This is a genomic window from Porphyromonas canoris, assembly GCF_000769115.1.
GTDB classification, from domain to species: Bacteria; Bacteroidota; Bacteroidia; order Bacteroidales; family Porphyromonadaceae; genus Porphyromonas_A; species Porphyromonas_A canoris.
This window is the reverse complement of sequence record NZ_JQZV01000013.1, coordinates 807,400-865,070: the sequence shown is the minus strand read 5'-3', so window position 1 is coordinate 865,070 and position 57,671 is coordinate 807,400. Positions and strand designations below refer to the sequence as shown.

Genomic DNA, 57,671 nt, shown 5'->3' with positions numbered 1-57,671 from the left:
CCGATATTCTATGAACCTGCTTCATCGCATCCGTTTTAGATAAAAGAAACTTTTTCGATAACAGTTGGCGAGGGATGTGGCGGGCAAAATCATTCATCAAACTCTCGTTTCCATCCACCAGCAATACGATCTTTTTTCCATCGTTCGGCTTCAAAGGCAGAGTGTTATTGTTTTTCACCAAAGTCATGCCAAGAGCGTGCATTTTCTCAGATAGCTGCACTGCTTTTTTTGCATGAAGACGTTGAAGAAGTCTGTCCGAAGAGAGAGCTGTTCTATCCATACATCCCAAAGCGATTTTGAATGCCAATACTCGCCGACACCTCTCTTCCACTTCAGAACTCGGCAGTTCCCCTCTTTTTACGGCATCCGCTATGGTGATAATATCTTCCAACGGAGTATTGCTACCCAATAACAGATCTGCTCCGGCTCTGAACGCTTCAAGTGCCACATTGATCTTTTTATTCTCCTTTGCGCCCTCCATTTCGAGAGCATCCGTAAAGAGAAGTCCATCGAACAAGAGTCCGTCTCTAAGCAGAATGGTAGATATATCTCTGTTTAAGCTTGCAGGAAACGATGTCGAAGATAGAGACGGCACCAGAAGATGCCCGACCATCATACTACCCATTCCGGCACGAGCATACTCTCTAAAGGGAAGAAGAGCAGTCTCTTCCAAAGTCTGACGATCCGCCGCAACCGTTGCCAGAGCCTCATGAGAGTCTATATGTGTGTCTCCATGTCCGGGAAAATGTTTGGCACAAGAGAGGATACCATTTGCCTCCAACCCTTCCGAGTAGGCAATACCCAGGCGAGACACATTATGTGGAACTTCTCCGAAGCTCCGAATACCGATGACAGGATTTGCCGGATTGGTATTTACATCCAACACAGGAGCAAACATCACATGAATGCCCATCTGTTTGGCTTCTTCTGCAACCACTTCTCCGTACTCCCTCATAAGCGACGCATCATCTATCGCACCCAGCAACATACTTTTGGGGTATCGTGTTGTGCCTTTAAGTCTCATAGCCAACCCCCATTCACCATCAAAAGCCACCATCATGGGTGTTTGAGCTCTTGTGCGCATTCTATTGGTCATGAAGAGCTGATCATACGCACTTCCCCCCCTGAAGAGCACGCCTCCCATCTTGCCGTCAATAAGAAGATCCCATTTTTTCATGGCATTTGCGTCCGTAGAAGGGACGACCATCGGCATCATACATTGTGCTACCTTCTCTTCCAAACTCATCCGTTCCATTATGGAGTCGGCTTGGCTGTAGTATGCTTCGGCATTCTTCCCGAACAGTTTTAAGGGATGTTTGGCAGATTGAGCAGCAATCGAGAAAGAGCAAAGCAATAGAGCAAGGGCGGTAAAAACGAGATAAGATACTCGAATGTTTGGGTTGGTATTCATGATAAATGCTTATTTGTTCTATTATACAAATGTAAGAAGAACAGCCGTATTTCTACTCTTTAAGGCTTCCACTCTCTTGGTCGGAGTGGTGATCCTCTTTCATTTCTTTGCCGAACGTGTTCAAATAAAGAGATTAACGGGAATAAAAGTTGCGATGAACCTTAAATCTGCCGCAAATCGTGCTTTGATTTGTGATATTCAAGGTTTGATGGCTACAAATCAAACTTTGTTTCTTGCGTCCCAAGGCATGATTTTAACTTCTTATCATATTTAAGCATAAATATATACCTGATCAATCTATTTTTTCAACAGCTATAAAGAGAAAAAACAGAGAATAAAGGCTTGAACAGAGCATGGAAAGAGGGCTGAAAGAAAGAGCCAAAAGAAAGATTTGGTTAGGTGGGAGAATTTCCCTTTTTTTGTACCGAAATATGAGTACCCAAGTAGAAAAAGTGCTATGAAGGGTAGCGAATAATTGAATATAAAACAATGTATATCACAGTATTAAAGTCCAAGATTCACAGAGTACACGTTACGGAAGCCAATCTGGACTACGTAGGCAGTGTTACCATAGACGAAGATCTTCTGGACGCTTCGGGTATTTTGGTGGGAGAAAAAGTGCAAATCGTTAATAACAACAACGGAGAGCGAATCGAAACTTACACCATACCCGGAGAGAGAGGCAGCGGTATTGTCTGCCTTAATGGTGCTGCCGCCAGAAAGTTTATGGTTGGAGACGTCGTCATCATCGTGGCTTATGCGATGGTTACACCGGAAGAAGCCAAGACGCTGAAACCGACAATCATATTCCCCGATACTGCTACAAATAAGTTGGCTCGGTAATCCCGAAGTCTATACATGAATAACAGATAAAAGATATGAACAGTATGTACAATCCACAGGAGTTCTTGAAATATGCTACCAAGCATGTCGGGCTGTCATCCCTCGGAGTGGAACAATATATAGGGCACTTGAATACCAGAGCCGAAGGCGGATATATCAATCCTTCAATCATTGAAGAACGCCAGCTGAACGTCGCCCAAATGGATGTCTTCTCCCGTTTGATGATGGACAGAATCATCTTTCTCGGCAGCGGCATCAACGACTATGTTGCCAACGTAATACAAGCACAGCTTCTGTTCTTGGAAACCAGTGAACCGGGGAAGGATATATCTATATATATAAACTCACCCGGAGGCAGCGTCTATGCCGGATATGGCATTTACGATACCATGCAGTATATCTCTTGCGATGTTAATACCATCTGTACCGGTATGGCTGCTTCCATGGCTGCAATAATATTGGTTGCCGGAGAGAAAGGCAAACGCATGGCACTTCCCCACTCTCGCGTCATGATCCATCAGCCTCTCGGCGGAATGCAGGGGCAGGCTTCGGACATGGAGATAGCTGCAAGAGAGATCCTCAAAGTGAAGAAGGAGCTTTATGCCATCATAGCAAAACATTCCGGGAAATCTATCGAAGAGGTAGAGCGAGACAGCGACAGAGATTATTGGATGGGGTCTCAAGAAGCATTGGAATACGGAATGATAGACAAGGTGCTTGTACGCAATGACAACAAGAATGCCTAATAACCCTGTACATGAGTAAGAAAAAGTCTGAAGATAAAGATAGACAGGAGCAACACTGTTCTTTTTGCGGATTGGGAGTGGATCAGGTTGACATCTTGGTTCCGGGCCCTCAAGGAAATCTGTGTGACAGGTGTGCCTATGCCGTTCATGATGCTTTAGAAGAGGCACTAAACCCCAACTATAACAAAAAGAAAAAAGGGAAAAGCGTAGAACTTCCTCCTTTGGAGCTTCTTCCCAAACCGAAAGACATAGTAGCCTATCTGGACAAATATGTCGTAGGACAGGATGATGCCAAAGTAACACTTGCAGTGGCTGTTTACAACCACTACAAGAGATTGCAGTACAAACAGGCAAATGTTGCCGAAAGTAAAGATTTGTCTTATCTTGCAGATAGCGAAGTGGAGTTGGAAAAGAGCAATATCATGATGGTTGGACCCACAGGAACGGGAAAGACTCTTTTGGCTCGCTCCATATCCAAACTCCTGCACGTTCCGTTCACAATAGTGGACGCTACAGTGTTTACCCAAGCCGGATATGTCGGAGAAGACGTGGAAAGCATTTTGTCTCGCCTGCTTCAAGCAGCAGACTATGACGTATCGTCCGCAGAGAAAGGCATAGTCTTTATAGACGAGATAGATAAAATCGCAAGAAAAAGCGACAATCCATCCATCACGAGAGATGTGAGTGGTGAGGGTGTACAACAGAGTATGCTTAAACTTCTTGAAGGTACGGATGTCAATGTTCCCCCCGAAGGCGGACGCAAACATCCGGAGCAAAAGATGGTTAAGATCAATACAAGCAACATTCTTTTTATCTGTGGAGGGGCATTTGATGGTATAGAGAAGCGTATCGCCAAACGTCTGAATACCAAAGTGGTGGGATATGGCGTGGAGAACAAGCATAAAAAACTTGGGGAGCTGGATCTTTTGAAGTATCTCTTGCCTGCAGATCTTAAGTCTTTTGGTCTTATTCCTGAGATAGTGGGACGTGTTCCCGTCCTCACCCATCTGCTGCCTTTGGATAGGAATGCCCTGAGAATGATCTTGACAGAACCGAAAAATGCCATCTCAAAACAGTACAAGCTGCTAATGAAAATGGATGGTATAGACTTGGATATATCCGAAGAGGTTTATGATTTTATCGTAGATGTCGCTTTGGAATACAAGCTTGGAGCTCGCGGCCTTCGAGGTGTTTTTGAAAGATTGATGAGAGAAGCAATGTTCAATATGCCTTCAAGTCAGGAGAAAAGACTGCACATAGACTTGGAGTACGCAAAGGGACATATCGATCTGACAGATTTCAAAGAGGGGTATTTGTAGAGAAAGCCGATATTTTCAAAGAAATATCATGAGAAGTGGTTGGTATATTCGTTTTATTGCTATATTTAACTTCAAATAGGGAAGGATTCTTAACACTTTCCTTAAAGTGAGAACCACTCGAAGAATAAAGCAATAGTTTTAAGACTATAGATACCAATACTACTTATTATCTGTAATAATGGCTAACTCTTTACGACTGACAGAGCATCTGAAAAAGCACTTTGGCTTTGACTCTTTTAAGGCAACACAAAAGGAGATTATTCAAAGTATCATAGAGGGTAACGATACTTTTGTGTTGATGCCTACGGGAGGAGGAAAGAGCCTTTGCTACCAACTCCCGGCTCTTATGTTGGAAGGGACAGCCATTGTAATATCTCCGCTGATAGCATTGATGAAAAATCAGGTTGATGCCATCCGTTCATACACGGAAAAAGAATCAACGGCACACTATATCAATTCATCTTTGAATAAGGCTTCATTAGAGCAGGTAAAAGCGGACGTTATCTCGGGGCAAACAAAGCTCTTATATGTAGCTCCTGAAAGTCTTACAAAACAAGACAATATAGAACTGCTTAGACAGATAAACATATCTTTCTATGCAGTGGATGAAGCTCACTGTATCTCTGAATGGGGACATGACTTTCGTCCGGAATATCGCCGGATAAGGACATTGATGGATGAGATAGGTACTAAACCTATAATCGCTCTGACAGCAACCGCAACGCCTAAGGTGCAAAGCGACATCCAGAAAAACCTCGGCATGGTAAATGCCAAAGTCTATAAAAGCTCCTTCAACAGAGAGAATCTCTACTACGAAGTTCGACACAAGAATAGCGAATTTGAAAAAGATATGATTCGCTTCATAAAGCAACATACAGGCAAGACAGGCATAATCTACTGTATGAGCCGGACGAAAGTAGATGAGATAACAGAGCTTCTGAAGACAAACAACATAAAAGCGATGGCTTATCATGCCGGCATGGATTCCATACAGAGAAGCACAAATCAGGATGCTTTTCTGAATGAGGATGCGGATGTGATAGTAGCGACCATTGCTTTTGGTATGGGGATAGACAAGCCGGATGTACGCTTTGTCATACATCACGATATGCCTAAAAGCCTCGAGGGATATTATCAAGAGACCGGAAGAGCCGGAAGAGACGGAGGAGAAGGACTGTGTATTGCCTACTATGATGAAAAGGATATGGAAAAGCTGGAAAAGTTTCTTATATCCAAAAATAAAAGTGTAAATGAAAGGGAAATCATCAAACAGTTACTGTCTGATGTTTCTGAATTTTCTCGAACCTCTATATGCAGACGCAAATTCCTGCTGCATTACTTTGGAGAGGTTTACGAACAAGCTAATTGTTGTAACTGTGACAACTGTAAAAGAATAACAAAGCAAGTGGAAGCAAAAGATTTATTACTTAACGTATTGGACGCAATTGCGGCACTAAAGGAGAAGTTCCCTGCCGAATATGTAATCACGATACTTTCCGGAGAGGAAACTGCTGATGTAACAACCTATAAACATGCCGACCTTGAGGAATTTGGTTCCGTAGTAGAAGAGGATAAAGAAAAGCTGGAAACCGTAATAAGACAGGCTCTCATAGATGGATATATCTCAAAAGATATAGAAAACTTAGGAGTACTTAAACTGACAACAAAGGGAAAGTCTTTTCGTAAGAAGCCCACTTCTTTTACTATTCAGATGGAAGATGCTTCCGAAGAAAGCAGCGAAGATGTAGAGCTTAAAGGGTCCGGTGGCGGAGCGTCCGACCCCATTTTATTCTCAATGCTGAAAGATCTACGGAAAAAGATTGCCAAAAAGTTGGATTTGCCTCCTTACGTCATATTCCAAGAGCAAAGTCTGAACGATATGGCGATGTTTTATCCGGTAACCATAAGTGAACTATCCAATATTTCGGGAGTAGGACAAAACAAAGCTCAACGCTATGGAGCTGAGTTTGTGGAACTGATAAGCTCTTATGTTAAAGAGAATGAGATCGAGAGACCGGAAGATATCAGAATCAGGATAGTTCCCAATAAGTCCAAACTTAAAGTTTCCATTGTTCAGCTCATAGACAGAAAGGTGTCTCTTGAGGATATTGCCAATAACTTCAATCTGGAATTTGATGAACTTCTTGATGAAATAGAGGGGATCGTGTATAGTGGAACGAAAATAAATATAGACTATATCATAAAAGATCTTTTGGATGAAGAGCAGACAGAAGAAATCTTTGAATATTTCAAGAACTCCACTACCGACGACTTAAAAACCGCAATAGAAGCACTCGGTCCCGATATTGAAGAAGAAGAGGTAAGGCTGGTAAGAATTTATTTCTTGTCCGATGTGGCTAATTAAACAACATCCCCGGTAAGTTTCTATGAAGGCATCTCTTTTTCTTCTCTCCTGTTTTCTTCTTTTGGCACATATCAGTACATCTTGCATTGCCAAAGAAGAAGAGAACGATTCTCAGAAAATAGAAGATCTGAACTCTTCTATTTCCTGGAACAATATCAGAAGAGATACCCTCATAGCGATAAACAAAGACTCTTTATTGGCTTGGGGGATAGATGCGGCTGTTACAAAAGAACTTAAAGTCGCCACTCTTTATATAGAAATGTCTCTTATCTCCCCTAAAGTTTTATCTAAAAACTTGAGTGTTTTAGAGCAAAATATACATAGGATACTCTCTTTTGTCTCACCTAAACAGTATGCGATAACAAAGAGTAATACGGAAGAGTCGAGAGTTAATTCTTATTTCTCTACTTACATTGATAACTTCAAGGCCAACCTTAAATCTTACTACACTGCAATGCAGTTTGGCGATATTGAGGATGAAAAGCTCTCGTCGGCATCTACTTGGTTTATCTCTGTGAAAGATTCTTTGATATACAATAAACATAATGTTGCTTCCGTGGTACAGTTTGTTGAGAGCAGCTTGGGAGAGGATGATAAAACCATTCGTTCTGCTGCATATAACATAGACTTGGAAAAAGGTAGCAGAATATACTTGGACTCTATTATCAACCTTAACTCTGAAGAGTTAGTATCAAGTTTTGTGGTTAAAGCCCTAATGAGGGACTATTCTGCCGTAACGGAGGAAGATTTAAGTAACAAAGGATTTTTTCATTACTCCGATATTCATGTCGGAGAAGATTTTTATTTTTCAGATACCGGCTTGACATTTATCTTCGATCCTTACGAAATCGCTCCTTCGTCTATGGGGCGAATAGAAGTGAACGTTCCGTATAGTGATCTAAAGCCCGTTTTCAAAGAACCTTTAATAATAGACTCTTCGTTATAGAAAATATTATGCATACTTGATCTTTATGAATGTAGAGCTTATATATAAATTTTTTCCCTCTCTTACAGATCGTCAGAAAGAGCAGTTTAGTTTGCTACCGAGTCTCTATCTGGACTGGAATAGCAAGATAAATGTTATATCAAGAAAGGATGTAGACAACCTTGTTTGCAATCATATTTTACACTCTCTTGCCATAGCTAAGTTTATCTCTTTTAAGCCTGACACCACAATCCTTGATATTGGTACAGGAGGTGGTTTCCCCGGGATACCTCTTGCTATTATATTCCCGGAGGCAAACTTTACTTTGATAGACAGCATAGGAAAAAAGCTGAAAGTGGTTGATGATGTCATACTAAAGACAGGACTTGAAAACGTGAAAACCATTCATACAAGGGCGGAAAACCTGAATGACAAATATCAATTTATCATAAGTCGTGGGGCTCTATCTATGGATATTTTAAGAGGATTGGCCCAAAAACTAATAGATAGGAAAAATCAGAAAAACGGCATCCCTAATGGTATAATAGCGTTGAAGGGAGGAAGTCTGGATGCTGAACTGCGAAATGTAAAAAACATAGCCGTCCAAGAAGACATTTTGGAGTATTTTGATCTGCCTTTCTTTGACTCAAAAAAAGTAGTTTTCTTGCCCTTATGATCTTACATATAAAGACATTTTCATTTAATCTGGCGGGGGAAAACAGCTATCTCCTGTACAATGAAAAAGGAGAAGCGGCTCTTATAGATTGTGGTGCTTCAAACCCTAAAGAGTGGAATACGATCATATCTTTCTTGTCAGAGAAAAATCTTAGTCTAAAGATATCTCTTGCTACTCATTTTCATTTTGATCATGTCTGGGGTGCTCCGTTTATATGGGAGTCTTTTGGCATTAAGACTTACGTCTCTCAAGAAGAACGACAAATATTACCTTCATTGAAAGATCAGCTACGAGCCTTTGGTTTAACACTTGATTCTAAATTAGATGATACATGTTTTGAAGACTTGGATCCTAATATGAAAACACTCATTGGAGAACCACTGCAAGTACTATCCGTACCGGGACACTCTCCGGCACACGTAGCATTTTTCTTACCAACACAGCAATGTATATTTTCAGGAGATGTTATATTTGCGGGAGGTATAGGTCGTACAGATCTATGGGGAGGATCTTATGAAGTGTTAGGACAGTCCATATTTGATAAGATTTATACATTGCCTTCTGAAACCACAATTTATTCCGGACATGGACCGAATACAACAGTCGGCATCGAACAGCAAACGAACCCTTTCTTTAGGTTATAGCATAGTTATCAAAAACATTATAAAAATCCATTATTCTTAATCATGATATGAATACATTAGATTTTTCTATCCGTCACATAGGTATTTCGGAAAAAGATCAACAAGAAATGTTGGAACGTGTGGGAGTTAAAAGTTTGAACGAACTGATAGAACAAACCATACCTTCAAATATACATCTTCCAGAGGAACTTAACCTCCCATCTCCTCTTACAGAGAGAGAACTTATAGAACATATCTCCGAATTAGGTAGCAAGAATAAAGTCTTTACATCTTATATAGGTATGGGATGGTATGACACATGCACTCCTGCACCCATTCAGAGAAATATTCTTGAAAATCCAAGCTGGTATACTTCATATACTCCTTATCAAGCCGAAATTTCTCAAGGACGTTTGGAGGCATTATTCAACTTCCAAACAGTGGTAACGGAACTTACCGGTCTTCCTTTAACAAACTGCTCATTATTGGATGAAGCAACAGCCGGAGCAGAGGCCGTGGCTATGCTGCACAATACGCTTCCAAAATCAAAAAAGAAAGCAACTAAAGTTTTGGTAGATGAACGAGTATGGCAGTCAACCATAGATGTTATTAACACTCGTTGTATCCCTCAAGGAATTTCCGTAGAAGTATGTGATGTGTTTAGTGCTGAATTAACCGAAGATGTATTTGGAATAGTTGTTCAGTATCCTGATGCCAATGGAGAGGTAAAAGATTATACTCAACTCGTAGAACGCTCTCACGCTGCGGATGTACGTGTTGCTGTTGCCGCAGATATTCTTTCTCTTGCTATTCTGACTCCTCCAGGAGAATGGGGAGCCGATATAGTCTTTGGTTCTTCGCAACGCTTTGGTATTCCTATGTATTTTGGAGGTCCTTCCGCAGCATTCCTTTCTGCTCATGATGACTATAAAAGAGCTATACCGGGTCGCATAGTTGGGCTGTCAAAAGATCGTAATGATCGTCCAATATATCGCTTAGCTCTTCAAACTCGCGAGCAACACATCAAACGTGAAAAGGCGACATCAAATATCTGTACAGCTCAAGCTCTTTTGGCTACAATGGCAGGTATGTATGCTGTATATCATGGGGCAGATGGCTTGAGAGATATAGCAGAAAGAGTGCATGGGTATGCCAATCGTTTGGCTATTCTTCTTAAAGATCTTGGCTACCAAATAAAGAGTGAGTCATTCTTTGATACCATTGTTTTAGAATCACTTTCAGAACAAGAAATCGCCAAAATAAGAGAAATAGCTGAAGAAGTACGAGTCAATTTCAGATATGATAAGAGTGGAACCATCGGTATTTCTGTTGATGAGACAACATTAGAAAGCGATTTGGGAATGCTCCACTATATTTTTGCTCAAGCTAAAGGACTGGAGGTTGACACTAACGTATGTTACGATTCAGATAGATGCACAGCTAAGCTACCACAAAGTATGGTACGTAAAAGCGATTTCTTGCGCTTTGATGTCTTTGAAAAATATCATACAGAGACAGAACTCATGAGATATATCAAGCGTTTGGAAAGAAAAGATATTTCTTTGGCGCACTCTATGATTTCTCTCGGATCATGTACAATGAAGCTGAATGCAGCGTCAGAACTATTCATTCTAAGTAATCCTCAATTTGCCTTTATACACCCTTATGCTCCTAAAGATCAGACAGAGGGATATATGGAAATGTTGGACAACCTTTCCGGTTATCTTGGAGAGATTACGGGATTACCTTATGCATGCCTTCAACCTAATTCCGGAGCGTCCGGTGAATATGCAGGTCTTAGAACTATCAGAAATTATCATGAATCGATAGGACAGTCTCATCGAGACATCATACTGCTTCCTATTTCTGCTCACGGTACCAATCCTGCAAGTGCTATACAATGCGGTTACAAGACCGTAACAGTGGCTTGTGATAATGATGGTAATGTGGATGTGGAAGACTTTGAAAAGAAAGCAAAGGAGAATGCAGACCGTCTTGCTGGAACAATGATTACTTATCCTTCTACTCATGGTATATTTGAACCGGAGATAAAGAAGCTTTGCCAAATTATTCATGACAACGGAGGACAAGTTTATCTTGATGGAGCAAACATGAATGCACAAGTAGGTTTCACCAATCCGGGATATATAGGAGCGGATGTATGCCACTTGAATCTACATAAAACATTTGCCATTCCTCATGGTGGAGGTGGTCCTGGTGTAGGTCCTATATGTGTGAAAGAACACCTTAAACCATTCTTGCCAAGTCATTCTCTCATCTATGGAGATGGTGTTACTCCAGTATCTGCAGCGCCATTTGGTAGTGCGGTGATCTTTGGTATCACTTACGCATACATTAGAATGTTAGGTGTAGAAGGTCTTAAGAGAAGTACCGCTATAGCAATTCTTAGTGCAAACTACATGGCTAAATGCTTGGAAAAAGAGTATGGAATTGTATATACCGGTAAAACAGGCAGAGTGGGACACGAACTTATCTTGGAATGTCGCAAGTTAAAAGAAGAGACAGGAATAGATGAGACCGATATCGCAAAACGTCTCATGGACTTTGGTTACCATGCTCCAACACTGTCATTCCCTGTTCATGGCACACTTATGATAGAGCCAACCGAGAGTGAAAGCTTAGATGAGCTTAACCGCTTCATAGACGTTATGAGATGTATCCGTCGTGAGATAGAGGAAGTGAAAGAAGGAAAAGCAGATCCTGCGAATAACGTTCTCAAAAATGCTCCACACCCACAATATGAAGTTACGGCAGATGAATGGCCATTCCCATACTCAAGAAGTAAAGCAGCATTTGCTCTTCCATATTTGTTAGAGAATAAGTTCTGGATCAATGTTGCTCGAGCAGACGGAGGTTTCGGAGACCGCAACTTGGTAGCCACCATGTCTTGCTGCGTTGTGGAAAACCAACGAAACGAATAAAAATAATTATGTTCGTTAAAATAAACTTTGACATATAACCTTAAGGTGTACTCTGCTTCAATTCAATATAGAGGCAGAGTACACCTTTTTCTTTTATCTTAAACATTATTATCACTTATCGCTATATGAAAAAATGCAACTATGTCTCCATTACAGAAGCCATCTCTCATGTCAAGAGTAATGATAAGATAGTTCTTGGACATGGGGCAGTCTCTCCTATCTTACTATTGGAAGAGTTATATCGTCAGCGGGAAAGATTATTTGGAGTAAAGATATTCCACCTGATTTATTTGGGAGACCCTGTTCACACGCGCCTTGATGCTCAAGCTCACTTCCAAACACGAGCTCCATTCATCACCGGAGGAGCAATAAGAGATGCCGTAGCAGAGAATCGTGCAGAGTTTGTACCAATGCACTTCCATATTATTCCATATCACTTTTTACCCGGAGGAGGATACGAACCGGATTGGGCTTTTATTCAAGTAACCCCACCCGATGCCAATGGACTCTGTTCCCTATCTTTGGCTTCTGACTATACCTTACCCGCAGCAAGAGCAGCTAAGCGAGTTATTGCTATGGTCAATCCTAACTTGCCGTATGTGTATGGAGACAATTTTCTGTCAGTAGATGAAATAGATTTCATGGTCGAAGCTCCTATGGAGAATCTTACCATTGCGTCTTCCCCCATTACAGAGACAGATCAAAAAATAGCAGAGTATTGTACTTCTCTTATAGGGGATGGTGCTTGTATTCAAGTAGGAATTGGCTCTGTTCCAGAGGCTGTTCTCTCCAAACTTCACGACAGAAAAGATCTTGGGATACATACAGAGTTGATGACCGATGCCATTATGAATCTGATTAAGAGCGGAGCAGTCAACGGATCAAAAAAAGGAGTTTTACCCAATAAAGTACTCACTGCATTTGCCATGGGATCTCAAGAAATGTACGACTTCATGCACAACAATGACGACATTCTCCTCTATCCTGTGGATTTCACAAACAATCCTTTTGAAGTTGGAAAAAATGAAAACTTTGTATCTATCAATTCTACGATAGAAGTTGACTTATATGGGCAACTCTGCTCTGAAAAAGTCAATGGAAGACAATACAGTGGAACCGGAGGACAAGTAGACTTCCTTCGAGGAGCAAGATATTCCAGAGGAGGAAAGAGCATTATTACTGTACACTCAACAGCAAAGAATGGAACTATTTCCCGCATCGTTCCATCCCTTTCTGCCGGGAACAACGTTACTTCAGGCAGAACGGACGTTGACTACATCGTTACCGAACACGGTATTGCCCACCTGTTTGGCAAAAGTGAAAGGGAGCGAGCATTGGCACTATGCGCTATTGCAGATCCTCGATTTAGAGAAGAGTTGGAAAAAGAGGCTTATACTCGCTTCAATATTAAGAAGATCTTCTAATCCAACCAACAGAAAGGTTCAAACTACTTGATATACGAAAGCAACCGCTTTGAATAGTCTCTTAAGAGCTATTTCAAAGCGGTTGCTTCTTATATAAACGAGTCTATATATCCTTGACAATATAAAAAGGATAAATTCCTAATAAGTTACCGGTTTTAGTTTCAAGCCGGTAGTTTCTACCAGTCCACACATCAAGTTCATAATATGTACTGCAGTTCCTGCTCCACCTTTAAGAAGATTATCCTGTACACTTACAACCATTAGTTTTCTTCCGTACTTCATCAAATGGATTATAGAATAATTGGTATTCACCACTTGTCTGATATCCGGAACCGTATCTTGAATATAGACAAAGGAGTGATCATCAAAATGTTCTCTATAAAACTTCTTTATTTCATCCAAAGAGACATCTATATCAAAGTAGGTACAAGCATAGGTTCCTCGAACAAAGTTCCCTCGTATCGGCAAAAAGTTAATCGGCTGAGTAAAGCTATTCTGACAACACCTCAGAGCATATTCCATCTCTTTCGTTTGCCTGTGTTCAAAAGGGTGATAAAGAGTAATCCTATCACTCATCGAATCGTAATGAATAGCCGAACTTTGTGGTCTTGCAGCATTCTCTGTATGTCCTATCACGGAAGAGACATGCAGCTCTCTGTTCATAAGCAGATGCTTGGCTAAAGGAATGAGTCCGACAATGACGGAGTTTGCAAAACTTCCCGGTACAGAAACTGATGAGGCATTACAGATAGCCCTTCTATTCATTTCAGGTAAGCCATACACAAACTCCCGTCCGGAACAAAGTTCTGCTGTCTTAGCTACTCTCTGCTCATCCAGTGGGCGCAGTTCATAAGAGAAGTCTATAACTTTCAAGCTCTCTGGCAGCATATGAGATGAGTAAAAAGCTTTTGCCCGTGCGCTGTTAAGGCAAACGAAAAGAACCTCCAACTCCGAGAAGTCTGCATTATCCGTAAAAACAATTTCTCTAAAGTTGAAAAGCCCCGGATGAATATGGGAAACCATCTCACCAACATGCTCCGGAGCATAAACTTTTTCCAGTACTACATCCTCATGATTTATGAGCAGAGCTATAAGCTCGCCCACCATAAAACCTTCACTCCCTACTATTCCTACCTTTATCATACTGTTTTATTCTCTACTAAAATACGAAGTCAATACCAAGAGCCAAAGAGGCGGTAGTATAGCCATCAACATTCGCATACTTGAAGTACGGGAACACCCCAAAATACTTATTGAAGCGATAAGAAAGCCCACCACATATAACATCCTTTGGTATAGATTTATCGGTTTTTCCTACCTTAATATCCACATGATCCCATCTGGCAAAAAGAGAAAGCTCCGGCTTCAAATAGACCGTAGAATAGATAGCTCCACCCTTAATAATACCATCATCTTCACCAAATTGAGCGTGAGATAGTACATTATATTCCGCTGCAACCCTAAATGGTTTGGTATTATAGGCAACCATACCTCCCAACAGAGTTCTGGGAGCAAAGCCTTTCGGAGCATCCCCTACCTTCAAATCCGGAGTAATTGCAGCAAGTGCATTCAGCCTTAATCCCACAGGAGTGCTGATGTTGATACCGGAATAAAATTGAATGCGACTGTCCACAGCCAGATTGAAACATCCTTCACCATTCGTTACAGAAGCGTATAGCTTAAAATAGTCTGTCGGACGATAATTGAGATATACACCCAAGTCTGCACTGGATGCAAAGCCATGCACATAAAGGAAAGCCGGTCCCACGTAGCGATGTCCCCATTCTATCTCATGCTCAAAGCCAACACCGGTTTCCACAAGACCGCTTCTCACGGTTAGCTTCTCCACATCATAATTTACAGAGGCGTACTTGGGCATCATCTGATACCTTCCGTCTACGGGAGCTAAATCGAGTACCACTTCTCCGCTCCAAGGAGTATTTGTTGTTATACTATAACCGAGATAGCTCCGATTAAGGATAAACTGAGAGGGAGTATTTTTATTTAGCCCTTGGGAATACTCTCCAAAGACGCGCAAGATGGGTTTACCTTCCCAGTTAATTGTTTTTTCTTGTGCCTTCATCTCTCTTCCTGTAAAAAACAGGGTGCACATAGCAGCAATACAAAAAATAAACTTTCTCATCTTTTTAAGGTTTTAGGTCTGAATACTTACACTCTCACAATCAGCGGATATACCCTTAGTCTAATATATCCGCTCTCTTTGCGACTCTACGAGAGAGTCCACAATATAGTCGTCATACTCCATAAGCTTATCTATATGTCCCTTAGGTCCAAGCTCTATGATGCGATTGGCTACGGTCTGTATAAACTCATGGTCATGACTTGCAAATAAGATATTACCGGAGTAAGTCTTCAGAGTGTTATTAAATGCTTGTATAGATTCCAAATCCAAATGATTCGTAGGGGTATCCAATATCAAAACATTAGCATCTTTAAGCATCATGCGAGAGATCATGCAGCGCATCTTCTCCCCTCCGGAAAGTACAGAAGCTTTCTTAAGAATCTCCTCTCCGGAAAAGAGCATCCGCCCAAGATACCCCTTTAGATAGACCTCGTTTGTATCTTTTGCAAACTGACTGATCCACTCTATAAGATTCATATCTGTGTCGAAAAAGGCTGTGTTATCCAAAGGAAGATAAGCAGTTGTGATAGTCTGCCCCCAGTCATACTCTCCCTCATAGTCTTTCTCATTGCCATTTATAATCTCAAAGAATGCTGTCATAGCTCTTGGATCCCGGCTCAAAAAGACTACTTTTTCGCCCTTTTCGATATTAAAGTTCAGATCTTTGAAGAGATACTCTCCATCCAGTTTGTATGAAAGCCCTTTGATTTCCAATATCTTGTTTCCGGCTTCTCTATCCGGTTGGAACAGAATACCCGGATAGCGGCGAGATGAAGGCTGTATCTCATCCACATTGAGCTTTTCCAACATCTTCTTTCTACTGGTTGTCTGCTTACTTTTAGCGACATTAGCACTAAAGCGTCTGATAAACTCTTCAAGCTCTTTCCGCTTCTCTTCCAACTTTTTATTTTGCTGTTGCTGTTGTCTGAGAGCCAGTTGAGAACTTTCGTACCAGAAGCTGTAGTTCCCTGCAAACATTTGTATCTTACCATAGTCTATGTCCACGGTGTGCGTACACACCGAATCGAGGAAGTGGCGGTCGTGACTAACGACCAAAACTGTATTCTCAAAATCTGCAAGATAGTTTATCAACCAATGTACGGTATCGAGGTCCAAATCGTTTGTAGGCTCATCCAGAAGCAGATTATCCGGCTTACCATACAACGCTCTGGCAAGAAGAACACGAACCTTTTCCTTACCACTCAAGTCTTTCATCTGAGCATAATGCAGATCCTCTTTTATTCCAAGTCCGGAGAGAAGTATGGCTGCATCACTTTCGGCATTCCATCCTTCCATTTCGGCAAACTTTTCTTCAAGATCCGCGGCACGGATACCATCCTCGTCTGTAAAGTCTTCCTTGGCATAGAGAGCATCTTTCTCCTTCATCACATTCCAGAGTACAGAATGTCCCATAAGGACTGTATCCATAACGCTAAACTCGTCAAACTCGAAGTGGTCTTGCTTTAGTACGGACAACCGTTCGCCCGGTCCGAGGATCACGCTTCCCTTTGTCGGTTCAAGGTCTCCACTTATAGCTCTTAAAAGAGTAGACTTCCCTGCCCCGTTGGCACCTATAATTCCATAGCAGTTTCCGGATGTAAACTTCATATTGACATCCTGAAACAACGCCCTCTTTCCAAACTGAATAGTTAGTTCGCTAAGTGTAATCATCTAATATCGCTTCTTCTTTGTCTATAAATTAAAACTTTTCTATTTCTCTTATCCACATTTCTCCCACTGCATCACTCGGCATACGCCATCCTCCTCTCGGAGAGAGTGTGATAGCTCCAACCTTTGGAGCATCCGGGCTACAGTTTCTCTTAAACTGATTGCTAAAGAATCTCCTTATAAATGTAGTCATTGTACGCTTCAGCATATCCTTAGAGTACTTATCTCCAAAAGCCTTGCCTGCCATAAAAAGTATCTTTGTTGGAGAGAATGCGTTATGTATCATGTGATACAAGAAAAAGTCATGCAGTTCGTACGGACCTATAATAGCTTCCGTGCTTTGCCTGTTGGTACCATCCTTATCCTTTTCGGGGAGAAGCTCCGGGCTTACCGGAGTCTTCAAGACATCCCTTAAAGCATCCTCCACAACCTTTGCATAACCACCGTTATCGGCAATATGTTCTACCATCAGACGTACGACAGTCTTTGGAATAGAGGCATTCACGTTGTACATCGACATATGGTCGCCGGCAAAGGTAGTCCACCCTAAAGCCAGCTCCGAAAGGTCTCCCGTTCCCAACACGATAGCTCCTTCCATATTGGCTATATCCATAAGGATCTGAGCGCGTTCACGGGCCTGAGCATTCTCAAACGTAACATCGTAGCTCTTTCCATCGTGTCCTATGGCAGCAAGATGATTTCGGACCGATTCGGTGATCTCTACTTCTCTGGTGGAGATACCGAGTCCGTTCATCATGGTTTTGGCGTTATTGTATGTCCTTTCCGATGTTCCAAAACCTGGCATCGTTACTCCTATGATTCCTTTTCTGTCCCAACCCATAAAGTCGAACGCATGCACGGCAACCATCAGAGTAAGCGTGCTGTCCAGACCACCGCTTATACCTATCACGGCTTTCTTCGTTCCGATATGGATAAGACGCTGGAAAAGAGCAGACATCTGTATATCCCACATCTCTTGGCAACGCTCTTTCCAGTTTTTGGAAGAGGGCATAAAGGGATACTTCTCCACGGGGCGAGTCATATCGTACTCTTTAACCTCGTTAAGGTAGAAAGGTATCTCCGTCATCTCTTCCGTGCACACCACGGAAGCAACACTCTTAAACGAGGTATTGATAAGCCGTTCCGTGCGTATATATTCTACGTCTATATCGTTTATCAATAGGCGTTCACCATATTCAAAACGCTCCATTTCCGACAAAATCTCTCCATTTTCCGCGATGAATGCTTTCCCGGTATAGACCAAGTCTGTAGAGCTCTCTCCGTATCCGCAGGAAGCATACACATATCCGCATATCGCTTGTGCCGAGTTGCCACTAATGAGTGCTCTCAGATAAGCATGCTTTCCGGCATTCTCGTTACTTGCGGAAAGGTTGAAGATGATATGTGCTCCGTAGAGAGAAAGACGTGTTCCCGGAGGTGTCGCTGTCCACATATCTTCGCAGATCTCCACGCCTATTCCTATCTGTTTATACTTAAACAGGAGATTGTGTCCGATGGGTACAACAAAATCTTTGATATTGATATGCGAGAGAGAAAGCTCATTGGCAGAAGAGAACCAGCGTCTCTCTTGAAACTCTCTATAATTGGGAAGGAACGTTTTAGGGATGGCACCCAAGATCTTACCATTTTGGAAAGCAATGGCGGCATTGTACAGACGCTGTTCCACACGGATAGGCATACCGACAAAAACAAGGATATCCGTCTCCTTGGTACGCTCTACCAAAGTACAGAGTGCCTCTTCTGCCTGCCGTTGCAGGAATGGTTGTATAAACAGATCCGAGCAAGTATAGCCCGTAATACACAGCTCGGGAAAGGTGATAATCTCCACCCCTTTTTCACAAGCCTTAAAGATGAGCTTCTCTATGCGCTCTATATTATAGTTGCAGTCTGCAACTTTCACAAATGGCACGCCTGCTGCCACTTTTACATATCCATGTTTCATATATCGCTATACACGTAGATTATTGGTCTGTTGTTCTCGATCTTCTTATTCTGTATGTTGAATGATTTTAGTGTAAAGGTAGGGAAGATTTATCAATCTACCTATTGTTGTGCCTGCTTAACTGCCATCTCTACTCTTTTCTTGACGCTTTCTTACACCATCCGGCGATAAATTCTCTTGTAAACGGCTTCAAAAACAGCGTTTAATACAGTAAAATCTTGCTCTATTCCCGTTAAAGATTTGCAACCAAACTTTGAATGCCATAAATCAAGGCTTAATTTGTAAAATTCAAGCCTTGACTTCCAAAAATAAGCATTTGATTAGTAACTCTTTAGCGATTAAAAGAAGATTCTAAACACGTTCATCACAACTTATGAACGGCTCAAAAATAAGTAATCATACGGCATCGGAAAAAGTCATTGTAAAGAGAAGATTTGCAGGACATCACCTCCATTCGGAAAACAGATCTTATTTCCGGGAATGGAGATGTCGAAAAATGCCCCTTTTTTCCACCTGCAGGAAATTTGAGGGAAGGAGCAAATAAAATTGCTATTTTTGTATGAGATTGTGGGCTATACCCAATAAATAAAAAGCAAGAAATGAACAAGAACAGATCTATTTTACTTCTACTGTTTTTAACACTCCTAATCCCGTCGAAACTTTCCACTTACGCCGATGCTTCCAATCGTGTCGGGATCAAGAGCGAAGTATTAAGAAATTGGCGTTACAAGAGTTTGAAAGATACCCTTTGGAGCAACTGTATTGTGCCTTCTGTGGTGCAGGAAAATCTTATCAAAGAGAAGAGGCTTCCTCTCCCCTACTATCGGGACAATGAAAAAAAGGTTCAGTGGGTATCGGATCAAGATTGGGTCTATGCCACAACATTTGAAGTATCGGAGATTGATAGGACTTCGGGAACAAGACAGATGCTGGAGTTTGACGGGATAGACACATTTGGAGAGGTTTATCTCAATGGCGAACATCTTGGCTCGACAAAAAATATGTTTTTGGCTTACAGCTATGATGTTACGGGTAAGCTCGTAAAAGGGGAGAACCATCTGGTGGTACATCTTAAGTCTCCTATCGGTACGGTTCATTCGCAATACCTTTCAAACGGATTCAACTACCCTGCCGACAACGACCACTTCCCTATTCGTTACAGCCCTTTTACACGGAAAGCTCCTTATCATTACGGCTGGGACTGGGGAATGCGTATGGTTACCATGGGCATTTGGAAAGAGGTACGTCTTTCTACATATCATACTGCACGCATCGCCTCTGTGGATGTAGAGAGCAAAATAGAGTGGTCCGGAGAAAATAGTGCCAAGCAGTCATCCGTTGTCGTAAACGTGGAATGCGACTCGTTTGATAAGGAAGTTTATTTTGCCCAAGCGGAACTCACCTCCAAGCAAAACGGCAAAAAATGGTCTGCCGATATGGATGAGAGCAGCCTGAGAAAGAAAACATGCCACTTCTCGATCCAAGATCCGGAGCTGTGGTGGCCAAGAGAATGGGGCAAAGCAAACCTGTACACACTCACCATACGCCTGTTGGATAAGGACCGGAAAGAGATAGACAGAAATATTTCGGAGATAGGAATCCGGGAGATCAAGCTGATCAATAAACCGGATGACAAGGGGACATCGTTCTATTTTGAGGTAAACAGACGCCCGATATTTGCCAAAGGAGCCAACTATATACCCGGAAATTTGATGCTTACGACACGAACAGACGAGTACTTTAAGTCGCTGTTCGATGATGTCGAGTTCGCCAACATGAACATGATTCGCGTTTGGGGAGGAGGAGCGTATGAGGATGACAGATTCTATACGGAAGCCAACAGAAGAGGCTTGCTGGTATGGCAGGATTTCATGTTCGGCTGTACTGCTTATCCTGCGGATAGTTCGTTCCTGGACAATGTACGTCAGGAAGCCATCTATCAAGTAAAGCGTCTGAGAAATCATCCCTGTATAGCATTCTGGTGTGGTAATAATGAGATAGAAGAGGGAATACTCTATTGGGGCTGGCAGAAGCGACTCTCTCCACAACATTATCAGCAGCTCAAAGACAGCTATGCCCCTTTATTTCATGAGTTACTTCCAAGCATTATAAAAGAATATGCTCCAAGATTCGATTACATTCACGGCTCTCCGATGGGTTCCAACTGGGGACAGCCTCAAACATTCACGAACGGAGATATTCACTATTGGGGACTGTGGTATGGTAAACAGCCTTTTGAAGTCTTCGACAAGTACCCGATGCGTTTTGTGAGTGAGTATGGCTTTCAGTCTTTCCCCTCCATGAAGACAATATCGACATTTGCTCTTCCTGAAGATTACGGGCTCGAAACAGAGGTGATGAAGGTGCACCAAAAAGCTTCGACAGGCAACGGACTGATAAAGGAGTACATGGAGCGCGAGTACGTAGTGCCTGAAAAGTTTGAAGATTTTGTCTATGTCGGTCAGGTTCTTCACGGAAGAGGTATGGCTAAATCCATTCGTATCATGCGGAGAGAGCGTCCCACCTGCATGGGGTCTCTCTATTGGCAGTTGAATGATGCTTGGCCTGCTGTATCGTGGAGCAGTGTGGACTTTTTCCAAAACTACAAAGGGATGCACTATACAACGCGTGAAGCGTATGCTCCGGTAGCTCTAATGACAAAAGAGATAGGGAAAGATTCTCTTGCAATATTCGTTGCAAATGACAAGCTGAATGCACTTCCCGGAGGATCTCTTCGCTTGGAGACAAAAACAGTTCAAGGTAAAAAGCTGTACACTAAAACAATCTCTCTGCCTGTGATAGCGGCTAACAGCGTTACGCAGGTGGGTCTCTTCTCCAAAAGAGATATTGCAATGGCGGAGAATATTACAGAAAGAGTGCTTTCGATCAGTGTCTCTACCAAAGAGGATAATGCGCGCCTGCTATGGTACGCAGTTGCCACAAAAGATATGGATCTCCCCGATCAGGTATTGAAGTACAAGGTTATCAAGCAAACAGATGGCGAAGCTGTAGTCCGCTTCCAAAGTGAACGTTTGGTGAAAGATCTGTTTATAGAGACACCTTGGCACGCTACCAGATTTAGCGATAATTTCTTTGACCTCTTCCCCGGAGAGCAAAGAGACATTATTATCAGACATGCCGAAATTTCAAAGAAAACGCCTTTGAAATTGGAGCTGAAAACCATGAATGAAATTCACAACAAGTACAAAATAATAGGAACAATATGATATTAGAAATTTGTGCCAATTCTGTAGCTTCTTGTATTGCTGCTCAAGAAGGAGGCGCACAACGTATAGAGCTATGTGCCGGTATTCCTGAGGGTGGCACTACCCCCTCTTATGGTATGGTAAAAAAAGCTCGTGAGGCTGTAAGTATTGGTTTGAACATCATCATTCGTCCAAGAGGAGGAGATTTTCTATACTCTCCGACAGAAGTGGAAGAGATGATAGAGGATATCAAAATCCTTAGAACATTGGGAGTAGATGGCTTTGTATTCGGAGCTTTGACACCCGATGGAGAGGTAGATAAAGAGGTTTGCAAAAGACTCATAGAGGCTGCACAAGGCTCTCCGGTTACTTTTCACAGAGCTTTCGATATGGCTAAAGATCCGAAGCAGGCATTGGAAGATATTATCGAGTTAGGGTTCGATCGCATTCTTACATCCGGATGTATGCCCTCCGCATTAGAGGGAGTCTCCACCATAGCCATGCTTGTACGAGAAGCTCAAGACAGAATAGCAATCATGGCAGGCTGTGGAGTAAATGCTTCTAACGTGCATGAGATAGTACAAATGACAGGTGTAAAAGAGGTGCATGGCTCTTTCCGCTCTCCCATCGAAAGCAAAATGCGATATAGAAACAGCGTTGTAAGCATGGGAGGAACCGTGGTTGTGGAAGAGTATAGCACTCCTCAGACAGATGCCGAGAAGGTAAAAGAAATTATTAACATCATAAGCTGAATATGAACTCTAATCTTTCAAATATAGGATTGATAGGTCTTGCCGTAATGGGTGAGAACCTTGCTCTAAACATTGAACGGAACGGATACCGTGTCTCGGTATATAACAGAAGTGGAGAGACGGTGGACAGATTTATCAATGGACGGGCAAAAGGGAAAAACTTTCAAGGATTCAAGAATATCGAAGAGTTTGTTGCTTCGATAGAAAGACCTCGAAAAATCATCTTGATGATTAAGGCAGGAGGTCCTGTGGATGCAGTCATTCAACAACTTCTACCCTATCTGGAAAAGGGAGATATCATAATGGACGGAGGCAACTCCAACTATACCGATAGCGAAAGACGTGTGGAGGAGCTCTACGAAAGAGGTATCTACTTTGTCGGTAGCGGTATTTCCGGCGGAGAGGAAGGTGCTTTGAACGGACCTTCAATAATGCCGGGAGGAGCAGCCGAAGCGAAGGAGCATATCCTTCCGATACTGGAGAAAATATCTGCCAAAGCGAAAGACGGAACTCCTTGTTGCGCTTGGATTGGCGGCGGAGGTGCAGGACACTTTGTGAAGATGGTGCATAATGGTATAGAGTATGGTGATATGCAGATCATCTCGGAGGCCTATTTCATCATGAAGAAGCTGCTCAACTACTCCAATGACAGGATGGCAGACATTTTTGGAGAGTGGAATAAAGGAAAGCTGGAAAGCTATCTCGTTGAGATTACAGAGCAGATACTCAGATTCCGAGATAAGGATGGTAATCATCTTATAGACTATATCCTCGATGCCGCAGGACAGAAAGGAACGGGGAAATGGTCGGTTATCAACTCTCTTGAATTTGGTATACCGCTTAACCTGATCTCTACTGCAGTGTATGAAAGAAGCCTGTCTGCTCTTAAAGATTTACGTGAAAAGGCTGCGGCTTTATACAATCCGTTTCTTGTACCGGAACCATTCAAAGGAAGTGGTAATCCCGAACATAAGATCGAAAATGCGATGTATGCGTCAAAGTTGGTATCTTATGCACAAGGCTTTCAACTCATAAAGGCAGCATCCAATGAACACAATTGGGGTATAGACTTAGCAGCAGTAGCTCGTATCTGGAGAGGGGGATGTATCATTCGTTCGGCGTTCTTAGGTGAAATTTCTAATGCTTTGACAAGAAATCCGGACTTGGAAAATCTTTTATTGGACGAGTTCTTCAAAAAAGAAATAGAGCAAGCATTGGATGATTGGCGGGAAGTAGTATCTGTCTGTATTATATCAGGGCTTCCGATTCCTGCATGCAGCAGCTCGATCAACTACTTCCACTCATTGACCACAAAGGTTCTTCCGGCGAATATGTTGCAAGCACAAAGAGACTTTTTCGGGGCTCATACATTTGAGAGAACGGATCGCCCAAGAGGTGAATTTTATCATGAAAACTGGACAGGCGAGGGCGGAACTACGGCTTCTACTGTTTATGCTGTATAGATAACAGGGATGAATACAACGATAACACCGACACTGCCTTCAGCAATGGGCTTAGTCATATTCGGAGCATCCGGAGACCTGACTATGCGAAAGCTGATACCGTCTCTTTATTCTCTTCTTCAGGCAAAGCGCGTGCCTAAATCTTTCTTTGTTTTGGGTGTTGCCCGGACGGAATATTCGGATGAAGCCTTTAGGACTTATCTTAAAGAAAAGCTGCAAGAACACCTTAAAGATGAGGAGAAAGACACAGAAACGGTTTCTCTTTTCCTTTCGCACATCCATTACCACACGATGGATCCGGCGGAAGAAAAGGATTACAATGGTCTGAAATCGAAGCTCCTGGAATTAGATGAAGTTTATAACAACCCGGCTAACTATATCTTTTACCTCTCAACTCCGCCAAATCTTTACGGAATTATCCCTAAACATCTTAGTGCCGTAAATCTTAATGCTAAAGGCAATGGCGCAGGGATAGAAGAAAATATACGTCGAATCATTATCGAGAAGCCGTTCGGATATGATCTTGAAAGTGCTCACGAGCTCAATCTTATCTACGAAGAAGCTTTTACGGAAAATCAACTTTATCGTATAGATCACTATTTAGGGAAAGAGACAGTCCAAAACATTATGGCTCTTCGCTTCTCTAATGGTATCTTCGAGCCTCTATGGAACAGACGCTACATAGACAGAATAGAGGTAACGGCTGTTGAGAATTTGGGGATAGAGAAGCGTGGCGGATTCTATGATAACGTAGGAGCTCTCCGAGACATGGTTCAAAATCATCTTATACAGCTTTTAGCCTTGGTAACTATGGAGCCCCCGGCTGTCTTCAATGCGAAAACATTCCGCGATGAAGTACTGAAAGTGTACCAATCTCTTCGCCCTCTCTCTCCACAAGATATACGAACCAATGTCATTCGAGGGCAGTACACTGCATCCAAAGCCAATAATGAGAGACAGCTAAAAGGGTATAGAGAAGAAGAGAAGGTTAATCCTCAGTCTCGGACAGAAACCTATGTTGCCATAAAAGTGGCGATAGACAACTGGAGATGGGGAGGTGTTCCTTTCTACATCCGGACAGGAAAGCAGATGCCGACAAAGGTTACCGAAATCGTTGTCCATTTCCGTAAAACACCTCACTCACTCTTTGGAGATGCTCCGGCAAATGCTTTAATCATTCGCATCCAACCCAATGAAGGTGTTGCACTAAAGTTTGATATGAAAACGCCGGGATCCGGTTTCGATGTACAGCAAGTATCTATGGACTTCACTTATAATAAGCTTGGAGGCGTGCCGAGTGGTGATGCCTACTCTCGTTTATTGGAGGACTGTATGCGTGGAGACGCTACTCTGTTCACAAGAAGTGATGCTGTGGAGGCAAGCTGGACCTATTTCACCCCAATCCTTAAAGCATGGGAGCAAGATGAAAAGATACCTCTACATGGTTATCCTGCAGGGACTTGGGGACCCAAGATGGCGGATCAGATCATCAACGATGGCTATTCATGGACCAATCCGTGCAAAAATCTTACGGACACCGATCTTTATTGCGAACTCTAAATATGACGATGTTTAACATAAACAGATATGCTACCCCCCGTTTGGTAGCGGAAGCCATAACAGACTTGCTAAGGCAAAAGTATCTGGAACACAAGGTGCACTCGCCTGAAGAACCCTATACGATAGCTCTAAGCGGAGGGTCTACTCCACTCTCTCTTCTCCACTACTGGGAAGAGAGAGTAGAGATGCTCCGGGAAATGGATGTACATTTTTTCTGGGTGGACGAGCGAATGGTTCCTTATGACTCCAATGAGAGCAACTACGGAGAGGCTGCCAGAGCTTTCTTTGACCGCTCCGGCATATCCCCTAATCGCATTCATCCCATAACCCCATCCTCTCTGACAGCAGACTCTGCACAAGAATACTCCGAGCAGCTAAGCCGATTTTCCAGCCAATATCAGAAGAAAAAGGCAATAGACTTTCTGCTATTGGGGATTGGTGGTGATGGGCATACCTCCTCGCTTTTCCCCGGACAAGAGGATTCCTATTCGGTCGAGCGGCTTTTTATAGCCTCTATCAATCCTCAAACAAAAGTGGAAAGAGTAGCTTTGAGTATGTATGGCATTCTTCACGAATCGGATACCATCCTCTTTCACTTGCTTGGAGAGAAGAAGAGAGAGATACTTCAAGAAGTTTTGAGCAGTACTGCCCCATCCCACGAAGAGTCGCTTTTACCCTCCGCTTATGTTATTGCACATGCTCAAAAGCCGGTGGATATTTATACCGACATCTCTGTGTAAAAACTCTCTCAAAGAAAATCACTACCTTGTCTCAATACTAAAACCATATCACTGCACCTACCAATGGATGCAAACCTTCATACTTCACGCTACTTCAAACGAGATCTGAGTTGGTTGTCGTTCAATAAACGCGTGCTCTTGGAAGCAGAAGATACCGATCTCCCTATCTATGAAAGACTCAAGTTTTTAGGGATCTTCTGTTCCAATCTTCAAGAATTTTATCAGGTTCGAGTAGCAAATGCAAGAGCTGCCATAGAGAATAGAAAACAGAGCGACTTCACTCAAGAAGAGGCTCTGGATACATTTGTCCAAGTGATGAAAGAGGTCTCTTCTCAAGAAGATCTCTTTTACGATATTCTCTATAACAGGGTTATCCCAGACCTTAGTGCACAGGGAGTGGATCTCATCACGGATATCAATGTCTTGACGGATGCGGAGCGTGAATATCTCTACCAATACTGCATCATGGAGGTTTATCCGCACCTCTCCCCTATTTTCCTGGATCCGGATCATGCCAATCCATTTGTACGAGACAACCGTCTCTACCTTGCCATAAATGCTGTCAAGAAGAAAAAAGAGGGAGAAAAGGTAGAAGATCACTACATCATCAAGCTCCCGTTCGACAAAGCAAACAGATTTGTGCCTATTCCACCGGAGATACGCCAAATCAAAGATGGCAAGAGATCTCCCTATGCCTACGTTTTTCTGGAAGACGTTATACGTACAGGCATACACTATCTGCTACCCAACTATGAGAAGATAGATGCTTATGCCTACCGGATATCTCGTGACGTGGATGTTGTTATCACGGAAAATATTCACGGCAAAGACCTTGCTCAGAGGGTGAAAAGCATTCTCAGCCAAAGGCAACGCGGGGCTGTTTCTCGCTGTCTGTACGACCGCCGTATGCCTCACACACTATTGGATAAGATCATGAAGCTGAGCTATGTCAAGGAAGACCTGCTCATTCCGAGCGATACCTACATTATGCTCTCGGATCTTCTTCAGCTACCCAATCCGATAGGCTCGGAATATGCACGACGGTACCCGGAACCCATTGCGTGGCATCCGGAGATACCGAGAAACGAGTCCATGATCCGATACATCATAGAGCACAACCTTACAACAACTCTTTACGCTCCATATCAGTCTTTCAGAAACTTTATCCAGCTGTTGCATGCGGCTGCCACTTCTCCGGATGTGGAAGAGATAAAACTGACTCAGTATAGAGTGGCAGAAGATTCCGAAGTGATAGAAAAAATGACTCTGGCGGCTCTGAACGGAAAAAAGGTTACGGTCTTTGTCGAACTAAAGGCAAGATTCGATGAAGCCAATAATCTCATCACAAGCGAAGTCTTACAAAGAGCCGGAGTAAAGGTGGTATACAGTCTTCCCAAACTGAAAGTACACGCCAAAACGTGCCTGATCCGACTAAAAAGCGATCCCGATACGGTTAAAGGTTTGGCATGTTTCAGTACCGGAAACTTTAACGAAGATACCGCAGCCATCTACTCCGATCTGACCTACATAACCCCTCATCCGGAGTTGGTAAAAGATCTTGTCTCTCTCTTCAAATACGTTGAGTCCGAAGTGAAGACCCTACCAATGTTCCGACATCTATTGGTTCCCGGATGTGGACTTGTAGAGACACTGAATGCTCTTATAAATAGAGAGATAGAGGAAGCAAAGGCAGGAAGAAAAGCGCACATAATACTCAAGCTGAATGCTTTGCAGGATCAATCCATGATAGAAAAGCTATACGAAGCATCCGAAGCAGGCGTTGAGATAGACCTTGCCGTAAGGGGTATCTGCTGTGCCATCCCAAATCAGCCTTTCAGCAAGAATATTCGTGTTACACGCACCATAGATATGTATCTTGAACACACCAGATTATGGTACTTCTATCATGGTGGTAAGGAGAGCATCTACATCGCTTCTGCCGATTGGATGAAGCGTAACCTTTACAAGCGCATAGAGTATGCAGCACCGATCCTGCACCCCGATATTAAAGCTCTGGCTAAGGATATACTCATGCTGCAGCTTCAGGCAAACAAAAACACTTACGAGGTAGATGAAAATCTCGAAAACCGACCAAGACTTGGCTCTTCCTCACAAAAGATAAGGTTGCAAGAGGAGCTTTACAAGGTTGTTCGCTCTCACTCGGAAAAGAAAGCATAACAGACTGCTTCTTGCGACACTTTCGGCATCGGAAGTTCTACATACCAATCCCCCCTTGAATGCCATAGCTCAAACATTCAAGGGAGGATTTTTATCATCGTGAACCTATTGAAAAAGTGTGTCGATAAGGGTAAGAAAATCCGTTGAACCCGATAAATATCATAAATCAAGAGTTGATTGGTAGCACTCAAACTTCGATTTCCAAAAGTCAAGGCTTGGGCGATACAATTCAAGCTTTGATTTGTGGAAATCAAAGCTTGAACTGCGAATCCAAATCCGTTTAGAAGATATTCCGAACGGCTTCAGGCAAACTTTTGTACGGCTATATAGAAACATTACACCCTCCAAATCTGCAAAGGCAACACTTTTGTGCCCGAAAACAGATATGGAGGGTGTATAAATTGTATAGAAAAAAGAAGCCGGATTAGATCGCTGCATCCAAAGCTGCAATCCACTTATCCATTCTGGCATCGCTTTCTTCCGGATAGTTTACTTCGTCCAAGCAAAGTCCGACAAGCTTGCCATCTCTTTCTGCCTTTGAATCTGTATAGCTATATCCTTCAGGAGCATAAGCACCAACAAATGTAGCACCTGTGCCTTGAAGCTCATCGTAAAGAAGACCAATAGCATCACAGAAAGTAGTATCGTAGCTATCTCCGTCTCCACAACCGAAGAATGCTACCTTCTTACCGGAAACGTGAGATTTTAGTTTTTCGATAAAGTCGATCCAGTCATCTTGAAGTTCACCATCACCCCAAGTGCTGGAACCAAGAATAAGCACGTCGTAAGCATCAGCTGCAGCAGCATCTGCGCTGGCAACGTTATGTACATCGCTTTGAGAAACATTTAGTCTGTCTGCTACACGAACTGCAACATCTTCTGTTGTTCCGGTAGAAGAACCGAAGAATATACCAATATTAGCCATAATGAATGTTGATAAAATAGGTTGTTAACTTTTTATTTTCAGGGCTTTTTCCCTTTGGTGCAAATGTAAGAGTAAGGATGCACACACACAATACCAAAATATAGGTATTATATGAGCTTTTATGCCGGATATGTGAGATAGAATACCCCTCCGTACGGGACATCTTTGGCAAAAGCTTCTTGAGCGGTTTCGCAAATGCCGCAAATAAGGAAAAGCGATCTTAATGTCCCTCCGTGAGCTACGATCAACAGCTGTTCCACTCCCTCTTTTACATAATGATTTATCAGCTCTTCCACCCTATCTCTAAGCTGCGAAAAGGACTCTCCATCCGGACATATCGTATTCTCATAATCTTGAAACCACTCTTTCCCCTCTTTTGTCTCATAAATGCTGTTCCATGTCTTCCCTTCCCATGCACCGAAATTGAGCTCCATGAGTCTTGAATCCGTAGAAAACGTAAATTCTAATCTTGAAGCAAGAGCCGTACAACGAGAAGATGGGCTGGATATTGCTTTGTATATCCCGACATCATCGGGCAATAACTTCCGAACCGCTTCGGCTTCCTCATCGAACTTGTCGGATACTCCGACATCAAGATGGCCGTAACAGACACCGGACGGAACATTTACAGAGGTATGTCTTATGGCTAATATATTCATGGTTATACCCAGACAAGAGTAGTGGCAAGAGCAAAAGAGAGGTAGACAATCAACTCCCCTATCTGCTGTACAGCCCCTAAAACGTCTCCCGTATATCCTCCTATCTTTCTTTCCGTATAGCTCTTGAGAATTAGAGCAAAAACAGTATCAAGAAGAATAACAAGGAGTGCCACTTTCCATGAAATCAGAAAAAGAGGTGTGAGTCCGAATATGGAGGCGACTACAAGTGTTGTCGGAGTAATGCCATTACGGGTATGCTCTGCCTTGCCATGCTCTTCCTCTTTCCTTACATACTTGGACGAACGGATATAAAACGTGGAAAGAAGCCTGCTACTGGCATGAGATGCCATGAAAAGATAGAGCCAAAGCAGAGGAGTGTATGGATATAAAGAGACAAACTTAAACAGGTGCAGAAAGATAAGAGCAATGATACCATACGCTCCTATCGAGCTGTCTTTCATTATAGATAAGATGCGCTCTTTTGTCCGTCCCGCTCCGAAACCATCGAAAAAATCGGAAAGACCATCCTCATGAAAAGCCCCGGTAAAAAATGGGAAAAAGGCAAGACCGAGGAGCAATGCAAGTTCATTCGGAAGGATATACGATAATAAAAAAGTGATACTTCCCCCTAAAGCTCCTATCAGGAGTCCTATTAGAGGAAAGTATCTGAAAGATTTATTCAAACTCTCTGCCTTATATTCCACACTCCTAAGCGGAGTTCGAGTGTAGAACATCAGAGCATGAAGAAAATAGTCTATCTCTTTGCGTATCATGAACGTAAGTTCTCAGGCGTCTCTCTGTATCGCTCCACCTCGTAAACTTCAGCTTCATCGAAAGATGCCATGTTATTAAGAAAAACAAGGGCAGACTGTATGATGGGATAAGCTATCGCTGCTCCCGTACCTTCTCCCAAACGCAAGTCCAAACGAAGTACAGGCTCTCCTTTCATGTGGGCAAGCATTACTTGATGTCCCTGCTCCTTAGATGCGTGCGAGAAGATCACATTATCTATGATGCTATGATCTATTTCAAAGGCAGAAAGAAAGCCGGATGAGGTTATAAAACCATCGGCAATAATCACCATTCCCAATCTTTTGGCCTCCAACACTGCTCCTGCAATAGCAGCAATCTCTAAGCCGCCATACGTGGCAAGAGCTTCTAATGGAGTGGTAACTTTATGCTTGGCATAGGCACGCTTCAGAATGTTCAGTTTATGCTCTACTCCTTTTGCATCCAACCCTGCTCCCGGTCCCACGCAGATTTCCAAAGGAGCACCGGTGAAGTGATGCAGAAGAAGAGAAGCAGGAGAGGTGTTGGCAATACCCATTTCTCCAAATCCTATCACATTGCATCCTCGCTCATGCTCCATGCGAACATATTTTGCACCGACTTCCATCGCCTTCAGGCAAGTCTCTATACTCATGGCAGGGGCATGGAGAATATTTTCCGTTCCCCTTGCAATCTTCTCTCGTGCCACGTTCAGACCCTCAGCGAAGTCATAGTCGACACCAACATCCACAACAGTGAGATTGAATCCGTGTTGTTTGCAAAAGACATTGATTCCGGCTCCTCCACGAAGAAAGTTGAGAACCATCTGCCATGTCATCTCTCTTGGACAGGGACTCACTCCTTCTCGTTCTATGCCGTGATCTGCGGCAAAGACTATCATTGCCGGATTTTTCAGCTCCGGCGTCAATGTTTTTTGGATAGATCCTATTTTGAAAGCAAGTCTTTCCAAAACACCAAGCGATCCTATGGGCTTGGTTCGAGTGTCTATCTTCCGTTGTAGTTGTTGTTGAAAGTTCATTTTCTCTTACTTTAGTCTTAACGGTATGCCCGATATCATACAATATGCTTCGTCTGCCAAACCGGCGATATACTGGTTAATCCATCCTTGCAAATCGGTAAAATGTCTGGAAGATTGGTCAGGAGCGTGTAGCCCCATCCCTATTTCATTGCTTACAACAATGAGGGTAAACTGCTGTTCTATAAACTTATTCCACTCTTCTTTGGCTTGTTCGAGAGAGCTTTGGAGAGCATATCCATTGGCATGATAGATGTTTGTGAGCCACAATGTAACACAGTCGAGCAACACTACTTTCCCGGAAAGATCGTGCTTGCTAATCTCTATCTCCTCCTCTATATTCGTCCAATGCGGTCCTCTATCCTGCTGATGTCTTCGGATACGCTCTCTGAAGTCATCGTCCCAAACATGTGCCGTGGCAAGATAGACAGGATACGGAGAGAGTAGCTCCGCTGTCCGTTGAGCGAAGCTACTCTTTCCCGATCTTTGTCCACCTGATATATAGATGATCTTACGCATCATCTCTTCCATTCCAAACCAACCCTAAGGGTTGCAAGGAAATTCCTTCCCGGCATATAGTATTGGTCTTTGAATGCGTAGTTTTCATTGAAAAGGTTGTTCACTTGGAACTGCAACCCAATCATTCTGTTAAAGTCCGCTCTTAAAGAAAGGTCTGTAACAAGATGTGGAGGTGTTTCTATCACTTTGTCTTTCGCAACATAACCATCCTTTTCGATAAATGCTTCCGCAGCATGTTTAGCGAAAGATTGCTCGTATCTTGAGCCTCCGTATCTTGTATTAAGACGTGCAGACAAGAATCTGTACTTGAAATAGATTCCGGCATTAAGGTTTGTGTTTGCAACATACAAGGCAGCTTTCCAAACATCAGCCTCCTTTACTCTGTTTTTGAACAGATAAGTTCCTTTTGCATAAAGCTCAAGATTGAGAGAAGGACTCATCAATTTTCCAAAATCTATAGAAGCCAATGCTTCCAATCCTTGCATTTCCCCGGCTTTCGCATTGATATAGAAGTTTTCAGGACGAGAGGTATCCTTTATGATCTTTCCGTTATAAAGCGTGTAGAAGTAATTCAAGTCTATATTGATAAAGCTGTTTCCATAACCAAAACCACCTTCAAATGTATGGGAAGTTTCAGGTTTAAGATTTGGATTGCCTACATACTTGTAATTTCCCCATGGAGTTTTTATTTCGTAAAAACCACTTGTGTAAAGAGGGTCCGGTACATAGAAAGCATTTCCGTAAGAGCCATGGAAATTGAGACCATTATCCATAACATACTTTATGCCCGCAGAAGGATTGGCATAGAAGTGGTTGTCATCCTTCTTTTCATTTGCAAGAAGTTTGTTGGCATAGGTTGTAGAACGTAAACCATTAGCTCTCGCACCTAAATTGAATGTTAGTCCTTCATTCGTGTATGTTACTTGGCTATATCCGCTGATACGTAGAGAGGAGTTGTCCGGCTTATATGGAGCAACAGGTTTACCCGCTGCCTCTTGACGTTCAGAGCTATACTTATACATGTCATAATCTACTCCGAACAGAACATTCCAATCGGAAATAGTCAGGTTGTCCGATAATTTAAGTCCGTAACTCTTGATATCATCACGGAAGTTCAGGAAGTTATCTTTTCCTTCCAGTTTTTCGTAAAATCCTGAATTCTCTACTGCAAAGTATGGAGATATAGAAAGATTGTGAGATCCCAATCTCCATTCAACATTTCCTTGTACGTTGGATCTCTTTGCCTGCTTGAGAGAAGGATAGGTTGCAGGATAAGCTCCCGGACTATCTATGCCATCCGCATTGTAAAACATTCCGGTGATTCCGGCTTTAAGGTCTTCCGTAAAGTCGTAGCTCAACTTACCCATCAACTGCAAGTGATCTATCTTGGTGTGGGGATACGGCTTGTTATAAGAATCTTTATTGACAGTAGCTTTTTGTCCGGCTGTCAAAGAAAGCATGTGCTTATCTCCTATCTTATAATCATCCTTCTGAGCATCACTCTGTACACCTAATACAACTCCAAGTTTATCGTATTTTGCTGCATAGTGTGCATCAATAGTATGATGCTTGAAGCTACCATAGCTAACGCCTAAACCAAGTTCTGATGTAGGCATAGCCTTTTTGGTTATGACATTTATTATACCTCCCATAGCGTCTGTACCATAAAGCACGGCATAAGGTCCTCTTATGACTTCCACTCGTTCGATAAGAGAAACCGGAATGGTAGAGACATTTGTTGTTCCTGAAGGCAGACCATCTATCATAATTAAAGTATAAGCTCTTGCATGGGCAGTTGGTGAAAAACCTCTCATACCTATACTCGAACTTGCTCCGGGATATTTAATCATATCCACGTTAGTAAATCTGGATAGCAATTCTCCCAGATCTTTTGCCACCGTAGAGGCTAACTGTTCCTGTGTTATAATCTCTACTCTTTGAGGGATATTCTTTAGAGGAATGTTAGTCTTTGTAGAAGTAACCACTACGTCTCCTATTTGTAATGGATCTTTCTTAGATTCTTGAGCATATCCCAATGTTGCAAGAGCAACAAGAGAGCATGTAAGTAATAACTTTTTCATGTTTGATGTAATGTAAATGTTTAACTTCTTTATTAGTGTTTGTGTGTCTTATAGCATAGAGACAATGCAGACAAATATAAAGACCGGAACAGAAACCATTATAAGAGAATCTATCCGATCCAATATTCCTCCATGTCCGGGCATTATACTGCCACTATCCTTGACATTGTATGTCCTTTTAAGCAGGGATTCAAACAGATCTCCCAACGTTGCAAGTATGGACACCAAAAGAGCAAGAAGAAGCCATTGCAAAAAGGAAAGTACTTCCGGGAACAAGAAGTAGAAACCAATAGAAAACAAAAGAGTAAAAAGGACACCGCCCATAAACCCTTCCCACGTTTTCTTTGGAGAGATACGTTCAAATAACTTTGTTTTCCCCATCAGACTTCCTACCAGAAACGCTCCTGTATCATTTATCCAAATGAACACAAACATCGGCAATAGCCAGAAAGTATGACTCATCCAAGTCGGGATATTCTCGGGTAATATCAGAGTGCTATCCACACACAACCTATGCACTACCGCTAAAGGAATTATACAATAAGCATGTGCAGCAAAAGCATAAGCCACTTCTCTTATCGGACTCTTTCTGTTTCGGAATAATTCTGCCAATATGTAGAAAAACACATAAGCCGTATAAGGAAGAGAGAATATAATTTTCTCCTTTTGGTCCAAAGGCTCTACTCCACTTGTCGTAACGATAAAAAAGAGCAAAAGTCCCATTAGCGAATGCCATATTTTCAGGAACAAACGATCCCTGTTTATGGAGACAATGGACTGGAACTCAAAGATTCCCAAAGAACCCATAGCTGCCAATAGTGCCCCCGTTAAGTATGGAGAGTTTGAAAAAATAGCTCCGAGTATCAGAACTACATATATAGAACCATAAATGGTACGCTGTACGAAATTGGACTTTATCATAATCAAGCAGAATACCTTAATAGAGTATCTGAAAGCAAATTTAACTATAATATTTTAATCTATAGGGATGACATAAAACTCTGCAACAAGAGGATTATGATCACTTATACCTTCTTTATTCTCCACTTTTGAGAGATAGGCCTTGAGGTTTCCGCTATAAAAAATGTGATCTATACGGAACCAAAAGAACCTCTCATTGTAAGTAAACCCAAATCCCGAACCGGCATCCTTATAGGCATCTCTCATATCAGACCGCATTGTTTTATAGGTGTAAGACATCGGAGTATCGTTCATATCTCCACAGACAAAGGAGTATGCCGGAGTATACAATAGGGAGAGTGAATCTACTGTCTGCTTTACCACACCTGCTGCAAATGCTCGCGTTTCAAGTTTAGGTCCCAACTTTTCTCTCAATCCGGAGTAGATACGGGGAATATTCAATAGCGGTTCTTTCTTTATCCACCCTTTAATGGTCTGCTTATCCCGTTGGGTAAGACGATAAGACTCCATGTGGTTATTGACCACCATAATCTTCTCGCCATCACGATGCTTCAACATATAGGAGCAAGAGCTGTTACCATCTGCCGGGTAACGGATCGGGATCTGTTTTATTATCGGATACTTGCTCAGCAAAACCAATCCCTGAGAGTGAGATTCATAGTCCACATGTTCATGAATATAGGGATACTCCTTGCCAAAACTCTTTTTCAGAAGAGCCGTATTCTTCTCTAAGTTTGAGTTAAATATGGCTTCCTGCAAACAGACAATATCTGCATCCGAATTATTGATGAACTTAATGGCGGTCTCCCCATTCTTGGACTTTCCCTTAAAGCTCTTCACATTGTAGGTCATCACCTTTATCACTTCTGCATCTTGAGGAGCTTTGTTTGTTCCGAATCTTACCGGGCAATATGCCAAACTGTATGGTATGGCAAAAAGGAGCAAGACAGAGTATATGCCAAACAAGAGCCAGCGTCTTCTCAATAAGTAAAACAAGAAAAAGAGTAGCAGAAGAAAGAACCATACCGGATACGAAAGATTGAAAAAAGCAGGCAGTACGGTAATCTTCGGAGAGATATAAGGAGCAAGAAGAGCTATTGCAAATGCCAGAATGAACAGAGCATTAACAACGCCCTCAATAGTGAGAGTAAGATGCTTAAATATTTTATAGCGACGCTTCATCTCTTTATGCCATCTTTCCGAATAAGTTGTTTTCTTTGAGATCCGGACAGAGAAGTATATCCGGACTCATGTATCTGTTTTTTCATATCTGTTCTATCTGCCTCTCCTTTTGTCAAGGAGTAGATAAATATCTTCTTCTTTCCAAAAATAATTCCCAGTATGAGAGCTCCCAGATGGACAATATGTCCGGCACTATTGCCTTGCAAAAGCAGTCCGAGAATGATTGCGATACCAAGAAATGCAAACAGGTAAAAAGGAAACCCTTTATAACACCCCAGCACACTGCCGAAAGCCAACAAAGCCAAGCCGGATGCACCACTAAGAGAGCCCATCCATTGAGGGATTAAAATGGTTGTAGCAGTGAAAAGAAAGAGAGGAAACAGAAATGCAAAAACGGTATATAAAACGGGACGAAAGATGTAAACCTTCTTATCTCCAAAGAGAGAAAAAAGTATAACCCCGGTAAACAACAAGATATTACTGCCCAAATGCAAGAAGGTCTTGTGAAAAAAGGGATACGACAATAAGGTCCACGGTGCATCTGCCACCGATGTAAGTGCAGGAGTAAACAGAAGATCCCCGGAGACGGGAAGCAACCAAAAGAGTACAGACAGTGTACACATACCGGCACACCACCAAAAGAGTGGCAGATGTCCTCGTTGTTGTCTGATATTAACCACGTCTACTGTTTAGTAATAAACCTCTTTCCCGTGTTTTCTGCGCCAGATAAGTATAAGGATGAGACCAAACAACATCCCTCCCAAGTGTGCAAAGTGAGCGACATTATCCCCTGCTCCCGGATGGATACCGGCAAACAATTCTATAAGTCCATAGCCTATCATCATATATTTTGCCTTGATAGGTATGGGTATGAACATGATATACATGGGAACATTGGGGAAGGTCATTCCAAAGGCAAGCAGTATTCCGAATATGGCACCACTTGCTCCCACGGTTATAAACTGGTCTAAATAACCGGAAGAAAGGAATATACTATACTCCGAGTATCCTGTAAGAGTGAGATACCAAACGATCTGTTGCACAATGCCGGCACCAATCCCTGTGAAGAGGTAAAAGAATAAAAACTTCTTTCCACCCCATATTCTCTCCAGACTTGGTCCGAACATCGCCAAGGCAAACATATTAAAGAATATATGAGAAAACCCTGAAGCATCATGCATGAACATATATGTGAAAGGTTGCCACAGCTTAAAACTCTCTGTTGGGAAGTAGTGCAAACCAAGTAGATAAGTGAGATCCCAGCCCAGCCTTGAAAGGACAAACATGGACACCCAAGCCAAAGCATTTATGATCACAAGGTTTTTTGTAACGGGAGGAAAATGACTTAAAGGGTTCATTGTGCATTTATAATGATATAGATTTTTATAATAACCGAGATACTCAGTAGGCTTCTCTGTACTTAGCTTCGTCTTTGTCTTCCAAGATACTCAGATAGCTTCGAAATCTCGACTCTGAAATATGCCCCTCTTCCACAGCTACATTTACGGCACATCCGGGTTCGTGAGTGTGTGTACAGTTGGAAAAACGACAAGATTTCGACACTTGGAAGATTTCCGGGAAGAAATGTCCCACCTCTTTAGGGTCAAAATCCAACGTTCCAAACCCCTTTATCCCCGGCGTATCTATCAGAAAAGAGTCCGGCTCATCCGGCAAATCTATCATGGTAGAATAGGTTGTCGTATGCACACCGGCAAGGTGAGTGGAAGAGATAGACGCTGTCCGTAAGGAAGCGGTAGGCACAAGAGCGTTTATGATAGAGCTTTTCCCCACTCCGGACTGACCGGACAGGAGTGTTACCCCTCTGCTTACATACTGTCGAAGGGTCTCCATTCCCTCATTCTCGATAGCAGAGACAGAGAAGCACCTGTACCCTATCTCCTCGTACATTTTACAGAGCTGTCCGAGCATCTGTTGCTCTTCATCGCTGTAAAGGTCTATCTTATTGAAGACCAAAGCAACTTCCACACCATAAGCCTCGGCTGTTGCCAAAAATCGGTCTATGAATGTAAGCGGTGTTTCCGGATAGTTTATCGTAACGATGAGCAATGCCCTATCCAGATTGGCTCCTATTATATGTGCCTCTTTGGAAAGGTTGATGCTCCGACGGATGATATAGTTTTTCCGGGGCAGTATCTCAGTAATAAAGCAACAAAGATCCGCCTTACCACTTGAAGACTCTCCGTAACCTTCGGGAATGGAAAACCGCACCCTATCACCGATGGCAATAGGATTGGTTGTCCTTATCCCCTTTATCTTGAAGCGTCCTTTCAGTCTGCACGGATAATCTTTTCCCTCACTGCGAACAGTGTACTCATTACCCGGATTTCCTATAACAATTCCTGTCTGTAGCGATGTCATCTACTATCCACAAAACAAAGGAGCAGAGCTTTTCTCTTCTCTTAAATAGTAAGTATCTCCTTCTCTTTAGCTGCGTAGAGTTCGTCTATCTTTTGTACAAACTTATCGTGGATCTTCTGCACTTTTGCTTCTGCATCCTTACCCATGTCTTCGGCAAGACCGTTCTTCACCATCTTTTTAAGCTGGTCTATTGCATCTCTTCTGGCATTTCGCACACTCACTTTAGCAGTTTCCGCTTCATGCTTGCTCTGCTTGGCGAGCTGCTTACGTCTCTCTTCTGTAAGAGGAGGAATGCCGATGCGGATAAGCTCTCCGTTATTTTCCGGAGTGATTCCAAGATCCGAATCTATGATTGCCTTTTCTATGTCCTTAATGATAGACTTCTCCCACGGAGTGATAAGAATAGTCTTGGCATCCGGAGTAGTAAGAGACGAGACATTGGCTAAAGGTGTCATGTTGCCATAGTACATCACCATGATACCGTCAAGAATTTTCACATTTGCCTTACCTGCGCGAATACGTGCCAGCTGCTCATCTAAAAATGAAATGGCATCATTCATTAGAGTTTCTGCGTGCTCTATAACTACTTTAATATCTTCCATAAATTATTATACTTGTTTTTTGATGATTGTTTACTCTCTATTGTTGTTACTCCTTATCTATATAGACACGTGTACCGATATTTTCTCCGGAGAGAAGCTTGAACAGATTTCCAGGTGTATCCATATCGAATACCACGATAGGCATCTTGTTCTGCATACACATTGCCGTAGCCGTTACGTCCATCACTTTCAGATCTTTGGCTATAACGTCCGAGTAGGATATCCGATCGAACCGAACAGCATCCGGATGCTTTTCCGGGTCTTTGTCGTATATGCCATCCACTCTTGTACCTTTAAGCATGGCATCCGCTTCCAACTCTATCGCTCGGAGAGATGAACCGGTATCTGTGGTAAAGAAAGGATTTCCGGTACCTGCCGCACAGATGACCACCCTACCGGCTTGAAGGGCTGCTATTGCTTTCCATTTATCGTAAAACTCCCCTATTGGTTCCATTCGGATGGCGGTATAGACCACATTATCCACTCCGTTTGCCGTCAGTGCGGAGCTTAGAGCCAAGCTATTGATACACGTGGCCAACATCCCCATCTGATCTCCTTTTACTCTATCGAAACCGGACTGAGTGGCTCCGGAAAGACCTCTAAAGATGTTTCCTCCTCCTATTACTATTGCAATCTGAATACCCAAATCACGAGAGCGTTTTATCTCTTGTGCGTATGAATTTAGTCGGGAAGGGTCTATGCCATAGGACTGTGCTCCCATGAGACTTTCGCCACTGAGTTTCAATAAGACTCTCTTCATCTCCAATCTCTGCTTGGTATAATATTATTCGTATTTCTGTTATTCGGCAGAAGGAAGCACAAAAGCCACCTTCTCTATCCCTCAAAGATAAAGAATTTAGTTTAATACTCCGCATCCAAAATGGTTTATACCCTATTTCTACACGCTCCGGATTTTGCATCATGATGCTGTTTTCATGCTTGTAACGGTGGTTATTCGGAGATAGAACATTTTGGAAAAACATCTATTCTTTAACCCATCTGCCCCATATACATCTTAAAGACAGAGAAATGTTCATTTCCTAAGCTGCCTCCAAAAGAGTCTGAACCTGATTAGAAAAGATATTTACCGTATTTAGAGTTTGCTCTGAACGCAATCGGAAATTCAAATCAAGGCTTGCTCGCTCTCTTTCAAGATTGGATTTTCAAAAGTCAAGGCTTGACTTCCACAACTCAAAGCCTGATTTCGAGATTTTATAACGTTTGGCAAAAGATTTAATACCGAATACCGGATCTATTATATACGTTCAAAATCTCAAATACATTCCATAAAAAATCTCTCCGTTATTCGTTTTTTCTTTACATTTGTGCCATCAAACTAAAAGCGCAATCCGATGAAACACAGTTTTTCTACACTATTTCATCTTTGCCTGCTACTGCTTGCAGGCTCTTTTCTGATAAGCTCTTGTAAGGGAGAAGACCCCGATATCATCTTTGATTTCTATCCTCTCAACATAGAAATAGAAGTGGCAGATAAGGAGGGAAGAGATCTTTTGGATGCCAATACTCCGGGCAACCTGCTCTCTCAAGATGTTACCGCCACATTTTTAGGAAAGACTTTTAAGATGGGAGAAAGAATAGACCGACCGACTCCTGATGTTTTCCGAGCCTATATGCCTACATTTCATGGGCTGCTTATTGGGACAAACAAAAATGGACGTAAGGTTTTATATTTTGGAGAATTGGCAGGCGACAGTACGTTTGAATCGGAAAAGTTGGTGCTGAACTGGGGGAACGGCTGGCCGGAAGATGTAATAACCATCAACCAGAAAGCGCACAGGAAAAAGAATGATATAAAGGTAAAGAGGAGTTTTTATCTCAACGGCAAACAGTTTTCTCGTCCTATCAAGATCGTGAAAGGATAACAACCTCTCTGTCCGAAAGAAAAAAGGATTCGTACGGATGTGGTAAAACTACCACGCTGTACGAATCCTTTTCTGTTTAAGATATATGCCAATCTACTTTTTCCAGTATATCCCATGCCCCTCGAGTGAAGTCCGGGATCTCTATCGGAACTGATCCGAGACGAAGAGACTCTTCCGAAAGCGGAATGATAGAGCACCACTCTGCCATGTCATAGACATCCATGTCAAGAGGTAAACCTTTCTGCAGACAGTATATAAGCCGTCTGTCCATAATGCCGCTCATAGGAGCATGTCCCTCCAAATGCTTTATGCCGTCAAGAATATCCGGTGTAAGGATCGGATGGCTGTATTTCTGCAACAGCTGCTCCGTCTGTTCGTGTGGCAGATAGTCCGGAAGATCCGGATGAACTACGCTGTTATAAGAGATGCCGTTACAATATTCAGGCTTCAGCGAGAGTACGGGATAAGGGTATTTTTGAGCGAATCCGTCCGTGCCGACAATCTGCAAAGAGCGAGAGTAAGGTCTGTATGAGGCAACATCGTGTTCGATATAGAGCGTGCATCCTTTCTCTGTCTGTATGATGGTCTGAGTGTGATCTCCATTTGCAAAGCTGCTGAAATCTTCGCCATAATGATCGCCCAACACACGAGGAGTATGCTTCGGGACGGCTTCCATAGCGACTAATCGTGAAAGACGATCTCCTCTGTGTATGTTCATGGCAAGGCAGAGAGGAGCCACTCCATGGGTTGGATAGAGATCTCCTCGCCTTGCAATATTATGCGCCAATCTCCAATCTTCTCTGTGTTGCAGCCATTGGCTGTGAAGATTGTGTACATATCCTCCCTTTGCGTGAACGATTTCCCCGAAGATGCCACACTGTGCCATGTGAAGCATGGACAGCTCAAAGCGGTCGTACACACTGTTTTCCAACATGAAGCAATGCCTCCGGGTCTGCTCGGCGGTCTCTACAAGTTGCCATATCTGAGCCATGGAGATGGCTGCCGGCACTTCTATTGCGACATGCTTTCCGTGCATCATCCCCTCCGTTGCTATCTCTGCATGACTCTCCCATGTGGTTGTGATGTAGAGCAAATCCACACAAGAGTCCGTAACACAAGAAGTCGCGGCACGCTCTCCGGTATAGCAAGAGACCTCACGATAAGGTAAAAGCTCCGATGCTTTCCGTACGACCGACTCGTCCAAATCTGCAAGAGCCACTATTCTGACACCGGGAATCTCTACAAGTCTATCCAAAGCCTTGCTACCTCTTACACCTAAACCAACTATACCGATGCGTACAACCGGAATAGGTTCGGCTCTAAAGGAAAGAAGATGATTATGGTTCATCTCTTTTCTCGCTACTCTTGAGCAAATCCTCCATCAGGGCATCTATGGAGAACAGACCCTTCCGTCCCGGAATATATTCTGCTGCCATGATCGCTCCGGTGGCAAATCCTTCTCGCCCGTGAGCTTTATGCTCTATCGTGATGTCGTCTATCTTTGAAGAGTAAGATATTGTATGCGTGCCCGGTACATTATCTTTGCGATGCGCACGAATGGTAATACCCTCATCCACAGGAGCAAGCGAACCATCCGTAGTGGTAAATATAGCCAACTTCCGATCTATCTTGTCGAGAATCTGATTGGCAAGCGTCAGAGCCGTACCGCTTGGAGCATCTTTCTTCTCGGTATGATGTGTCTCATCTATAATAACACCATACTGGGGAAGAAGATTCATATAAGTGGCAAGCAGCTCATTTATCTTTCCGAAGATATAGACACCGATACTGAAGTTGGAGCTATAAAATAGTGTACCATTCTCCTTCTCCATCGTGCGGATCACATTATCCCACTCGGAAAGCCAGCCTGTAGTACCGCAGACAACAGGTATTCCTGCTCTGAAACACGCCTCCAAATGCCCCGGAGCAGACGAAGGGGTGCTAAACTCTATGGCAACATCCGCAGTGAAAAAAGAGGATGAACGGTCTTCCAACTCCCATACATTCTCCTCGTCTATCACCGATACTATTTTATGCCCTCTCCTTTCCGCTATCTCTTTGATGGTTTTACCCATCTTTCCATATCCTATAAGAGCTATTTTCATGCTGTCTTCGTATATATTTTTCGCTCACAAATATACTTATTATTTCATCCCACCGAAAGCAACAAAAGCTTAACGGGACAGATATGAAGCTTAAAATAAAAAAACTGCAAACTGATATAGTCTCCCGAAAAAAGTTTAGGAGCTTCGGCGATAACCAAAACCCCTAAACTTTTTCTCTCCACTCGGATCTAAAGAGTCTCTTATTTCTTTATGTGAAAAATTATAACTCAACGTTCATACTGACCTCTTCAGGATAATTATATCCCGAACCAAAACCTGACGTCTTCTCTTCTTTTAGCTCTTCGTCCATCGGAAGTTGAGAAATCATTGCCTTCCCCGGCTTTCTTATCTTGCTAACGGAGATATGGTATAAGTGGTTTCTTACCGAAGAGTAAAGTTTGAAAATCTTGGATGAGGATGAGTCTAAAATCTCTTTATGAACCAATGGTATGGCATAAAAACAGATGCCGCCATGATGGTAAGATATACCTCTAATGTGATAAGAGTTGGTATGAGAGTTCATTCCCGATAATATGTAACGGGCTCTGTCTTTCTCACGTTGGCTTCCCGTAGCTTGCTTGATAAAGTTTTCCAGGTATTTTTTGCCTTCTTCATAGTCTTTCTTAAATGCCTGCTCGTAAGCATCCAGCTGATCTACCTTTGCAGTAGTAACCTTTGTGATAAGAGTCTTAAAACTATTGTCGTCAAATGTTCGTCCTTTATATGTTGCCCAACTCGAACCTAACTCTATTGTCTCCGGAGCATAGGTAACAGAGACAATTAAGCGCGAGCAGTTGGTTGCTAAAAATTCAGGTCCCTGGATAGTGTTTTCGGGAATCATTCCATAAAACGGAGTATCGGAAGGAGAGTTTATGTTTATTGTCTTTCCGATATTGGTCCGGGAAAGCTTAGAGTCTTCAATGCGAAAAAACTGAGCATTAACCTGATCAAAATTCTTGATGCTGCCAAAATTTCCATCCTTAGGAATGGAAAAATCGCTTTCCACACCAGTTCTTATGATCATCTTGGAGTAGGAGGGAAATGGAACAATGCTCTTGTTCACAACATCCGGATAGATCTTTATCTCTTCACCGATACGTCCTCCTTCCACGACCATGTTATCAAATGAGAGAGTATAATAAGAGCTGACGGGAGTCATCTCGAATAGCTGATAATGCTGAGATGTATCGGAGTTTGAATCATGAGTGTCCGGAGTGGGTTTTATGGTTACCGCTCCATCTTTACAGATGTATGTGTTTTGGATGAAAAAGTCGTCTTTAGAGTCTTTGTCATAGATTGATACCGGACTATCAAATATCTTTATGTTGGTTTTATTAAGTTCAAGCTTGTCTATAAGAGTCTTATAAGGGTTAAACAAAACAATCAGCTTATAATTGTTTTGCTTAATCTTGATCGGATTGAATTTTATATCGACTCCTGTTTCTGTTAAAGTCAAAGATTCAAAAGCATCCGAAACTATACCTTCTTTGCTTCTGAATACAGGATAGTATATCTGCTGTTTAAGGATATACTCTTTACCGGAAGGTGCAAAAAAAAGAAAATAAACACTTTGAATATCCTGCGAAAGATGCTTCTTAATCTCTAAAAGTTTGTTGCTCCCCTCCTCTTCTCCTCTAAAAACCATCTCATTGTATCTTGTAGAAGAGGTCAAATGCAGCTCCATCAGTTTCTCTTGTGGAGTTTCTTTACCATTATTAGGAAGTCTGAATGGCTCTTCCTTACAACCGGAAGAGAACAGAGCAAGTGCAAACACTAATGCTGAAATGTGGCTTTTCCTCATAAATTCTTTGTTTTTACGTTAATTTGGAGGTCAAAGGTAAATAAAGGCGGTCTCATAAACAAATTTTTACTCATAATTTACTTCTTTATCGTATTGAAATGGTGATAACGGAGGTTTGCAGCCTGTTTACCTGTGATATCGACAAAGCTTGCCGTGAACATCCATTTCACCAAACGTATTTCCGGAGAACGAAATGCTCCGACAGGAAGCTTGATCAGTATATGATTCCAACCCTTATTCAATTCTACATGAATAGGTTTTCGAGAGGGAATATTCTCATTTCCCAACAAGATCTCATTATCTCTTTTATTATGTGTCGCAGACCATTCGGGAGCCGGGATCTCTTTCTTATTTATCCAAATCTTACTCCCTCTGTAATCCCACTTTCCTTTAGGAGGAGGTAAATCGCTTTCGCTACGGCTATAATTCTGTGTCTCGAACAGCAAACCAACAGTTTGTTTCTTCGGAGAATGTACCCAAGTCATTGCATAAGCGGTGTGATACTCTTTAGGATTATCATAAACATTGGGACAAATAACATTACCCCAAACATGCCTTAGATAGAAACCCGATCCAAAGAATTGATGGCTATCTCTCCTTTTCCCCTCAAATATATAGTAAGGTAGCTGCTTAGGTGGATAAGTAGAGGTTCTATCTGAAAGGTAGATCTCTTCAGGAGGAAAGACTTTTTCCAATTCTCCACCATTTTCAAAAGCATCAACAATAATCCAAGAAGCTTGGCTCTGCTGCACATAAGGAATTAACTCTGCTGATAGAGAGCGATCTTTGTGCCAAAGCAGCCTTCTTTCAAAGTCAGCAAACTCCTTATATATATCACTCGAATTATCGAAAAGCAGATTTGTACTCTTATCGAAATATCCATATCCACCTCCAAGCCATGTACGTTCAGCCATAGCTAACATTGTCGGATAGAAATTATTCTCAGCCATTAAGGTAGGAATATCAGCAATATATCTGTCATTCCATACTGCAAGTATCGTTCCCGCCAGATCCGGAGAGCCATTGTGGCTATTATAAATAGTACTGTTGTACAATGCCCTTATATCTGCAAAAAGATCGTAATGGTTTATATAGTGAAGTCGACTATCTATTGCGGGGATACCGGGCTGGGCTTTACCTCTATAACTCCACAGATGTGTCATATCTATCTCCGTTGGTTCATAGTTCCAGCCGGGATTCCATGAGATAACTTTCCGCCCCAAAGAACGGACGTACTCAACCATTTCAGGCACAAAACCCGGATCTGTAAACTCTACTTCATCTGTTCCTATATGTATATAAGGCACATCCATCACCTCTATTGCTTCAGCAAGCAATCTTTTAAGAGCAGTCTTACCCTGTTCTGTTTGCATACCATATCCCATAGCACGTTCAAAAGCAGCACTGTGTCCGGGCATATCTATTTCAGGAATAAGCAACACATGATGTTGTTTACACCATTCGACCAATTCTTTAGCCTCTTCTAAGGTATAGTATTTACTCGGCATACGGGTGGTATGTTCCGGAGCATTCAGCTGAGGATAAATCTTACTCTCTAATCTCCAAGCTTGATTCTCCGTCAGATGCCAATGAAAAACATTCACCTTAAAGTACGAAAGCAGCTGTATTTGCTTTTTAAGTTCGGGCATGGGAATGTATGTCCTTCCAACATCGTGCATAAATCCCCTCATCCTCCAAGCCGGCCAATCTATAATTTCACAAGCCGGAAGTCTGTGAGGATACTGTTCCCATAGCTGAGCAAGCGTTTGCAATCCTCTATAAAGTCCCGTTTCGGTCAGAGCAGAAAGAGTTATGGACTGCTCTGATATGCATAACCGATAAGCCTCTTCCTCGTTTTGAGTTACCTGAGACGGTAAACTGTCCACGAGAGAAAGCTGTATGAAATGAGGAGAGTCGGTATCTATTTTTAAGCCCACTCTCGATAACCAAGTTCCAATAGGAATACCTTGGGAAGAAGATATCAGTTTGACTTTACGAGCAGTAAAAAATCCTTTGTGTTCCTTATAGCTCTGTGGCTTGGGCAATAGATGATGATGAACAGAGGCATAAACATTTGTACATATACATATTGCAAGCAGAGCAATAAGAGAAAAGCTGAAAAGTCTAAAAATCGTGCGCATTCCTTGTGAGTATTATCGAATGGTAAAGATAAAAATATGGCTGTAATATTTCGAGAGATTTTTATTTCTTTCTACCCAAGAATACTGTCATAAACTTCTGCAATATCACTTCGGTAAAGAATGTCCCTTAGAAAGTGCCTTAAAATAAGAGTTTTGGCAAGAAAAATATTTTTCATACCTTTGCCTTTCAGCTATTCAGCGGAATAGCTTAAAAGTATCCGAAAATCGGGTACCTCTTCGTTTCAGGTGTTCTAAAAAGATGCCTGCTATCGGAGAGCCAGTGTGAACTTAAACTTATTGTATGAATTCTAAAACTTTTGCCTTGGCAACAGTTTTTCTGATTTTGCTCTCAGTGCTACTTACTGCTTCTGTCGGTAAAGGAGAGCGCGCCATTTATGGTTATAATCCGGGAGATATGTTGCAAAGGATCAAAGTGGAGGGAGAAATAGTACCGGTGTCTGTAGGTGATGAAGACTCTTCAATAGTACACTTTTGGAGTATTGAAGATGCAAAATCCAGACTGACAAATGCGTTACTTAACGAGCGTTGCAAAGGTTCAGATGTAAATTTTATTTCTATCTGTATTGATGGCTCGCTTCGGGATATGGAGCAATGCTTGGCTTTGGATGGGATAGACCCTCAAAGCGGCTCCAGCAAATACCTCCGTTTGAATGATTACCGTACTCTTGCTCGAGACTTTGAAGTAAGAAAAGGACAGACAAAGACGTTTCTTGTATCTGCTTCAGGGATAATAGAAGAGGTCTTCTCCAACGAAGATGCGTGGAAAACCTACTCCGGATTATAGTTCATCGAAAGAGTATGCATGGTCTTAAAAAGACTAAAGCACGACCTAAAAGTCGTTATTGATATCTAAACCCCTCACAATAGTATCTTCGGATGCCAATTGTGAGGGGTTTATTTTTCTCTTTGTATCTTTGGGGCAAACTCACAGAATGCTCTCTTCTATGTTACGATATTTGGCTCCTTTGCTTTATCCTTCCATTTGTTCTCTTTCTGAGAAAGAACGAGAACGATATTTCAAAGGCAAATGGGTTGTTGTTACCGGTGCATCTCGTGGCATAGGTGCTTGTTTGGTGGAAGAGCTCATCGCGTCAAAAGCAAATCTGCTGCTCATTGCCCGATCTGAAGATAAACTCCGGGAGCTTTGCAGGAAGGCATCATCCCATGGTTGTTCTGCTATCTATCGGGCATTGGACTTGCGTAACCAAGAGCAACTCTCCTTTCTTTGCGAAGAGCTTCCGGGCTTACTTCCCAATGTTCACTTCTTTTTTAGCAATGCGGGAAAATCTATCAAGCGCAAGATATCAGACTCTATTTCACGTTCACATGACTTTGACCGAACCATCTCACTGAATTATACCGCAGCTATACACCTATCTCTTGCTCTTCTTCCTGCCCTCAAACGATCTCATGGTACCATCATATCAACCTCTGCCGTAAGTCTCCTCTACCCTTTTGCACCCGAATGGTCTGCCTATCATTCCTCAAAAGGAGCGGCAGATATCTGGTTTCGCACGGCATCGACAGAGTTATTTACAGAAGGAGTAAAAGTTCGCATTGCTTACATTCCTTTGGTACACACCGAGATGTCTGCACCTAATCTTTATTACAAAAATCTTCCCGGTTATCAACCGGAAGCAGCAGCCCGAATACTTTTGAAGCTTGCCATTGGCGGACGAAGCAGATATATCCCTTGGTGGGCAAGGTTATCCGCTCCTTTCGCCCAAGTTTTCTCTCCTCTTGTAACCATTGGCTACAAATACTATTTCAAGAAAAAAAGATGTCTCAATACCGCTATTCGATTATAAAAGCCCTCTATAATCAGAATTTTATCTCTCCTAAAGGAGTCTTCTATTGGGTAAAATCCTTTATGAAAGAAGGCTTATCTCTCATGGCTCTACTCCATTTTTCTGCTAAACTTTATCCGAAAAGATCGGCATTGATCTACGGACAAGATGAGAAGAAAAACTACAAAGAGTTGTACGAAGACTCCCTTAAATTAGCCAAACTCCTTATGCAATGCTATAAAATAAAAAGAGGAGATCAGGTTGCAGTTCTGGTAAGAAATCATCATATAGCTGTCATGCTTCTGCCCGCATTGTCTCGTATAGGAGCAGATGTTCATCTTCTGAATACAGATCTGAATGCTTCCAAGGTAGAAGAAATCTTAACCACCAAAAGAAAGTTTTCTCTTCTTATCATAGATGAAGAGCTTCGAGAGAGAGTGCTTCCACTCACACCATTACCTTTCACTTGGATTGCAACCGAAGCCATAGACTCTTTGCTCTCTTCTTATCATGATAAAACCTTCTCTACTACCCTGCCACGCATTTGGAGAGGAGGAGCATTTTCTATTCTGACAGGAGGATCAAGCGGGAAATACAAGGAAGTATCTCGAAAGCCTTCAGCTACAAATTTTCTCCCTCCCCTATTGGCTCTATTCCGTCAAGTCGGTATTCAAAACTACGAATCTACCTACATTGCTCTCCCTCTCTATCACGGCTTTGGGTTAGCTACGCTCATAGTATCGCTTGTGATGGGCAAAAGAGTTTGGCTGACTCGCAGATTCGATCCGGAAGAAGCAGTTCGTGGCATAGAAAAATATGGAATAGAGGTAATGCCCTTAGTTCCACTTATGCTTTCTCGAATGATACAATGTCCGCAAGCAGAGCAACATCTTAAATCCCTGAAAGCGATCATCTGTGGTGGAGACAGGCTGGATCGCAAACTGATCTCCCACGTACATGCGGCGGTATCCCCTATTATCTTCAATCTATATGGCACTTCCGAAGCAGGTTTTTTCCTATTGGCTACACCGGAAGATCTGGATGCAAATAGTAAAACTACTCTTGGAAAGCCCATAAAAGGAGTAAAATGTGAAATAAGAAATACCTCTTCCGAAGGAATAGGAGAGCTTTGGGTCTCCTCCTCATGGGCTATGCAGGAGCGAAGAAACCGATGGCAAAACACAGGTGATAGGGCTCGCAAAACTCCGGATGGGTATTACTTTCACGAAGGACGTCAGGATCAGATGGTGGTTTGTGGTGGAGAAAATGTCTATCCGGAAGTTGTAGAAAGAGTCATTGTAGAGCATCCGAATGTCCTCTCAACCAAAGTTTATTCCGAGTCGACTACCGATGGCGTTACATTCTTGGTAGCAGACATAGAGCCGGTGAAAGGGTCGGAAATTTCGGAAGAGGAGCTTAAAACATGGCTTCGTCCAAGACTTTCCCACGCAGAAATGCCCAGAAAGATAAATATTGGCACGCTCTCTCTTTTGGCTACAGGGAAAAGAGTAGCCAATCAGAGTGGACTAAATGAGACCGTAAATCAAGAGAGAAAATAAAAAGAGTCTGTCTCACACCTTTTTTTGTTCCTCTCCGGCTTCTACTTCTTCTTACCAAAATAGGTCTCTAATAGCTCTGCGCTGGCAACAAATGAGCTTTTTCTATTCTCCAACACATCATTCTCCACAAGAGGAAGAAGTGTCTCTATCGTTTTATTGTGATAGAAGTTTCTCAAAAGTTCTTCATGTATGCTTTCGTACATCCAATATTTGGACTGCTGGTTACGCTTCTTCTCGAAGTAGCCATTCTCTTTTACGAAAGCGACATAGTTCTCAATCATCTGCCACACTTCATCTATACCCAAAGCGTAATAGCCCGAATAGGTCAAAACTCTGGGAAACCAACCGCTTTCTGCAGGGGGGAACAAGTGCAGCGCATTGCGATAGTGAGATGCTGCAAGCTTGGCTTTGTCTATATTATCTCCGTCTGCTTTGTTGATGACAATGCCATCCGCCATCTCCATGATACCTCTCTTGATCCCTTGCAACTCGTCTCCCGTTCCGGCAAGCTGAATAAGCAGGAAAAAATCGACCATAGAGTGCACAGCCGTTTCACTCTGACCCACACCTACGGTTTCAACAAAAATGGTATCAAAACCTGCAGCCTCGCAGAGGACAATGGTTTCACGCGTTTTTCTGGCAACACCTCCCAAAGATCCTGCCGAGGGAGAAGGACGTATAAAAGCATTATCTTCCTTTGAAAGATCCTCCATTCGTGTCTTATCTCCCAAGATACTGCCTTTAGAACGTTCACTACTGGGGTCTATTGCCAACACTGCAAGCTTATGTCCCTTACGGATAACATGCATCCCGAAAGCATCTATACTCGTACTTTTACCTGCACCGGGAACGCCCGTTATACCGAGACGTATGCTCTTCCCGGCATGAGGAAGACACTTCTCAATCACCTCTTGGGCTATCACTTGGTTGCTCTCCAGCGAGCTTTCCACGAGTGTTACCGCCTGAGAAAGCATTGTCATATTTCCTTTTAGAATGCCTTCCACATACTCCGCAGCCGTGTATGTACGTATCTTTCTCTTTTTAAGATATGGGCTGACTATGGGAGCATTTTCTACTCCCTTATTTACTTTCAGACCTTTATACTTCTCGTCGTTCTCCGGGTGAAACATCTGTGATAACGGTATTAAATATTAAAACGCATTAGTCGATATAGAGCACAAGTCCTTTCAGGTATTCTCCTTCGGGATGATAGATACTTACCGGATGATCCATCGGCTGTGTTAGCTGATGAAGTATCCGCACTTGCTTTCCTGCCTGAAGCGCAGCAGTGAAAACAGCTTGTCTGAACTGTTCGGGAGAGACAGCCTGTGAACAGCTGAATGTAAACAAAATACTTCCGGAGTTCATCTTGGACATCGCTGCCACATTCAGCTTGCGATACCCCTGAAGAGCATTATGCAACACTTTACGATGCTTGGCAAAAGCAGGAGGATCGAGTACTACCACATCAAACTCTCCCGGTTCTACCCTGTCCAAATAGCGGAACGCATCTTCCACATAAGCCTCATGAGTGGCATCCTTACTCCATACACTCTTGTTCTCGTCTATGTTTCGCTGCATCATCTCTATGGCTTTGGCACTGCTGTCCACCGATACTACCCTTTTGGCTCCTCCGCGTAAAGCGTAGATGGAAAAGCCTCCCGAATAGCAGAACATATTCAGTACGGATGCTCCCTTAGAGTAGTGTTCAAGAAGTGTTCTATTTTCTCTCTGATCCACGAAAAAGCCTGTCTTCTGCCCTCTAAGGATATCCGGATATATCTTGATGCCATTCTCTAAAGCATAGTTATCTGCAAACTTCTCTCCGCCGATAAGACCACTTGTAAAATCTACTTCGGCTTTGAATGGCAATGTAGTATCCGACTTGTAATAGACACTCTTGATAATCTCCGAAAAAGGAGCTTGCAGGAGGACATCCCTTACAGACTCCCTTAGCAAGTGCATACCGATAGTATGCGCTTGAATAACCGCAACAGAGCCATATACATCTACCACCAATCCGGGAAGGAAGTCCCCTTCCCCATGCACAAGACGGTATATGGTATTATCGGGACGTATGAGTCCAATCTTCTTCCTAAGATCCAAAGCAGACTCTAATCTTCTCTTTAGAAAAGCACTATCTATAACCTCCTCTTTGAAGGTTAAGACCCGAACGGCTATGGAGCCTATTTCGCAATATCCACGAGCAAGAAAAGAGCCCTCGGCACTATATACATCCACGAGTTCTCCCTCCTCCAGTGGTTGAGAACTGTGTTGTATTGCCCCGGAGAACACCCACGGATGACACCTCTGAAGCGATTCGTTTTTCCCCTTTTTCAGGGTTATGATAGGATATAGACCTTTTTCCATTACACTTTTCTTCTTCGTCTTTTTATGACTTTCCTCTTTGGTTTAAAAACGGTGGAAGCCAAAAACTCCTCTTTCATATACTCTCTCAGCGCAAGATATATCTTGAGCCCTGCCACGGCATCCAATGCCGCGTAAGTGCATTGAGGAGCCGAAAGAACGGGGGCTTCCCAGTTGGTCAGGCGCTGCGCCTTTGAAAGCCTTCTGTTGAACAGCACGGCATATATTTTTGAAAGAGCCAGGACTTCTATTCCGGCAGCCGAAGAGAGATGTCGAAGCTCACAAAAGTTATGAGTTTCCATCTTATAGTCGGACAGCAGAGCTTTGGTATCGTCACCAATGCCCACACCCACTTTTACCGGTGTCTCCGACCAAAGGAAAGAGAGATAATCTCTCTTCTCTTCACTATCCAATATTCGGGGCAGGCGAAAAAGATAAACCTTTCCCGGTACAGCCACTTGCAGCAGACTCACCTTGTGATGTACTCCACGCTTAAATGCCGGCTTTGTCTCCGTATCCATACCGATGACATTGGCATGCCGGATCTCTTCCACTATCTCTTGCAGCTGCGTATCCGAAGTGGTTTCGTCTATTACCACGACAGGTTCAGACAGCTGTTCTATCTCTACTTCTTGCAGCTCTTCCTCCGTGATATTTGTCTTCCGGATGCTATTCATACTCTCCGTCCCCTTCCATCTCCATCTCAATAGCATCATGAATGGCACGAGCAATGATCAATACCTTCTTTCCCCACGTGTGAGTGAATCCTTGCAGGTAGTCATAGATCAGCATCCCTTTTATTTCATCGGTCTGAACATCTATCCGATAGTTCCAGACAAAGTCCACTATCTCCTGAAAAACATCTGCCACCAGTTCCGAAACCGTAAAAGCCTTGGATTCATACTCCGGCTGAGCCACATCTATGGAGCCGTCTATTATGGTATCGTACTCTCCCATCAGTTCAGCGATACTGTCTTGTACGGCATTATACTGCTCTTCGGTTACGATGTACTCGCGCTCCGACTCTTCATACTGATACTCCTCATAGTCCGAAACAGGAGTAGATAGAGCTGCAGAGTAGAGAGCCAACAGATGCCCCTGCAAACCTCGAAGCTTTGCTTCACGATTTCCGGACGAAGACTCTTGCCGAAGAACGGCATAGATGGCTCCTATACAGCCTTGACTGCTTTCGAGAAGCAGGCTTTCGGGCATGGAGCTGCCCTGATCACTGTCTGATGATACTTTTATACTCATCTTGCGATTGCTGATTTATACTTCCAAATACAAAGGTAACGATACTTGATGACAAACTTTGTCCTTTGATTGAATAAATATGGAGAGTGGAAGAAAACAGTATGGTACAATCTTGATCACGCTACAATAATCGTCTATACATGATTAAATCTTCTTTTAATCCTTTCAAAAAAGAGCTTTAATGCCTTTTATATTTCAATATCAAGGGCTGATTTGTGGAAATCGAACCTTGAGATATACGAACCAAAGCTTGAAAGGGAGCAGTCAAAGCCCGATGGCAACTCTTTGCCCTATTCGACCAATCTTTTGAATAGGTTTATCAAAGAAAGTGTACGGCTTAATACTCATTTCTCTCGCGCCTAAATAGCACAGAGCAATGGTTTGTGGATCTCTTCAGGAAATAAAAAACTGCAAGCACTACCCTTAAAAGAGATAATGCTTGCAGTTTACCGACTATGCTCAATCTTACTTGAGCATTCCGGGAAAGTCTTTAAAGAGTGCTGTCGCTCTCGAAAGAGATATTACAGCTCGTTCTCAGACAAATATCTTTCTACTTCTATCGCAGCCTTACATCCGCTTCCTGCCGCTGTAATGGCTTGACGATAGTGAGGGTCTGCCACGTCTCCTGCGGCAAAAACACCGGGAACATTGGTCTTTGGAGAGCCTTCTATGGTCTTGATGTAACCTTGTTCGTCAAGATCTACCACACCTTTAACCAAATCCGTATTAGGAGTATGACCGATAGCCAGAAAGAAGCCGTCTATGGCAATATCCACCATCTTTTCATCTGCTTCACCCTTGCGATAAACAAGATGAGCGCCTTCCACTCCGTTTTCACCAAAGAGTCCGACAGTGTTATGTTCAAATAAAATCTCGATCTTTTCGTTCTTCATAACGCGATCTTGCATAACCTTAGAAGCTCTCAAATATGGTTTACGAACGATAAGATATACTTTCGATGCCAAACTGGAAAGATAGATAGCCTCTTCACAAGCGGTATCTCCGCCTCCTACTACTGCTACTACCTTGTTGCGGTAGAAGAATCCGTCACAAGTGGCGCAAGCACTCACACCCATTCCATTGTACTTCTTCTCATCTTCCAAGCCCAAGTATTTGGCTGTGGCTCCCGTAGAAATGATGATAGCATGAGCCAGATAGCTTTCGGTGCCATCTACGGTTACCTTATAAGGTTTAGAGGAAAAGTCTATGTCTGTAACGAGCCCGGGCTTTATGTCTGCCCCGAAACGCTCTGCCTGTGCACGCAAGTCCATCATCAGCTCTGTACCGGTGATACCATTGGGATAACCGGGGAAATTTTCTACATCGGTAGTAGTGGTAAGCTGTCCTCCGGGTTGTATCCCCTCGAAAAGAACGGGAGAAAGATTTGCTCTTGATGCATATATGGCAGCAGTGTATCCCGCAGGACCGGATCCTACTATCAGACAACGCACTGTGGGAGTTGTGTTCATGTCGGTCATTTTTTGTTGTTTATTTATTGGTTTATCTTAAATCTATTACTTCAATATTTCGGGAAAAATTTTTCTTGTCGAACTCAAAAAGTTTTCCCGTTGTACCATAGGGTTTCGTTATCTTCTTAATCTCTATAACGGTCTCTTTATCCTCTTTTCTATCTCCCTTTTCCTTGAAACGGATGATCGAAGGTGTGTAAGATGCGTCTGTATCTATGGACAAAGAGGTAAGCATGCCTCCATAACCGGCTTTCGGCGTTGCCAAAAAGCGAGACATATTATTAGGCAATTTCTGTACAGAGGTTGTAAAATCTTGCTTGAGCAGTCTGCTCAAAGAGATAAGAAGAGAGAGCTCTTCAAGCTCTGACTCTGAAGGAGAGGTCAGATTGACTTCGTTTGTCCCACTCGACATGACCCAAAGAAGCTTTCCATTGTACCAGGCTGTGAGCGGAGTGGTATTGAGGTAAAACTTTTCCCCTTGAGCCGTAAGAGTGCAACCGTGTACAGGCTTTTGGTCGGGATAGGTCAGTGTAAACTCTATCAACATACCATCCGACGGATTGACCTTGTCCGACAATGCCTTTATCGGATCCGTTGCTTTCACTTGTGCCATCGAACCGATGGCGACAACAGCCAACAAGACACTGAATACTGTTTTTACTATTTGGTGTTTCATGATGTTTCTTCTTAAAGTTGGTTATCTGTTAAGATCTTTCAAGGATTTTCCGAAGATCTTCTGCGGACTCAATCAATACCTGTCTCGGCTTACTTCCTTCCGATGGTCCTACCACGCCTGCCTGCTCAAGCTGATCCATAAGTCTGCCGGCACGGGCAAAACCGATGGCAAGACGTCTTTGGAGCAGAGATGTACTGCCACTCTGCTCTAAAAGCATAATATTCGCAGCCTCTTCAAAAAGAGCATCTCTGCTGCCGGAATCCATATCGCTACCATACTCTCCACGACCTCCGGATGAGCCGTTGCCTCCTACTTCCGGGAGATAAAGGGGATGAGGATACCCCTGCTGCTTGGATATATAATCCACGACTCTGTTTATCTCTTCGGTATCTATGTAGGCACACTGTACACGTATAGCTTCATTTCCTTGAGAGTAAAGCAGATCGCCTCGACCAACAAGCCTGTTAGCTCCTGAAGCATCAAGAATGGTACGAGAGTCGATGGATGAGTAGACTTTGAATGAGATACGTCCGGGGAAGTTGGCCTTAATGGTTCCGGTGATGATGCTTGCCGTTGGACGTTGAGTGGC

At 42.7% G+C, this 57,671-nt stretch carries 48 protein-coding genes (2 of these 48 only partly in view); 19 read left to right on the top strand and 29 right to left on the bottom strand.

The features are described from left to right. A protein-coding gene (locus HQ43_RS08695; protein ID WP_052103170.1) for a glycoside hydrolase family 3 protein crosses the window boundary here: on the bottom strand, positions 1 to 1,411 show its 5' portion. 320 nt of this gene lie to the left of the window's left edge; only the first 1,411 of its 1,731 coding nucleotides appear in the window; its start codon is at positions 1,409 to 1,411; its stop codon lies off the left edge, out of view. A 489-nt stretch (positions 1,412 to 1,900) separates the two neighbouring features. Between HQ43_RS08695 and panD the strand changes: the two genes are divergently transcribed. The 9 genes from panD (at position 1,901) to HQ43_RS08645 (ending at position 13,274) form a co-directional block, all read left to right on the top strand. Continuing rightward, positions 1,901 to 2,254, top strand: coding sequence for an aspartate 1-decarboxylase (panD, locus tag HQ43_RS08685; RefSeq protein ID WP_036792314.1), 354 nt, complete (start codon positions 1,901 to 1,903; stop codon positions 2,252 to 2,254). A gap of 44 nt (positions 2,255 to 2,298) precedes the next feature. Further along, complete coding sequence (clpP, locus tag HQ43_RS08680; RefSeq protein ID WP_394358435.1) at positions 2,299 to 3,000, top strand: ATP-dependent Clp endopeptidase proteolytic subunit ClpP; 702 nt, start codon at positions 2,299 to 2,301, stop codon at positions 2,998 to 3,000. 11 nt (positions 3,001 to 3,011) lie between these two features. Then, the gene (gene clpX / locus HQ43_RS08675) at positions 3,012 to 4,319 is read left to right on the top strand and encodes an ATP-dependent Clp protease ATP-binding subunit ClpX (protein WP_036792295.1); all 1,308 of its coding nucleotides are present in this window, start codon (positions 3,012 to 3,014) and stop codon (positions 4,317 to 4,319) included. A 178-nt stretch (positions 4,320 to 4,497) separates the two neighbouring features. Continuing rightward, entirely contained in the window at positions 4,498 to 6,684 is a 2,187-nt protein-coding gene (gene recQ / locus HQ43_RS08670; protein WP_036792293.1) for a DNA helicase RecQ, read from the top strand. Positions 6,685 to 6,706: 22 nt separating this feature from the next. Continuing rightward, positions 6,707 to 7,630 (top strand): RsiV family protein, encoded by a 924-nt coding sequence (locus HQ43_RS08665; RefSeq protein ID WP_036792290.1) that lies wholly within the window; start codon positions 6,707 to 6,709, stop codon positions 7,628 to 7,630. A 25-nt stretch (positions 7,631 to 7,655) separates the two neighbouring features. Beyond that, complete coding sequence (rsmG, locus tag HQ43_RS08660; protein ID WP_036792287.1) at positions 7,656 to 8,285, top strand: 16S rRNA (guanine(527)-N(7))-methyltransferase RsmG; 630 nt, start codon at positions 7,656 to 7,658, stop codon at positions 8,283 to 8,285. Beyond that, on the top strand, positions 8,282 to 8,929 hold the full coding sequence (locus HQ43_RS08655) for an MBL fold metallo-hydrolase (RefSeq protein ID WP_052103169.1): 648 nt from the start codon (positions 8,282 to 8,284) through the stop codon (positions 8,927 to 8,929). The genes rsmG and HQ43_RS08655 overlap by 4 nt, the downstream gene beginning before the upstream one ends. A gap of 47 nt (positions 8,930 to 8,976) precedes the next feature. Continuing rightward, positions 8,977 to 11,850 carry an aminomethyl-transferring glycine dehydrogenase gene (gene gcvP / locus HQ43_RS08650; RefSeq protein WP_036792284.1) on the top strand — a complete coding sequence of 958 codons (2,874 nt, stop codon included), beginning with the start codon at positions 8,977 to 8,979 and terminating at the stop codon, positions 11,848 to 11,850. A 125-nt stretch (positions 11,851 to 11,975) separates the two neighbouring features. Further along, positions 11,976 to 13,274: an acetyl-CoA hydrolase/transferase family protein gene (locus HQ43_RS08645; protein WP_036792282.1), complete on the top strand. Its 1,299-nt coding sequence runs from the start codon at positions 11,976 to 11,978 to the stop codon at positions 13,272 to 13,274. Between the two features lie 138 nt (positions 13,275 to 13,412). On the opposite strand, the gene HQ43_RS08640 is transcribed toward HQ43_RS08645, so the two are convergent. The 4 genes from HQ43_RS08640 to HQ43_RS08625 form a co-directional block, all read right to left on the bottom strand. Then, complete coding sequence (locus HQ43_RS08640) at positions 13,413 to 14,417, bottom strand: hypothetical protein (RefSeq protein WP_036792279.1); 1,005 nt, start codon at positions 14,415 to 14,417, stop codon at positions 13,413 to 13,415. A 16-nt stretch (positions 14,418 to 14,433) separates the two neighbouring features. Continuing rightward, on the bottom strand, positions 14,434 to 15,357 hold the full coding sequence (locus tag HQ43_RS08635; protein ID WP_152567510.1) for a hypothetical protein: 924 nt from the start codon (positions 15,355 to 15,357) through the stop codon (positions 14,434 to 14,436). A 120-nt stretch (positions 15,358 to 15,477) separates the two neighbouring features. Further along, positions 15,478 to 17,088, bottom strand: a complete 1,611-nt coding sequence (locus tag HQ43_RS08630; protein ID WP_036792272.1) for an ABC-F family ATP-binding cassette domain-containing protein — start codon at positions 17,086 to 17,088, stop codon at positions 15,478 to 15,480. Positions 17,089 to 17,116: 28 nt separating this feature from the next. Then, positions 17,117 to 19,048 (bottom strand): NAD(+) synthase, encoded by a 1,932-nt coding sequence (locus tag HQ43_RS08625; protein WP_036792270.1) that lies wholly within the window; start codon positions 19,046 to 19,048, stop codon positions 17,117 to 17,119. Positions 19,049 to 19,647: 599 nt separating this feature from the next. Between HQ43_RS08625 and HQ43_RS08620 the strand changes: the two genes are divergently transcribed. The 6 genes from HQ43_RS08620 to ppk1 all read left to right on the top strand — a co-directional run bounded on the left by HQ43_RS08620 (position 19,648) and on the right by ppk1 (position 28,947). Further along, positions 19,648 to 22,275, top strand: a complete 2,628-nt coding sequence (locus tag HQ43_RS08620) for a glycoside hydrolase family 2 protein (protein ID WP_036792268.1) — start codon at positions 19,648 to 19,650, stop codon at positions 22,273 to 22,275. Beyond that, a complete protein-coding gene (locus HQ43_RS08615) occupies positions 22,272 to 23,006 on the top strand; it encodes a copper homeostasis protein CutC (RefSeq protein ID WP_036792266.1) in 735 nt (244 codons plus the stop codon). The genes HQ43_RS08620 and HQ43_RS08615 overlap by 4 nt, the downstream gene beginning before the upstream one ends. Before the next feature lie 2 nt (positions 23,007 to 23,008). After that, on the top strand, positions 23,009 to 24,469 hold the full coding sequence (gene gnd / locus HQ43_RS08610) for a decarboxylating NADP(+)-dependent phosphogluconate dehydrogenase (protein WP_036792263.1): 1,461 nt from the start codon (positions 23,009 to 23,011) through the stop codon (positions 24,467 to 24,469). 9 nt (positions 24,470 to 24,478) lie between these two features. Continuing rightward, positions 24,479 to 26,029, top strand: a complete 1,551-nt coding sequence (gene zwf / locus HQ43_RS08605) for a glucose-6-phosphate dehydrogenase (RefSeq protein ID WP_081964584.1) — start codon at positions 24,479 to 24,481, stop codon at positions 26,027 to 26,029. Between the two features lie 2 nt (positions 26,030 to 26,031). Beyond that, positions 26,032 to 26,769: a 6-phosphogluconolactonase gene (gene pgl / locus HQ43_RS08600; protein WP_036792261.1), complete on the top strand. Its 738-nt coding sequence runs from the start codon at positions 26,032 to 26,034 to the stop codon at positions 26,767 to 26,769. A gap of 63 nt (positions 26,770 to 26,832) precedes the next feature. Continuing rightward, complete coding sequence (gene ppk1 / locus HQ43_RS08595; RefSeq protein ID WP_036792256.1) at positions 26,833 to 28,947, top strand: polyphosphate kinase 1; 2,115 nt, start codon at positions 26,833 to 26,835, stop codon at positions 28,945 to 28,947. A 424-nt stretch (positions 28,948 to 29,371) separates the two neighbouring features. Here ppk1 and HQ43_RS08590 read toward each other — a convergent pair whose 3' ends face one another. The 13 genes from HQ43_RS08590 to pyrH form a co-directional block, all read right to left on the bottom strand. Next, positions 29,372 to 29,872 (bottom strand): flavodoxin, encoded by a 501-nt coding sequence (locus tag HQ43_RS08590; protein ID WP_036792253.1) that lies wholly within the window; start codon positions 29,870 to 29,872, stop codon positions 29,372 to 29,374. A gap of 119 nt (positions 29,873 to 29,991) precedes the next feature. Next, complete coding sequence (locus tag HQ43_RS08585; protein WP_036792250.1) at positions 29,992 to 30,531, bottom strand: histidine phosphatase family protein; 540 nt, start codon at positions 30,529 to 30,531, stop codon at positions 29,992 to 29,994. Between the two features lie 2 nt (positions 30,532 to 30,533). Beyond that, positions 30,534 to 31,304 carry an adenosylcobinamide-GDP ribazoletransferase gene (gene cobS, locus HQ43_RS08580; protein WP_036792247.1) on the bottom strand — a complete coding sequence of 257 codons (771 nt, stop codon included), beginning with the start codon at positions 31,302 to 31,304 and terminating at the stop codon, positions 30,534 to 30,536. After that, complete coding sequence (gene cobT, locus HQ43_RS08575; RefSeq protein ID WP_036792244.1) at positions 31,301 to 32,338, bottom strand: nicotinate-nucleotide--dimethylbenzimidazole phosphoribosyltransferase; 1,038 nt, start codon at positions 32,336 to 32,338, stop codon at positions 31,301 to 31,303. Before cobT ends, cobS begins: the two co-directional genes overlap by 4 nt. Before the next feature lie 6 nt (positions 32,339 to 32,344). After that, positions 32,345 to 32,857, bottom strand: coding sequence for a bifunctional adenosylcobinamide kinase/adenosylcobinamide-phosphate guanylyltransferase (locus HQ43_RS08570; RefSeq protein WP_036792869.1), 513 nt, complete (start codon positions 32,855 to 32,857; stop codon positions 32,345 to 32,347). After that, a complete protein-coding gene (locus tag HQ43_RS08565) occupies positions 32,854 to 34,935 on the bottom strand; it encodes a TonB-dependent receptor plug domain-containing protein (protein WP_036792241.1) in 2,082 nt (693 codons plus the stop codon). Before HQ43_RS08565 ends, HQ43_RS08570 begins: the two co-directional genes overlap by 4 nt. Positions 34,936 to 34,983: 48 nt before the next feature. Continuing rightward, positions 34,984 to 35,856, bottom strand: a complete 873-nt coding sequence (locus HQ43_RS08560) for a phosphatidate cytidylyltransferase (protein WP_036792238.1) — start codon at positions 35,854 to 35,856, stop codon at positions 34,984 to 34,986. A gap of 54 nt (positions 35,857 to 35,910) precedes the next feature. Beyond that, positions 35,911 to 37,038, bottom strand: a complete 1,128-nt coding sequence (locus tag HQ43_RS08555; RefSeq protein WP_052103168.1) for an endonuclease/exonuclease/phosphatase family protein — start codon at positions 37,036 to 37,038, stop codon at positions 35,911 to 35,913. Next, on the bottom strand, positions 37,035 to 37,718 hold the full coding sequence (locus tag HQ43_RS08550; protein ID WP_152567509.1) for a rhomboid family intramembrane serine protease: 684 nt from the start codon (positions 37,716 to 37,718) through the stop codon (positions 37,035 to 37,037). Before HQ43_RS08550 ends, HQ43_RS08555 begins: the two co-directional genes overlap by 4 nt. A gap of 9 nt (positions 37,719 to 37,727) precedes the next feature. Further along, the gene (locus HQ43_RS08545; RefSeq protein ID WP_036792232.1) at positions 37,728 to 38,396 is read right to left on the bottom strand and encodes a rhomboid family intramembrane serine protease; all 669 of its coding nucleotides are present in this window, start codon (positions 38,394 to 38,396) and stop codon (positions 37,728 to 37,730) included. A 43-nt stretch (positions 38,397 to 38,439) separates the two neighbouring features. Beyond that, positions 38,440 to 39,417, bottom strand: coding sequence for a ribosome small subunit-dependent GTPase A (rsgA, locus tag HQ43_RS08540; protein ID WP_036792229.1), 978 nt, complete (start codon positions 39,415 to 39,417; stop codon positions 38,440 to 38,442). 41 nt (positions 39,418 to 39,458) lie between these two features. Beyond that, complete coding sequence (frr, locus tag HQ43_RS08535; protein ID WP_036792226.1) at positions 39,459 to 40,019, bottom strand: ribosome recycling factor; 561 nt, start codon at positions 40,017 to 40,019, stop codon at positions 39,459 to 39,461. Positions 40,020 to 40,065: 46 nt separating this feature from the next. Continuing rightward, positions 40,066 to 40,779, bottom strand: a complete 714-nt coding sequence (pyrH, locus tag HQ43_RS08530) for a UMP kinase (protein ID WP_036792224.1) — start codon at positions 40,777 to 40,779, stop codon at positions 40,066 to 40,068. A gap of 592 nt (positions 40,780 to 41,371) precedes the next feature. On the opposite strand from pyrH, the gene HQ43_RS08525 reads away from it, so the two are divergent. Further along, positions 41,372 to 41,902, top strand: coding sequence for a hypothetical protein (locus tag HQ43_RS08525; protein ID WP_036792222.1), 531 nt, complete (start codon positions 41,372 to 41,374; stop codon positions 41,900 to 41,902). Between the two features lie 76 nt (positions 41,903 to 41,978). Here HQ43_RS08525 and HQ43_RS08520 read toward each other — a convergent pair whose 3' ends face one another. From HQ43_RS08520 to HQ43_RS08505, 4 genes are all read right to left on the bottom strand, one after another. After that, positions 41,979 to 43,250 (bottom strand): Gfo/Idh/MocA family protein, encoded by a 1,272-nt coding sequence (locus HQ43_RS08520; RefSeq protein WP_052089623.1) that lies wholly within the window; start codon positions 43,248 to 43,250, stop codon positions 41,979 to 41,981. Next, positions 43,240 to 44,007, bottom strand: coding sequence for a 4-hydroxy-tetrahydrodipicolinate reductase (gene dapB, locus HQ43_RS08515; protein WP_036792220.1), 768 nt, complete (start codon positions 44,005 to 44,007; stop codon positions 43,240 to 43,242). Before dapB ends, HQ43_RS08520 begins: the two co-directional genes overlap by 11 nt. Positions 44,008 to 44,227: 220 nt before the next feature. Beyond that, on the bottom strand, positions 44,228 to 45,808 hold the full coding sequence (locus HQ43_RS08510; RefSeq protein WP_036792216.1) for a fimbria major subunit: 1,581 nt from the start codon (positions 45,806 to 45,808) through the stop codon (positions 44,228 to 44,230). Positions 45,809 to 45,885: 77 nt separating this feature from the next. Next, positions 45,886 to 47,949 carry a family 20 glycosylhydrolase gene (locus HQ43_RS08505; protein WP_036792213.1) on the bottom strand — a complete coding sequence of 688 codons (2,064 nt, stop codon included), beginning with the start codon at positions 47,947 to 47,949 and terminating at the stop codon, positions 45,886 to 45,888. Positions 47,950 to 48,250: 301 nt separating this feature from the next. Between HQ43_RS08505 and HQ43_RS08500 the strand changes: the two genes are divergently transcribed. The 3 genes from HQ43_RS08500 (at position 48,251) to HQ43_RS08490 (ending at position 51,316) form a co-directional block, all read left to right on the top strand. Then, entirely contained in the window at positions 48,251 to 48,754 is a 504-nt protein-coding gene (locus HQ43_RS08500) for a hypothetical protein (RefSeq protein WP_036792202.1), read from the top strand. A gap of 160 nt (positions 48,755 to 48,914) precedes the next feature. Then, entirely contained in the window at positions 48,915 to 49,778 is an 864-nt protein-coding gene (locus HQ43_RS08495) for an SDR family NAD(P)-dependent oxidoreductase (RefSeq protein ID WP_235305966.1), read from the top strand. 62 nt (positions 49,779 to 49,840) lie between these two features. Then, positions 49,841 to 51,316 (top strand): AMP-binding protein, encoded by a 1,476-nt coding sequence (locus HQ43_RS08490; RefSeq protein ID WP_161785903.1) that lies wholly within the window; start codon positions 49,841 to 49,843, stop codon positions 51,314 to 51,316. A 41-nt stretch (positions 51,317 to 51,357) separates the two neighbouring features. Here the strand turns inward: HQ43_RS08490 and meaB are convergent, their stop codons facing one another. The 7 genes from meaB to HQ43_RS08455 all read right to left on the bottom strand — a co-directional run. Further along, the gene (meaB, locus tag HQ43_RS08485) at positions 51,358 to 52,446 is read right to left on the bottom strand and encodes a methylmalonyl Co-A mutase-associated GTPase MeaB (RefSeq protein ID WP_036792192.1); all 1,089 of its coding nucleotides are present in this window, start codon (positions 52,444 to 52,446) and stop codon (positions 51,358 to 51,360) included. 31 nt (positions 52,447 to 52,477) lie between these two features. Continuing rightward, positions 52,478 to 53,686: a class I SAM-dependent rRNA methyltransferase gene (locus tag HQ43_RS08480; RefSeq protein ID WP_036792189.1), complete on the bottom strand. Its 1,209-nt coding sequence runs from the start codon at positions 53,684 to 53,686 to the stop codon at positions 52,478 to 52,480. Continuing rightward, a complete protein-coding gene (locus HQ43_RS08475; protein ID WP_036792187.1) occupies positions 53,686 to 54,360 on the bottom strand; it encodes a 3'-5' exonuclease in 675 nt (224 codons plus the stop codon). Before HQ43_RS08475 ends, HQ43_RS08480 begins: the two co-directional genes overlap by 1 nt. Next, positions 54,353 to 54,937, bottom strand: coding sequence for a DUF5063 domain-containing protein (locus HQ43_RS08470; protein ID WP_036792185.1), 585 nt, complete (start codon positions 54,935 to 54,937; stop codon positions 54,353 to 54,355). Before HQ43_RS08470 ends, HQ43_RS08475 begins: the two co-directional genes overlap by 8 nt. Before the next feature lie 521 nt (positions 54,938 to 55,458). After that, the gene (gene trxB, locus HQ43_RS08465; protein WP_036792858.1) at positions 55,459 to 56,406 is read right to left on the bottom strand and encodes a thioredoxin-disulfide reductase; all 948 of its coding nucleotides are present in this window, start codon (positions 56,404 to 56,406) and stop codon (positions 55,459 to 55,461) included. Between the two features lie 31 nt (positions 56,407 to 56,437). Further along, positions 56,438 to 57,082, bottom strand: a complete 645-nt coding sequence (locus HQ43_RS08460; protein WP_036792183.1) for a LolA-like putative outer membrane lipoprotein chaperone — start codon at positions 57,080 to 57,082, stop codon at positions 56,438 to 56,440. Positions 57,083 to 57,110: 28 nt separating this feature from the next. Further along, positions 57,111 to 57,671, bottom strand: partial view of an FtsK/SpoIIIE family DNA translocase gene (locus HQ43_RS08455; protein ID WP_036792181.1) — the final stretch only. It continues 1,917 nt past the right edge of the window; the window shows 561 of its 2,478 coding nt (coding positions 1,918–2,478); its start codon lies beyond the right edge, outside the window — the gene reads right to left on this strand; its stop codon occupies positions 57,111 to 57,113.

Excerpts from the sequence above, each read along its gene's own strand:
- panD (WP_036792314.1), top strand. The coding sequence starts at position 1,901 with ATGTATATCACAGTATTAAAGTCCAAGATTCACAGAGTACACGTTACG.
- clpP (WP_394358435.1), top strand. The coding sequence starts at position 2,299 with ATGTACAATCCACAGGAGTTCTTGAAATATGCTACCAAGCATGTCGGG.
- clpX (WP_036792295.1), top strand. The coding sequence starts at position 3,012 with ATGAGTAAGAAAAAGTCTGAAGATAAAGATAGACAGGAGCAACACTGT.
- recQ (WP_036792293.1), top strand. The coding sequence starts at position 4,498 with ATGGCTAACTCTTTACGACTGACAGAGCATCTGAAAAAGCACTTTGGC.
- HQ43_RS08665 (WP_036792290.1), top strand. The coding sequence starts at position 6,707 with ATGAAGGCATCTCTTTTTCTTCTCTCCTGTTTTCTTCTTTTGGCACAT.
- rsmG (WP_036792287.1), top strand. The coding sequence starts at position 7,656 with ATGAATGTAGAGCTTATATATAAATTTTTTCCCTCTCTTACAGATCGT.
- HQ43_RS08655 (WP_052103169.1), top strand. The coding sequence starts at position 8,282 with ATGATCTTACATATAAAGACATTTTCATTTAATCTGGCGGGGGAAAAC.
- gcvP (WP_036792284.1), top strand. The coding sequence starts at position 8,977 with ATGAATACATTAGATTTTTCTATCCGTCACATAGGTATTTCGGAAAAA.
- HQ43_RS08645 (WP_036792282.1), top strand. The coding sequence starts at position 11,976 with ATGAAAAAATGCAACTATGTCTCCATTACAGAAGCCATCTCTCATGTC.
- HQ43_RS08640 (WP_036792279.1), bottom strand. The coding sequence starts at position 14,417 with ATGATAAAGGTAGGAATAGTAGGGAGTGAAGGTTTTATGGTGGGCGAG.
- HQ43_RS08635 (WP_152567510.1), bottom strand. The coding sequence starts at position 15,357 with ATGAAGGCACAAGAAAAAACAATTAACTGGGAAGGTAAACCCATCTTG.
- HQ43_RS08630 (WP_036792272.1), bottom strand. The coding sequence starts at position 17,088 with ATGATTACACTTAGCGAACTAACTATTCAGTTTGGAAAGAGGGCGTTG.
- HQ43_RS08625 (WP_036792270.1), bottom strand. The coding sequence starts at position 19,048 with ATGAAACATGGATATGTAAAAGTGGCAGCAGGCGTGCCATTTGTGAAA.
- HQ43_RS08620 (WP_036792268.1), top strand. The coding sequence starts at position 19,648 with ATGAACAAGAACAGATCTATTTTACTTCTACTGTTTTTAACACTCCTA.
- HQ43_RS08615 (WP_036792266.1), top strand. The coding sequence starts at position 22,272 with ATGATATTAGAAATTTGTGCCAATTCTGTAGCTTCTTGTATTGCTGCT.
- gnd (WP_036792263.1), top strand. The coding sequence starts at position 23,009 with ATGAACTCTAATCTTTCAAATATAGGATTGATAGGTCTTGCCGTAATG.
- zwf (WP_081964584.1), top strand. The coding sequence starts at position 24,479 with ATGAATACAACGATAACACCGACACTGCCTTCAGCAATGGGCTTAGTC.
- pgl (WP_036792261.1), top strand. The coding sequence starts at position 26,032 with ATGACGATGTTTAACATAAACAGATATGCTACCCCCCGTTTGGTAGCG.
- ppk1 (WP_036792256.1), top strand. The coding sequence starts at position 26,833 with ATGGATGCAAACCTTCATACTTCACGCTACTTCAAACGAGATCTGAGT.
- HQ43_RS08590 (WP_036792253.1), bottom strand. The coding sequence starts at position 29,872 with ATGGCTAATATTGGTATATTCTTCGGTTCTTCTACCGGAACAACAGAA.
- HQ43_RS08585 (WP_036792250.1), bottom strand. The coding sequence starts at position 30,531 with ATGAATATATTAGCCATAAGACATACCTCTGTAAATGTTCCGTCCGGT.
- cobS (WP_036792247.1), bottom strand. The coding sequence starts at position 31,304 with ATGATACGCAAAGAGATAGACTATTTTCTTCATGCTCTGATGTTCTAC.
- cobT (WP_036792244.1), bottom strand. The coding sequence starts at position 32,338 with ATGAACTTTCAACAACAACTACAACGGAAGATAGACACTCGAACCAAG.
- HQ43_RS08570 (WP_036792869.1), bottom strand. The coding sequence starts at position 32,857 with ATGATGCGTAAGATCATCTATATATCAGGTGGACAAAGATCGGGAAAG.
- HQ43_RS08565 (WP_036792241.1), bottom strand. The coding sequence starts at position 34,935 with ATGAAAAAGTTATTACTTACATGCTCTCTTGTTGCTCTTGCAACATTG.
- HQ43_RS08560 (WP_036792238.1), bottom strand. The coding sequence starts at position 35,856 with ATGATAAAGTCCAATTTCGTACAGCGTACCATTTATGGTTCTATATAT.
- HQ43_RS08555 (WP_052103168.1), bottom strand. The coding sequence starts at position 37,038 with ATGAAGCGTCGCTATAAAATATTTAAGCATCTTACTCTCACTATTGAG.
- HQ43_RS08545 (WP_036792232.1), bottom strand. The coding sequence starts at position 38,396 with ATGAACCCTTTAAGTCATTTTCCTCCCGTTACAAAAAACCTTGTGATC.
- rsgA (WP_036792229.1), bottom strand. The coding sequence starts at position 39,417 with ATGACATCGCTACAGACAGGAATTGTTATAGGAAATCCGGGTAATGAG.
- frr (WP_036792226.1), bottom strand. The coding sequence starts at position 40,019 with ATGGAAGATATTAAAGTAGTTATAGAGCACGCAGAAACTCTAATGAAT.
- pyrH (WP_036792224.1), bottom strand. The coding sequence starts at position 40,779 with ATGAAGAGAGTCTTATTGAAACTCAGTGGCGAAAGTCTCATGGGAGCA.
- HQ43_RS08525 (WP_036792222.1), top strand. The coding sequence starts at position 41,372 with ATGAAACACAGTTTTTCTACACTATTTCATCTTTGCCTGCTACTGCTT.
- HQ43_RS08520 (WP_052089623.1), bottom strand. The coding sequence starts at position 43,250 with ATGAACCATAATCATCTTCTTTCCTTTAGAGCCGAACCTATTCCGGTT.
- dapB (WP_036792220.1), bottom strand. The coding sequence starts at position 44,007 with ATGAAAATAGCTCTTATAGGATATGGAAAGATGGGTAAAACCATCAAA.
- HQ43_RS08510 (WP_036792216.1), bottom strand. The coding sequence starts at position 45,808 with ATGAGGAAAAGCCACATTTCAGCATTAGTGTTTGCACTTGCTCTGTTC.
- HQ43_RS08505 (WP_036792213.1), bottom strand. The coding sequence starts at position 47,949 with ATGCGCACGATTTTTAGACTTTTCAGCTTTTCTCTTATTGCTCTGCTT.
- HQ43_RS08500 (WP_036792202.1), top strand. The coding sequence starts at position 48,251 with ATGAATTCTAAAACTTTTGCCTTGGCAACAGTTTTTCTGATTTTGCTC.
- HQ43_RS08495 (WP_235305966.1), top strand. The coding sequence starts at position 48,915 with ATGTTACGATATTTGGCTCCTTTGCTTTATCCTTCCATTTGTTCTCTT.
- HQ43_RS08490 (WP_161785903.1), top strand. The coding sequence starts at position 49,841 with ATGAAAGAAGGCTTATCTCTCATGGCTCTACTCCATTTTTCTGCTAAA.
- meaB (WP_036792192.1), bottom strand. The coding sequence starts at position 52,446 with ATGTTTCACCCGGAGAACGACGAGAAGTATAAAGGTCTGAAAGTAAAT.
- HQ43_RS08480 (WP_036792189.1), bottom strand. The coding sequence starts at position 53,686 with ATGGAAAAAGGTCTATATCCTATCATAACCCTGAAAAAGGGGAAAAAC.
- HQ43_RS08475 (WP_036792187.1), bottom strand. The coding sequence starts at position 54,360 with ATGAATAGCATCCGGAAGACAAATATCACGGAGGAAGAGCTGCAAGAA.
- HQ43_RS08470 (WP_036792185.1), bottom strand. The coding sequence starts at position 54,937 with ATGAGTATAAAAGTATCATCAGACAGTGATCAGGGCAGCTCCATGCCC.
- trxB (WP_036792858.1), bottom strand. The coding sequence starts at position 56,406 with ATGAACACAACTCCCACAGTGCGTTGTCTGATAGTAGGATCCGGTCCT.
- HQ43_RS08460 (WP_036792183.1), bottom strand. The coding sequence starts at position 57,082 with ATGAAACACCAAATAGTAAAAACAGTATTCAGTGTCTTGTTGGCTGTT.